The sequence below is a fragment of the Streptomyces sp. NPDC033131 genome, assembly GCF_055578365.1.
In genome coordinates this window covers 1-55,790 of the sequence record NZ_JBVIPA010000048.1, presented here as the reverse complement: position 1 = coordinate 55,790, position 55,790 = coordinate 1, and the positions used below count along the sequence as shown (strand labels likewise).

General features: G+C 71.5%; 50 protein-coding genes and 5 pseudogenes (1 of these 55 running past the window's edge). 28 read left to right on the top strand and 27 right to left on the bottom strand.

Annotation, left to right across the window (positions count from 1 at the left end; genetic code table 11):
• The 4 genes from ACZ5XS_RS39095 to ACZ5XS_RS39080 all read right to left on the bottom strand — a co-directional run.
• On the bottom strand, positions 1–672 hold the 5' portion of the coding sequence (locus ACZ5XS_RS39095) for an electron transfer flavoprotein subunit alpha/FixB family protein (protein ID WP_468659595.1). Its footprint begins 291 nt before the window's first position; the window shows 672 of its 963 coding nt (coding positions 1–672); the start codon lies at positions 670–672; its stop codon lies off the left edge, out of view.
• A 53-nt stretch (positions 673–725) separates the two neighbouring features.
• Positions 726–1,514, bottom strand: a complete 789-nt coding sequence (locus ACZ5XS_RS39090; RefSeq protein WP_468659593.1) for an electron transfer flavoprotein subunit beta/FixA family protein — start codon at positions 1,512–1,514, stop codon at positions 726–728.
• A gap of 216 nt (positions 1,515–1,730) precedes the next feature.
• Positions 1,731–2,240, bottom strand: a complete 510-nt coding sequence (locus ACZ5XS_RS39085; RefSeq protein WP_468659592.1) for a flavin reductase family protein — start codon at positions 2,238–2,240, stop codon at positions 1,731–1,733.
• 229 nt (positions 2,241–2,469) lie between these two features.
• On the bottom strand, positions 2,470–2,883 hold the full coding sequence (locus ACZ5XS_RS39080) for a TlpA family protein disulfide reductase (protein ID WP_468659601.1): 414 nt from the start codon (positions 2,881–2,883) through the stop codon (positions 2,470–2,472).
• A 77-nt stretch (positions 2,884–2,960) separates the two neighbouring features.
• On the opposite strand from ACZ5XS_RS39080, the gene ACZ5XS_RS39075 reads away from it, so the two are divergent.
• Both ACZ5XS_RS39075 and ACZ5XS_RS39070 read left to right on the top strand, forming a co-directional pair.
• Positions 2,961–3,389 carry a DUF4395 domain-containing protein gene (locus ACZ5XS_RS39075; RefSeq protein WP_468659590.1) on the top strand — a complete coding sequence of 143 codons (429 nt, stop codon included), beginning with the start codon at positions 2,961–2,963 and terminating at the stop codon, positions 3,387–3,389.
• A 193-nt stretch (positions 3,390–3,582) separates the two neighbouring features.
• Complete coding sequence (locus tag ACZ5XS_RS39070; protein ID WP_468659588.1) at positions 3,583–4,311, top strand: lysophospholipid acyltransferase family protein; 729 nt, start codon at positions 3,583–3,585, stop codon at positions 4,309–4,311.
• 12 nt (positions 4,312–4,323) lie between these two features.
• Here the strand turns inward: ACZ5XS_RS39070 and ACZ5XS_RS39065 are convergent, their stop codons facing one another.
• From ACZ5XS_RS39065 to ACZ5XS_RS39045, 5 genes and pseudogenes are all read right to left on the bottom strand, one after another.
• On the bottom strand, positions 4,324–5,019 hold the full coding sequence (locus ACZ5XS_RS39065) for a B3/B4 domain-containing protein (protein WP_468659586.1): 696 nt from the start codon (positions 5,017–5,019) through the stop codon (positions 4,324–4,326).
• Positions 5,020–5,027: 8 nt separating this feature from the next.
• Positions 5,028–5,485: pseudogene (locus ACZ5XS_RS39060) on the bottom strand (transglutaminase).
• Between the two features lie 87 nt (positions 5,486–5,572).
• The gene (locus ACZ5XS_RS39055) at positions 5,573–6,643 is read right to left on the bottom strand and encodes a threonine aldolase family protein (RefSeq protein ID WP_468659584.1); all 1,071 of its coding nucleotides are present in this window, start codon (positions 6,641–6,643) and stop codon (positions 5,573–5,575) included.
• A gap of 11 nt (positions 6,644–6,654) precedes the next feature.
• Positions 6,655–7,410 (bottom strand): SDR family NAD(P)-dependent oxidoreductase, encoded by a 756-nt coding sequence (locus ACZ5XS_RS39050; protein ID WP_468659582.1) that lies wholly within the window; start codon positions 7,408–7,410, stop codon positions 6,655–6,657.
• Between the two features lie 50 nt (positions 7,411–7,460).
• Positions 7,461–8,858, bottom strand: coding sequence for a DUF6421 family protein (locus ACZ5XS_RS39045; protein WP_468659580.1), 1,398 nt, complete (start codon positions 8,856–8,858; stop codon positions 7,461–7,463).
• 287 nt (positions 8,859–9,145) lie between these two features.
• Between ACZ5XS_RS39045 and ACZ5XS_RS39040 the strand changes: the two genes are divergently transcribed.
• Positions 9,146–9,829, top strand: a complete 684-nt coding sequence (locus ACZ5XS_RS39040) for a glycerophosphodiester phosphodiesterase (protein ID WP_468659578.1) — start codon at positions 9,146–9,148, stop codon at positions 9,827–9,829.
• A gap of 3 nt (positions 9,830–9,832) precedes the next feature.
• On the opposite strand, the gene ACZ5XS_RS39035 is transcribed toward ACZ5XS_RS39040, so the two are convergent.
• Positions 9,833–10,363, bottom strand: a complete 531-nt coding sequence (locus tag ACZ5XS_RS39035) for a GNAT family N-acetyltransferase (protein WP_468659576.1) — start codon at positions 10,361–10,363, stop codon at positions 9,833–9,835.
• Between the two features lie 93 nt (positions 10,364–10,456).
• Between ACZ5XS_RS39035 and ACZ5XS_RS39030 the strand changes: the two are divergent.
• Positions 10,457–10,592, top strand: a pseudogene (locus tag ACZ5XS_RS39030) (VOC family protein); the annotation flags it as partial.
• A gap of 600 nt (positions 10,593–11,192) precedes the next feature.
• Here the strand turns inward: ACZ5XS_RS39030 and ACZ5XS_RS39025 are convergent.
• Complete coding sequence (locus ACZ5XS_RS39025) at positions 11,193–11,735, bottom strand: MarR family winged helix-turn-helix transcriptional regulator (protein ID WP_468659574.1); 543 nt, start codon at positions 11,733–11,735, stop codon at positions 11,193–11,195.
• Positions 11,732–13,417: an FUSC family protein gene (locus ACZ5XS_RS39020; RefSeq protein WP_468659572.1), complete on the bottom strand. Its 1,686-nt coding sequence runs from the start codon at positions 13,415–13,417 to the stop codon at positions 11,732–11,734. The genes ACZ5XS_RS39025 and ACZ5XS_RS39020 overlap by 4 nt, the downstream gene beginning before the upstream one ends.
• A 177-nt stretch (positions 13,418–13,594) precedes the next feature.
• Between ACZ5XS_RS39020 and ACZ5XS_RS39015 the strand changes: the two genes are divergently transcribed.
• The 5 genes from ACZ5XS_RS39015 to ACZ5XS_RS38995 all read left to right on the top strand — a co-directional run bounded on the left by ACZ5XS_RS39015 (position 13,595) and on the right by ACZ5XS_RS38995 (position 17,971).
• The gene (locus ACZ5XS_RS39015; protein WP_468659570.1) at positions 13,595–14,131 is read left to right on the top strand and encodes a DUF5134 domain-containing protein; all 537 of its coding nucleotides are present in this window, start codon (positions 13,595–13,597) and stop codon (positions 14,129–14,131) included.
• Between the two features lie 134 nt (positions 14,132–14,265).
• Positions 14,266–15,201 carry a M56 family metallopeptidase gene (locus ACZ5XS_RS39010; protein WP_468659568.1) on the top strand — a complete coding sequence of 312 codons (936 nt, stop codon included), beginning with the start codon at positions 14,266–14,268 and terminating at the stop codon, positions 15,199–15,201.
• A 69-nt stretch (positions 15,202–15,270) separates the two neighbouring features.
• Complete coding sequence (locus ACZ5XS_RS39005) at positions 15,271–15,942, top strand: phosphatase PAP2 family protein (RefSeq protein ID WP_468659566.1); 672 nt, start codon at positions 15,271–15,273, stop codon at positions 15,940–15,942.
• Positions 15,943–16,390: 448 nt separating this feature from the next.
• Positions 16,391–17,083 carry an HAD family hydrolase gene (locus ACZ5XS_RS39000; RefSeq protein WP_468659564.1) on the top strand — a complete coding sequence of 231 codons (693 nt, stop codon included), beginning with the start codon at positions 16,391–16,393 and terminating at the stop codon, positions 17,081–17,083.
• 186 nt (positions 17,084–17,269) lie between these two features.
• Entirely contained in the window at positions 17,270–17,971 is a 702-nt protein-coding gene (locus ACZ5XS_RS38995) for a TetR/AcrR family transcriptional regulator (RefSeq protein WP_468659562.1), read from the top strand.
• On the opposite strand, the gene ACZ5XS_RS38990 is transcribed toward ACZ5XS_RS38995, so the two are convergent.
• The gene (locus ACZ5XS_RS38990; protein ID WP_468659560.1) at positions 17,959–19,461 is read right to left on the bottom strand and encodes an LVIVD repeat-containing protein; all 1,503 of its coding nucleotides are present in this window, start codon (positions 19,459–19,461) and stop codon (positions 17,959–17,961) included. The two genes, ACZ5XS_RS38995 and ACZ5XS_RS38990, sit on opposite strands and share 13 nt — an antisense overlap.
• 192 nt (positions 19,462–19,653) lie before the next feature.
• On the opposite strand from ACZ5XS_RS38990, the gene ACZ5XS_RS38985 reads away from it, so the two are divergent.
• Positions 19,654–20,307: a DUF305 domain-containing protein gene (locus tag ACZ5XS_RS38985; RefSeq protein ID WP_468659558.1), complete on the top strand. Its 654-nt coding sequence runs from the start codon at positions 19,654–19,656 to the stop codon at positions 20,305–20,307.
• 59 nt (positions 20,308–20,366) lie between these two features.
• Here ACZ5XS_RS38985 and ACZ5XS_RS38980 read toward each other — a convergent pair whose 3' ends face one another.
• Complete coding sequence (locus ACZ5XS_RS38980; RefSeq protein ID WP_468659556.1) at positions 20,367–20,831, bottom strand: DUF6214 family protein; 465 nt, start codon at positions 20,829–20,831, stop codon at positions 20,367–20,369.
• Between the two features lie 209 nt (positions 20,832–21,040).
• On the opposite strand from ACZ5XS_RS38980, the gene ACZ5XS_RS38975 reads away from it, so the two are divergent.
• Positions 21,041–22,387 carry an FAD-dependent oxidoreductase gene (locus ACZ5XS_RS38975; protein WP_468659554.1) on the top strand — a complete coding sequence of 449 codons (1,347 nt, stop codon included), beginning with the start codon at positions 21,041–21,043 and terminating at the stop codon, positions 22,385–22,387.
• A gap of 128 nt (positions 22,388–22,515) precedes the next feature.
• On the top strand, positions 22,516–23,901 hold the full coding sequence (locus tag ACZ5XS_RS38970) for a nucleobase:cation symporter-2 family protein (RefSeq protein WP_468659552.1): 1,386 nt from the start codon (positions 22,516–22,518) through the stop codon (positions 23,899–23,901).
• Here the strand turns inward: ACZ5XS_RS38970 and ACZ5XS_RS38965 are convergent.
• The gene (locus tag ACZ5XS_RS38965; protein ID WP_468659550.1) at positions 23,824–24,174 is read right to left on the bottom strand and encodes an ArsR/SmtB family transcription factor; all 351 of its coding nucleotides are present in this window, start codon (positions 24,172–24,174) and stop codon (positions 23,824–23,826) included. The genes ACZ5XS_RS38970 and ACZ5XS_RS38965 overlap by 78 nt on opposite strands.
• A 122-nt stretch (positions 24,175–24,296) precedes the next feature.
• Between ACZ5XS_RS38965 and ACZ5XS_RS38960 the strand changes: the two genes are divergently transcribed.
• The gene (locus tag ACZ5XS_RS38960) at positions 24,297–25,376 is read left to right on the top strand and encodes an NADH:flavin oxidoreductase/NADH oxidase (protein WP_468659548.1); all 1,080 of its coding nucleotides are present in this window, start codon (positions 24,297–24,299) and stop codon (positions 25,374–25,376) included.
• 97 nt (positions 25,377–25,473) lie between these two features.
• On the opposite strand, the gene ACZ5XS_RS38955 is transcribed toward ACZ5XS_RS38960, so the two are convergent.
• From ACZ5XS_RS38955 to ACZ5XS_RS38945, 3 genes and pseudogenes are all read right to left on the bottom strand, one after another.
• Positions 25,474–26,751, bottom strand: a complete 1,278-nt coding sequence (locus ACZ5XS_RS38955) for an extracellular catalytic domain type 1 short-chain-length polyhydroxyalkanoate depolymerase (RefSeq protein WP_468659599.1) — start codon at positions 26,749–26,751, stop codon at positions 25,474–25,476.
• 109 nt (positions 26,752–26,860) lie between these two features.
• A complete protein-coding gene (locus ACZ5XS_RS38950) occupies positions 26,861–27,532 on the bottom strand; it encodes a non-reducing end alpha-L-arabinofuranosidase family hydrolase (protein WP_468659546.1) in 672 nt (223 codons plus the stop codon).
• Between the two features lie 139 nt (positions 27,533–27,671).
• A pseudogene (locus tag ACZ5XS_RS38945) lies at positions 27,672–27,941 on the bottom strand (non-reducing end alpha-L-arabinofuranosidase family hydrolase); the annotation flags it as partial.
• Positions 27,942–28,252: 311 nt separating this feature from the next.
• Between ACZ5XS_RS38945 and ACZ5XS_RS38940 the strand changes: the two are divergent.
• Entirely contained in the window at positions 28,253–29,230 is a 978-nt protein-coding gene (locus ACZ5XS_RS38940; RefSeq protein ID WP_468659544.1) for a pectate lyase family protein, read from the top strand.
• A gap of 31 nt (positions 29,231–29,261) precedes the next feature.
• Complete coding sequence (locus ACZ5XS_RS38935) at positions 29,262–30,056, top strand: pectate lyase (RefSeq protein WP_468659542.1); 795 nt, start codon at positions 29,262–29,264, stop codon at positions 30,054–30,056.
• Between the two features lie 60 nt (positions 30,057–30,116).
• On the opposite strand, the gene ACZ5XS_RS38930 is transcribed toward ACZ5XS_RS38935, so the two are convergent.
• Entirely contained in the window at positions 30,117–30,875 is a 759-nt protein-coding gene (locus tag ACZ5XS_RS38930; RefSeq protein WP_468659540.1) for a PaaX family transcriptional regulator C-terminal domain-containing protein, read from the bottom strand.
• Positions 30,876–30,948: 73 nt separating this feature from the next.
• Here ACZ5XS_RS38930 and ACZ5XS_RS38925 point away from each other — a divergent pair, with 73 nt between their 5' ends.
• Together ACZ5XS_RS38925 and ACZ5XS_RS38920 are read left to right on the top strand one after the other, a co-directional pair.
• Entirely contained in the window at positions 30,949–32,604 is a 1,656-nt protein-coding gene (locus ACZ5XS_RS38925; protein ID WP_468659538.1) for an acyl-CoA dehydrogenase family protein, read from the top strand.
• Between the two features lie 120 nt (positions 32,605–32,724).
• A complete protein-coding gene (locus ACZ5XS_RS38920) occupies positions 32,725–34,764 on the top strand; it encodes a HEAT repeat domain-containing protein (protein WP_468659536.1) in 2,040 nt (679 codons plus the stop codon).
• Between the two features lie 38 nt (positions 34,765–34,802).
• Here the strand turns inward: ACZ5XS_RS38920 and ACZ5XS_RS38915 are convergent, their stop codons facing one another.
• Both ACZ5XS_RS38915 and ACZ5XS_RS38910 read right to left on the bottom strand, forming a co-directional pair.
• On the bottom strand, positions 34,803–35,027 hold the full coding sequence (locus tag ACZ5XS_RS38915; protein WP_468659535.1) for a hypothetical protein: 225 nt from the start codon (positions 35,025–35,027) through the stop codon (positions 34,803–34,805).
• A 35-nt stretch (positions 35,028–35,062) separates the two neighbouring features.
• Entirely contained in the window at positions 35,063–35,647 is a 585-nt protein-coding gene (locus ACZ5XS_RS38910; protein ID WP_468659533.1) for an Rv1733c family protein, read from the bottom strand.
• 287 nt (positions 35,648–35,934) lie between these two features.
• On the opposite strand from ACZ5XS_RS38910, the gene ACZ5XS_RS38905 reads away from it, so the two are divergent.
• The 4 genes from ACZ5XS_RS38905 to ACZ5XS_RS38890 all read left to right on the top strand — a co-directional run bounded on the left by ACZ5XS_RS38905 (position 35,935) and on the right by ACZ5XS_RS38890 (position 39,855).
• Entirely contained in the window at positions 35,935–37,020 is a 1,086-nt protein-coding gene (locus ACZ5XS_RS38905; protein ID WP_468659531.1) for a WD40/YVTN/BNR-like repeat-containing protein, read from the top strand.
• Between the two features lie 73 nt (positions 37,021–37,093).
• On the top strand, positions 37,094–37,771 hold the full coding sequence (locus ACZ5XS_RS38900) for a uracil-DNA glycosylase (RefSeq protein ID WP_383870202.1): 678 nt from the start codon (positions 37,094–37,096) through the stop codon (positions 37,769–37,771).
• The gene (locus tag ACZ5XS_RS38895; protein WP_468659529.1) at positions 37,768–38,748 is read left to right on the top strand and encodes an N-acetylglucosamine kinase; all 981 of its coding nucleotides are present in this window, start codon (positions 37,768–37,770) and stop codon (positions 38,746–38,748) included. Before ACZ5XS_RS38900 ends, ACZ5XS_RS38895 begins: the two co-directional genes overlap by 4 nt.
• A 183-nt stretch (positions 38,749–38,931) precedes the next feature.
• A complete protein-coding gene (locus ACZ5XS_RS38890; protein ID WP_468659527.1) occupies positions 38,932–39,855 on the top strand; it encodes a sirohydrochlorin chelatase in 924 nt (307 codons plus the stop codon).
• A 116-nt stretch (positions 39,856–39,971) separates the two neighbouring features.
• Here the strand turns inward: ACZ5XS_RS38890 and ACZ5XS_RS38885 are convergent, their stop codons facing one another.
• The 3 genes from ACZ5XS_RS38885 to ACZ5XS_RS38875 form a co-directional block, all read right to left on the bottom strand.
• Positions 39,972–41,012, bottom strand: a complete 1,041-nt coding sequence (locus ACZ5XS_RS38885) for a lactonase family protein (protein WP_468659525.1) — start codon at positions 41,010–41,012, stop codon at positions 39,972–39,974.
• A gap of 107 nt (positions 41,013–41,119) precedes the next feature.
• Positions 41,120–42,619 carry an FUSC family protein gene (locus ACZ5XS_RS38880; protein WP_468659523.1) on the bottom strand — a complete coding sequence of 500 codons (1,500 nt, stop codon included), beginning with the start codon at positions 42,617–42,619 and terminating at the stop codon, positions 41,120–41,122.
• Between the two features lie 415 nt (positions 42,620–43,034).
• The gene (locus ACZ5XS_RS38875) at positions 43,035–43,205 is read right to left on the bottom strand and encodes a glycoside hydrolase family 97 C-terminal domain-containing protein (RefSeq protein WP_468659521.1); all 171 of its coding nucleotides are present in this window, start codon (positions 43,203–43,205) and stop codon (positions 43,035–43,037) included.
• A gap of 982 nt (positions 43,206–44,187) precedes the next feature.
• On the opposite strand from ACZ5XS_RS38875, the gene ACZ5XS_RS38870 reads away from it, so the two are divergent.
• The 3 genes from ACZ5XS_RS38870 to ACZ5XS_RS38860 all read left to right on the top strand — a co-directional run bounded on the left by ACZ5XS_RS38870 (position 44,188) and on the right by ACZ5XS_RS38860 (position 48,625).
• Positions 44,188–44,664 carry an Lrp/AsnC family transcriptional regulator gene (locus ACZ5XS_RS38870; RefSeq protein WP_468659519.1) on the top strand — a complete coding sequence of 159 codons (477 nt, stop codon included), beginning with the start codon at positions 44,188–44,190 and terminating at the stop codon, positions 44,662–44,664.
• Between the two features lie 19 nt (positions 44,665–44,683).
• Entirely contained in the window at positions 44,684–45,385 is a 702-nt protein-coding gene (locus tag ACZ5XS_RS38865) for an HAD family hydrolase (RefSeq protein WP_468659517.1), read from the top strand.
• A gap of 432 nt (positions 45,386–45,817) precedes the next feature.
• Positions 45,818–48,625 carry a beta-L-arabinofuranosidase domain-containing protein gene (locus ACZ5XS_RS38860; RefSeq protein WP_468659515.1) on the top strand — a complete coding sequence of 936 codons (2,808 nt, stop codon included), beginning with the start codon at positions 45,818–45,820 and terminating at the stop codon, positions 48,623–48,625.
• 30 nt (positions 48,626–48,655) lie between these two features.
• Here ACZ5XS_RS38860 and ACZ5XS_RS38855 read toward each other — a convergent pair whose 3' ends face one another.
• A complete protein-coding gene (locus ACZ5XS_RS38855; RefSeq protein ID WP_468659513.1) occupies positions 48,656–49,429 on the bottom strand; it encodes a LysR family transcriptional regulator substrate-binding protein in 774 nt (257 codons plus the stop codon).
• Positions 49,430–49,487: 58 nt separating this feature from the next.
• Between ACZ5XS_RS38855 and ACZ5XS_RS38850 the strand changes: the two genes are divergently transcribed.
• Together ACZ5XS_RS38850 and ACZ5XS_RS38845 are read left to right on the top strand one after the other, a co-directional pair.
• Positions 49,488–49,877 carry a DUF5997 family protein gene (locus tag ACZ5XS_RS38850; RefSeq protein WP_217238298.1) on the top strand — a complete coding sequence of 130 codons (390 nt, stop codon included), beginning with the start codon at positions 49,488–49,490 and terminating at the stop codon, positions 49,875–49,877.
• A gap of 60 nt (positions 49,878–49,937) precedes the next feature.
• Positions 49,938–52,113 (top strand): annotated as a pseudogene (locus tag ACZ5XS_RS38845) (TerD family protein).
• A gap of 138 nt (positions 52,114–52,251) precedes the next feature.
• On the opposite strand, the gene ACZ5XS_RS38840 reads toward ACZ5XS_RS38845, so the two are convergent.
• Positions 52,252–53,112, bottom strand: coding sequence for a fructosamine kinase family protein (locus tag ACZ5XS_RS38840; protein WP_468659511.1), 861 nt, complete (start codon positions 53,110–53,112; stop codon positions 52,252–52,254).
• Between the two features lie 241 nt (positions 53,113–53,353).
• Between ACZ5XS_RS38840 and ACZ5XS_RS38835 the strand changes: the two genes are divergently transcribed.
• The gene (locus tag ACZ5XS_RS38835) at positions 53,354–54,289 is read left to right on the top strand and encodes an extracellular solute-binding protein (protein ID WP_468659509.1); all 936 of its coding nucleotides are present in this window, start codon (positions 53,354–53,356) and stop codon (positions 54,287–54,289) included.
• The gene (locus ACZ5XS_RS38830; protein ID WP_468659507.1) at positions 54,286–55,545 is read left to right on the top strand and encodes a glucarate dehydratase family protein; all 1,260 of its coding nucleotides are present in this window, start codon (positions 54,286–54,288) and stop codon (positions 55,543–55,545) included. Before ACZ5XS_RS38835 ends, ACZ5XS_RS38830 begins: the two co-directional genes overlap by 4 nt.
• A gap of 131 nt (positions 55,546–55,676) precedes the next feature.
• Here the strand turns inward: ACZ5XS_RS38830 and ACZ5XS_RS38825 are convergent.
• Positions 55,677–55,790, bottom strand: a pseudogene (locus tag ACZ5XS_RS38825) (esterase); the annotation flags it as partial.

Sequence of the window (55,790 nt, the reverse complement as noted above, 5' to 3'; positions counted from 1 at the left end):
GTCGGCCAGCGCCTCGATGACCGCGAAGTTCTCGGCGCCGTTGACGCCACGGCCGCCGGAGACCACGATCGCGGCCTCGGTCAGCTCCGGACGGCCGCTCGACTCCCGCGGCGTGCGGGCGGTCACCTTGGTGCCGGTCGCCTGGGCGGAGAACGTGACGCTCAGGGCCTCGACGGCGGCGTTGGCCGGGGCGGCCTCGACCGCGGCCGAGTTCGGCTTGACGGTGATGACCGGGGTGCCCTTGGCGGCACGGGACTTGGTGGTGAAGGAGGCGGCGAACACCGACTGGGTGGCCACCGGGCCCTCGTCGCCGGCCTCGAGGTCGATGGCGTCGGTGATGATGCCGGAGCCGATGCGCAGCGCCAGCCGGGCGGCGATCTCCTTGCCCTCGGCGGAGGAGGGGACCAGGACGGCGGCCGGGGAGACGGCCTCGTACGCGGCCTGGAGGGCGTCCACCTTCGGGACGACCAGGTAGTCGGCGTACTCGGCGGCGTCGTGGGTGAGGACCTTGACCGCGCCGTGCTCGCCGAGGACGGCGGCGGTGTCGGCGGCGCCGTTGCCGAGGGCGACGGCGACCGGCTCGCCGATGCGACGGGCCAGGGTCAGCAGCTCCAGAGTGGGCTTGCGGACGGCGCCGTCCACGTGGTCGACGTAGACGAGAACTTCAGCCATGGGAATGCTCTCCTGCGGATTGCGAAGTCTGAGGGGCGGTAAGGGGGTGGGACCTAGATGAACTTCTGGCCCGCGAGGAACTCAGCGAGCTGCTTGCCGCCCTCGCCCTCGTCCTTGACGATCGTGCCGGCGGTGCGCGCCGGGCGCTCGGCCGCGGAGTCGACGACCGTGTAGGCGCCCTCCAGACCGACCTCCTCGGCCTCGATGTCGAGGTCGGACAGGTCCCAGGACTGAACCGGCTTCTTCTTGGCCGCCATGATGCCCTTGAAGGAGGGGTAACGCGCCTCGCCCGACTGGTCGGTGACCGACACGACGGCCGGCAGTGAGGCCTCCAGCTGCTCGGAGGCGGAGTCGCCGTCGCGGCGGCCCTTGACCGTGCCGTCCTCGACGGACACCTCGGACAGCAGCGTCACCTGCGGCACGCCCAGACGCTCGGCGACCAGCGCCGGGACGACACCCATGGTGCCGTCGGTGGACGCCATGCCGGAGATCACCAGGTCGTAGCCGGCCTTCTCGATCGCCTTGGCCAGCACCAGGGAGGTGCCGATGGCGTCGGTGCCGTGCAGGTCGTCGTCCTCGACGTGGACGGCCTTGTCGGCACCCATGGACAGCGCCTTGCGCAGCGCGTCCTTGGCGTCCTCGGGGCCGATGGTCAGGACGGTGACCTCGACGTCGTCGTCGGAGTTCTCCGAGATCTGCAGCGCCTGCTCGACCGCGTACTCGTCCAGTTCGGAGAGCAGACCGTCGACGTCGTCCCGGTCGACGGTCAGGTCATCGGCGAAGTGCCGGTCGCCAGTGGCGTCGGGCACGTACTTCACAGTGACAACGATCCTCAAGCTCACGCCGGCTCTCCTACTGCATCGTCATTTTTCGGCTGCCTCTTGCAGGCAGCATAGGCGCCTCAAGCGGCCGATCCCGGTCGGGGCGGCCCGCGCTCCGACCGAAATATTACTCGTCAGTACACCTAGTTCGTTCCCGCTAAGCAAGCGCTTTGAACTGTGACCTGTGCAACGCAGCGTAATCGGAACTCGACGGTTCCGCAGAGGAGGTCGAGCCGGTCAGTCGCGCAGACCACGGAACCGACCCTGGTGGTAGAGCAGCGGGCGGCCCGGGCCCGTGGAGTCGCCGAGGACGACCTCCGCCAGCACCAGGCGGTGGTCGCCGGCGGGGACCCGGGCGATGATCCGGCACAGCAGCCAGGCCTGGACGTCGTCGAGGACCGGCACGCCCTCGGGACCCTCGCGCCAGGCGGTCGCCGCGCCGAAGCGGTCGGCTCCGCTGCGGGCGAACGTCGCGGCCACGTCCTGCTGGTGCTCGCCGAGTATGTGCACTCCCACATGGTCGGTCTCGGCCACCGCGGGCCAGCTGGAGGCACCGGTACCGATGCCGAAGGACAGCAGCGGGGGCTCGGCGGAGACCGAGGTGAGGGAGGTGGCGGTGAATCCGACGGGGCCGGCGTCGCCGCGGGCGGTGATCACGGCGACTCCCGCCGCGTGCCGCCGGAAGACGGAGCGCAGCAGCTCGGGCGAGGCGAGCCGGGCGGTGTCGAGATCGGGCGTGGCCGTCATGGAGCTGTCCTTCTGCGAGGAGTGGCGTGGGCGTCCTTGGCTGCTCAACAGCCCGGACAGCGCGCGCTCGCGGTGCGGACCAGGTCGACGTGCACCCGCCCGTGGAGAAGGAGTTCCGAAGGCATACGGTCAGGCTGACGATAGGTGGTGCACGCAGTCAAGTACGTTCCGTCATGTGGGAGATGCCTCACCCCCCGGATGGGAGATGCCTCACCCCGGTCGCCTGCCCTCAGATCGCCTCACCCAGTGCGGCGATCACGTCGGCCTTGCGCGGCTGTCCGACGGCGCGTCGGACCACCCGGCCGTCGGCGTCGAGGACCAGCACGGTCGGAGTCTTGAGGATGTCGAGTTCCCGGACGAGCTCCAGCCGCTCCTCGGCGTCGATCTCGACGTGGGTCACGCCCGGGACGATGCCGGCCACCTCGCCGAGGACCCGTCGGGTCGCCCGGCACGGAGCGCAGAAGGCGCTGGAGAACTGGACGAGGGTGGCACGCTCGCCGAGCGGGCCGCCCAGTTCCGCCGCGCCGAGCCGTTTTCCGTCGTCGCGCCCGCGCACCCGTACCCTCCCGCTCCGCCGCCGATGCAGCACTCCGTAGGCGCTCGCCACCGCGAGCACCGCCACGCACACCATCAGTCCGGTCATCGTCTGCACCAGCATTCACGAGACTGCAAAGATTCCCGCCGCCCGGAAACCCGTCTGTTGCGGAATGCTTGGTTCCCATGGACATCGATGCAAGGGGGCCGCGCTTCGGGGCGGCCGTGACGACCCTCGTGCTGGCGGTCGTGCTCATCACGGGGAGCGCCTGGCTGCTGGCCTGGCAGACACTGGCGTTCGCGCTGGGCGCGGCGGGCGGAGTGGGCCGTTCGCCGTACGGCCTGCTGTTCCGCGTGGCCGTACGGCCCAGACTGGGGCCGCCCACCGAGTTCGAGGCGCCCGAGCCGCCGCGGTTCGCCCAGGCGGTGGGGCTGGTCTTCGCGGCCGTGGGCCTCGCCGGCTACACGCTGGGGGCCGAGTGGCTGGGACTCGCCGCCACGGGGGCCGCGCTCGCCGCGGCCTTCCTGAACGCCGCGTTCGGGTACTGCCTGGGGTGCGAGATGTACCTGCTGGTGCGTCGGACGACCGTACGGGCGGAGAGGACGGGGGAGTAATGGAGTCGCAAAACCCCGAGGTGGATCACTGGGTGAAAGACGTGACGAGAATCTCTCCGTTGACGGGCGCGAAGGCTGGCTCCTCGCGCGTTCTTGGGGCACGATCTGCGAGATGCCGTAAACCTACGGCTGCGTAGCTTTCCCGCCGGGAGTCCTTTTTTCCGGGCAGAACAAGGAAGGGTCCACCCCGTCCATGGCAGAGCTTGTCTACCGTCCCGTCGTCGGTCTCGCCCAGGCGTTGTTCAAGGCGTGGGACCTCAAGATCGACTGCAAGGGTTCGGAGAACATCCCGCGCTCGGGCGGTGCCGTGCTGGTGAGCAACCACATCAGCTATCTGGACTTCATCTTCAGCGGGCTCGCGGCACTCCCCCAGAAGCGTCTCGTGCGCTTCATGGCGAAGGAGTCCGTCTTCCGCCACAAGGTCTCCGGCCCGCTGATGCGTGGAATGAAGCACATCCCGGTGGACCGCAACCAGGGCGAGACGGCGTACGCCCACGCGCTGGACTCGCTCAGGTCGGGCGAGATCGTGGGCGTCTTCCCGGAGGCGACGATCTCGCAGTCGTTCACGCTGAAGAGCTTCAAGTCCGGCGCCGCGCGCATGGCCCAGGAGGCGGGCGTACCGCTGATCCCGGTGGCCCTGTGGGGCACGCAGCGGCTGTGGACCAAGGGGCACCCGCGCAACTTCAAGCGCAGCCACACCCCCATCACCATCCGCGTCGGCGAAACGATCGAGGCCTCCCGCGACAAGTACGCGGGCGCGATCACCCGGCAGGTGCGCGAGCGGGTGAACGAGCTGCTGGAGGCGGCCCAGCGCGCCTACCCGGTGCGCCCCAAGGACGCGGACGACACCTGGTGGATGCCGGCCCACCTCGGCGGCACCGCCCCGACCCCGGAGCAGGTCCGCGAGGCCGAGGCGCGCTGAGCCCGCGCCGGATCAGGACGCCGGGGACCCGACCACGATCCGGGCTCCCGGGCTGAACTTGTGCAACAGCTCGACGAGTTCGGCCGCCGCCGCCTCGACGTCGGCGACCGGCATCGGTGCCAGGCTCTCCAGCAGGAAGATCCCGGAGACGGTGTCCTCGGTGAGCCTGGTGCGCGGACCCTGGCGCCAGTTCCAGCGGCGGCAGGTCACACCCGCCTCGTCGCGCCAGACCACCTCGCCCGCGTCGGGGTGTTCGACGACCTGCTCGCCGCCGGCGGAGGTCACGAAGTTCTCGTCCCCGGTGGCCCGCACGAGGTGCATGTCTCCCTCGATGCGGTCGGCGTCCTCGCCGCCCACCGGGATCAGGTGGGCGACGCTGATCGCGTTGTAGAGGTCGACGAGCAGGTTGATGCGGGGCAGCCCGCCCTCCGCCAGAGCTCTCCTCGCCAGCGCCTCCGCCGAGTTGCGCGTCCGCGAGGGCTTCGACCCGAACGCCGTGTAGACCTCGCGCCACGCCGCCATGTGCGGGTCCTCGTGCGGGGCGCGCCCGTCCAGGCGTACGGCGAGCCGGCGGGCCGCGTCGTCGAGGAGGGCGGAACTCGCGTCGGTGCTGGGCCCGTTGACCAGACCGTGCGCCTCGATCGCGAGGTGGGTGAAACCGGGCGCGAGGAGGCGCACGTCGTCGGACACGGTCAGGGAGAGGGTCATCGCCTGCCTCAGAGTGCGGTGGGGAGCGTCTTCCAGAGGTACGGCCGGTCGGGGGCGGCCTTGAGTACGCCGAGGACGACCGGATGGGGTTCAGCGTACAGGACCGGGTAGTCCAGCTCATTGGACCGAGGGTCGGGGGTGAAGGCCAGCCGCTCGCCGTCCAGGGAGAACCGGGCGTCCACACCGGGCTTGTTGCCGCGCGGATCCTGTCGATGCCAGGCGCCGTTGAAGCGCACGGCGATCAGGCCGTGCACCTCCTCGAACCTCTGGTAGCACAGGGCCGTCGGGATGTCCTCGGCCCGCAGCAGGGCGGCCACTCGAATGCCAGCCGCGCATAGGCATACGAGTCCTCCGCCTGCCTGGCGAGACGCGCGGCCGTGTCGCGCACGATCGGGTGGCGGTGGTCGATGACCTCGTCGGCGGCCAGATAAGCGGACAGGTCGGGGGTGTTCTGGATCAGCTCCATGCCCGCAGAGCATAGGAATGCGATCACCCGCCAGTCAATGATTTTTCATATGACAGCATATCTACGCATGACTCGACCGTTCTTCGGCTAGCGCGCCATCTCCTCCTTCAGCGCCGCCACGAACGCGTCCACGTCCTCCTCCGTCGTGTCGAAGGCGCACATCCAGCGCACGACACCCGCGGCCTCGTCCCAGAAGTAGAACCGGAACCGCTCCTGCAGGCGCACGCTCACCTCGTGCGGCAGCTTGGCGAAGATCCCGTTGGCCTGCACCGGATGAAGGATCTCCACGCCGTGCACGGCCCGTACGCCCTCGGCGAGCCGCTGGGCCATCTCGTTGGCGTGGCGGGCGTTGCGCAGCCACAGGTCCCTGGCGAGCAGGGCCTCCAACTGCACCGACACGAAGCGCATCTTGGAGGCGAGCTGCATGGACAGCTTGCGCAGATGCTTCATGTGGCTGACGGCGTCCTGGTTGATGACGACGACCGCCTCGCCGAACAGGGCGCCGTTCTTCGTGCCGCCCAGGGAGAGGATGTCGACGCCCACCGCGTTGGTGAACGTCCGCATCGGGACGTCCAGCGAGGCCGCCGCGTTGGCGATGCGGGAGCCGTCCAGGTGGACCTTCATACCGCGCGCGTGGGCGTGGTCGCAGATCGCGCGGATCTCGTCGGGCGTGTAGAGGGTGCCCAGCTCCGTGCTCTGGGTGATCGAGACGACCTGCGGCATCGCACGGTGCTCGTCCTCCCAGCCGTAGGCCTGCCGGTCGATCAGCTCGGGGGTGAGCTTGCCGTCAGGCGTCGGCACGGTGAGCAGCTTGAGGCCGCCCATGCGCTCCGGGGCGCCGCCCTCGTCGACGTTGATGTGCGCGCTCTCGGCGCAGATCACCGCGCCCCAGCGGTCGGTGACCGCCTGGAGCGCGACGACGTTGGCGCCCGTGCCGTTGAAGACCGGGAAGGCCTCCGCCGTGGCGCCGAAGTGGCTGCGGACGATGCGCTGGAGATTGTCGGTGTAGTCGTCCTCGCCGTACGCGACCTGGTGCCCGCCGTTGGCCAGGGCCAGGGCGGCGAGCACCTCCGGGTGGGCCCCGGCGTAGTTGTCGCTGGCGAAGCCGCGGACGTCCGGGTCGTGGTGGCGCCGGGCGTCGGTCCTCGGTGGGTTCACGGCTTCTCGTATCACGGCTTCTCGGTCAGCCACAGACGCTTTCCGTTCACTTCTGCGGCGGGCTTCTCCCAGACCCCGACGATCTCCTCGGCCAGGTCCTTCACGTCGGTGAAGCCCGCGAACTTCGCGTTGGGGCGCTCGGCGCGCATCGCGTCGTGCACCAACGCCTTCACCACCAGGATGGCAGCGGCGGAGGTCGGCCCGTCCGCGCCAGCGGAGATCCCCGCCTTGCGGAAGTAGTCGGCGAGCGCGAGCGTCCACGCCTCGGCGGCGGCCTTGGCGGCGGAGTACGCGGCGTTGCCCGCGGTGGGCCTGCTGGCACCCGCGGCGCTGATCAGGACGTACCGGCCCCGGTCGCTGCGCTGCAACGCCTCGTGGAAGGCGAGGGAGGTGTGCTGCACGGTGCGGATCAGCAGCAGCTCGAGCAGGTCCCAGTCGTGCAGGTTGGTCTTGGCGAAGGTCTCGCTGCCCCGCCAGCCGCCGACGAGGTGGACCACGCCGTCGACCCGGCCGAACTCCTTCTCGGTATGGACGGCCCAGTCGCGGGTCGAGTCCAGGTCGAGCAGGTCGACCGTCTCCCCGGTGACCGTGGCGCCGCCGGCGCTGTAGCGGGCCGCGTCCACGGCCTCCGCCAGCCGCTCGGGGTCGTTGTCCGCGCCGACGACGGTCGCGCCCGCCTCGGCGAGCCTGAGAAGCGTCGCGCGCCCCGCGGGTCCGCCCGCGCCGGCCACCGCGATCACCGCACCGCTGAGAGCCCCGTTCCCCATGGTCTTCGCCTCCTGAGCAATGTGCGCTGGTTCACCGTGCACGCGGTCGCTCACGCGGCGACCCGCTCGGCGCTCTCCGCCGTGATGCCCCGGGTGGAGGCGATCACGCTCTTCAGCTTCTTGGAAAGTGCCTCATAGAACATGCTCAGCGGAAACTCGTCCGGAAGCACGTCATCGACGAGTTTCCGCGGCGGCTGCGTCAGGTCGAGGGCGTCGGGGCCCTTGGCCCAGCGGGAGCCCGGGTGCGGTGCGAGGTAGGTGGAGACCAGCTCGTATCCGGCGAACCAGTGGACGAGCTTGGGGCGGTCGATGCCGTCGCGGTACAGCTGTTCGATGTCGGCGCACAGCTCGTTGGTGACCTGGGGCGCGCGCTGCCAGTCGATGAACAGCTTGTTGTCGGTCCAGCGGACGACGTCGTGCTTGTGGAGGTAGGCGAACAGGAGCTGGCCGCCGAGGCCGTCGTAGTTGCGCACGCGCTCACCGGTGACCGGGAAGCGGAACATGCGGTCGAACAGCACCGCGTACTGCACGTCACGGGCCTGCGGGACGCCGTCGGCCTCCAGCTTCACGGCCTCCCTGAAGGCGGTGAGGTCACAGCGCAGCTCTTCGAGGCCGTACATCCAGAACGGCTGGCGCTGCTTGATCATGAACGGGTCGAAGGGCAGGTCGCCGTGGCTGTGGGTGCGGTCGTGGACCATGTCCCACAGCACGAAGGCCTCCTCGCAGCGCTTCTGGTCGTGGACCATCGCGGCGGTGTCCTCGGGCAGCTCCAGGCCCAGGATGTCGACGGCGGCGTCGGTGACCCGGCGGAAGCGGGCCGCCTCGCGGTCGCAGAAGATGCCGCCCCAGCTGAACCGCTCGGGCGCCTCGCGCACGGCGATGGTCTCGGGGAAGAGGACGGCGGAGTTGGTGTCGTAGCCGGCCGTGAAGTCCTCGAACCTGATGCCGCAGAACAGCGGGTTGTCGTAACGGGTGCGCTCCAGTTCGGCCAGCCACTGGGGCCAGACCATGCGCAGCACGACCGCCTCGAGGTTGCGGTCCGGATTGCCGTTCTGCGTGTACATCGGGAAGACGACCAGGTGCTGCAGGCCGTCCGCGCGGTTCGCGGCGGGCTGGAAGGCCAGCAGTGAGTCGAGGAAGTCCGGCACCCGGAAGCCGCCCTCCGCCCAGTGGTGCAGGTCCTTCACGAGGGCCTGGTGATAGGCGCTGTCGTGCGGGAGCAGCGGGGAAAGCTCCTCGACGGAGTGGACGACACGCCGGACGGCGCGTTCCGCCTCCGCAGGGTCCGGGGCGCCCTCCGCGTCGAAGTCGATCGATCCGTCCTTGGACTGCCATGGCCGGATCCGCTCCACCGCATCCTTGAGCACGGGCCACGCCGGATGCTCCACCACCCTGACCGCGGGAGGAACCTGGCCCCCCGAACCCACCTGCACAAGAATTTCCGTCATGTCCCATCCTCCACGGGAAAACCTCACGTCACGACACCGTATGCATACGAGGATTCTCCCAGCAAGTGGAGCCTCGGGAAATTGTTCTGCGGCACCCCGATGGTCACAGGATTTTTTCCTGCCGGACATGTGTTCGGCAAACGCTTCCGCGTGGCGCACCCGCTCCCGTCGCAGGCGCGGGTTCATCGCCCGGCCGGGCCGCTAGGCTTCGGACCTGCCCACACGGCCGTCCGCCCCGGCCGCGCGCGGTTCCCCCACCGCCACCCCCGACGGAAGCGAGTCGCATCTTGAACTTCCTCACCATCGGTCACCGCGGAGTCATGGGTGTCGAGCCCGAGAACACCCTCCGTTCCTTCGTCGCCGCCGAGCAGGCGGGCCTCGACGTCATCGAACTCGATCTGCACCTGAGCAAGGACGGCGCCCTCGTCGTGATGCACGACACCGACGTGGACCGTACGACCGACGGCAGCGGCCCGATCGCCGATCAGACCCTCGCCGAGCTGCGCGCCCTGGACGCGGGCCGCGGTGAGCGGGTCCCCGTGTTCGAGGAGGTGCTGGACGGCGTACACGCGCCGTTGCAGGCCGAGATCAAGGACGTGGCGGCGGCGCGCGCGCTGGCGGAGGTCATGCACCGCCGGGACCTGACCTCCCGCGTGGAGGTCTCCTCGTTCCACGACGAGGCGATCGCCGAGATCGCCCGGCTGGTGCCCGGGGTTCGGACCGCGCTGATCGCCAGCCGGTTCGGTCCCGACATCGTGGACCGCGCGGTCGCGGCCGGTGCCTCGACCGTCTGCCTGAACATCCGCCGGCTCACCCTGGAGGTCGTCGAGGACGCCCGGAAGGCCGATCTGAAGATCATCGGCTGGGTGGTGAACACGCAGGACCAGCTGCGGCTGGTACGGGCGCTGGGGCTGGACGGCGCCACCACCGACTATCCGGAGATCAAACGCACCGGCCGCTTCACGGCGTGACGCCTATGCGAGCTCCTTGATCAGCAGCTCGAACTGCAGGTCGTCGCGCTGCGGCACACCGAAGCGCTCGTCGCCGTACGGGAAGGGGGTCATCCGTCCCGTACGGCGGTAGCCGCGGCGCTCGTACCACGCGATGAGGTCGTCGCGTACGGAGATCACCGTCATGTGCATCTCGGTGACGTCCCAGGTCTCGCGGGCGGTCCGCTCCGCCTCCGAGATGATCACCTTGCCGAGGCCGGCGCCCTGGAGATCCGGGCTGACCGCGAACATCCCGAAGTAGGCGTGCGCGCCACGGTGTTCGAGCTGGCAACAGGCGACCAGCCGCCCCTCGCGCTCGACCGTGAGCAGCCTGCTGTCGGGCGACTTGATGACCTCCCGCACGCCCTCCGGGTCCGTCCGCTGCCCTTCGAGGATGTCCGCCTCGGTGGTCCACCCGCGGCGGCTGGCGTCCCCCCGGTACGCCGACTCGATCAGCACGACCAGCGCGTCCACGTCGGCGTCGGTGGCGTCGCGGAAGGTCAGTGCGGTTTCCATGGTCGGCTCTCCGGTTCTCGCGCGGCTCGGGCCCGACGAGAGTAACCCCCTGCCCCTGCGCTCCGGATGCATGGTGCATGTACTGAGTGGCCGCAGGTGTCCGGGCGGCCCGACGTGGCGCCGTCACCGGCCGTGCGCTTGTGGATGCAGGTCGAGGACGTGTCCGCCGCGCACGACGAGCTGCGGCCCCATGAGGGTCGAGATCGTGCGGCCGCCGGTGAAGGAGCCTGTGCTCGGGTGTGCGCAAATCCTGGAGCACCCTAGGGTTTAAACGTCCGACTTAAAAAAGATTCTTCGGAAAAATCATGGATCGGCGGGAGGATTTCCGCCTTCATCCCTTGCTGTGGAGGCGAACTGTTGCAACTCTGTGGGAAGCATAGAACCGGAACGGGAGGATGCGCCGTGACGAAGATCCTGCCGCGACCTGACGAGTCGCAGCAGTCTCACAACCCCACAGCAGGACCGGCGGACTCAGCACAGCCGGCCTTCGAACTTCGCTGCGGCGGGGTCAAGTTGACCATTCAGAGCGTACCCGCATGGCTCGTCGTGGCGGTCACGACAGCCTCGGGAAGCGGAATCGCCTGGTGGTTGCAGCAGCAGTAGCAGTGACCCACCCTTGACGCTTCACTCTTCCGGCCCGATCCGGTCGTTCGAGCAGCGCGCACCAGGCTACGAGCCCAGCCGCTGAAGCCGAAAGGTGACCGACGACTGACGGGGTGCCGCCATATCGGCGCCCCGTCATGGCGATGGATGGACCGGTTCCCCGGATCTCCGGGCCGTACCTCGGGGCACCGGACCTTCCGGCCCTGTCGGACGTCAGCGGGACGGGTCAGGGACGCAGTACCCCGGCGAGCCCTTCCAGCCGGCCCAGCAACCCGGAGAGCAGGACGGCCAGTTCGTCCCGCTCGGCCGGGTCCAGGCCGGACAGCACGGTGGTCTCGTAGGCGAGCTGCGCGGGCAGGATGCCGTCGACCAGGTCGCGCCCGGCGTCGGTGAGGCGGAGGTGGGCCACCCGGCGGTCACGGCTGTCGCCGCGGCGCTCGACCAGGCCGCGTTCGGTCAGGGCCTTGAGGCGTTTGGTGACGGCGGCGCCGGAGGAGAAGGTCTCGCGGGCCAGTTCACCGGGGGTGAGCTCGTGTCCGGTGCGGCGCAGCGCGCCCAGCAGGTCGAACTCGGCGCGGCTCAGGCCCGCCCGCCGCAGCGGGGCGTCCTCGGCCTGCTGGAGGAGCGCCGCGCAGCGGTTGACCCGGCCGATGATCTCCATCGGGCCGGTGTCGAGGTCGGGATGGACGGTCTGCCACTGCCGGACCACCGCGGCGACGGTGTCGCTCCGCGTCGCTCCGGGAGCGCCCGCTCCGTTGCTCGCCGTCATGGCCGTACGTCCTCCGTCGCCTGGTGGGTATGACGGTCCAGGCCCAGGTGCGGTCCCTGGCGCCGTACCGCCGCCGCGAGCGTACGGTGTCCGGACTGCTCGGCGAGCACGACCCTCTCGTGGGGCAGGGCACGCTGCCACCATTCGCCGGACGCGGCTTCCACGGTGACCCGCAGGTCGACCAGGGCGGCGGCGAGGGCGCGACGGGCGGACTCCAGGCTTGCGGACGCGGGCCGCGGCTCCGCCAGGAGCCGAGCGGCGCGCTCGCGGGCGCGCTCCACGGCGGTCAGCGCGTGCTCGACGCCGGTGCCCGCGCGCCGGTTGGTGACGGCGACGGCAGCCACGAAGCCGACCAGGGCGCCGACGACGGTGTCAACGATCCGCTCGGTGATGAGCCGGCCGGGCTGCTGGTAGCCGGCGAACTCGGTGATGAGCAGGGCCGTCGGGGTCACACAGACGCTGCCGAGCCAGTAGTTGCGGCTGATCAGGGCCTCGGTGCCGAAGTTGAAGGCGAGGCAGCACAGGACCAGCGCCGCCGGGCCGAGGTGGGCCAACGGGACCACGGCGGCGAAGAGGAGGACACCGACGAGGTTGCCGACGACCCGCTGGACGCCCCGGCTCCAGGTGAGGGTGAGGTTGGCCTGATAGAGGGAGGCGGCGGTGACCAGGGCCCAGTAGGGGCGGCCGACGCCGAGAGCGAGCGAGGCGTAGCCGGCCAGGGCGCAGCCGAGGGCGGTGCGCACGGCGAGCGGGGTCAGCGGTCCGAGCCGGCTCCACCACGGGCGGGCCAGGGAGGCGAGTTCGGCCTCCACTCCGAGGAGTTCGTCGGTCCCGGCGGGCAGTTGCCCGGTCCGCGGGACCGCTTTGGTGCCGCGCAGGGCGCGGGCCCAGGTGCGCAGCGGCTCGGGGTCCGTGTCCGCGGGGGCGGCGAGCGCGACCTCGGCACGCACGACGAGCCGTTCGAGGGCACGCCGGGGCTCGGTGGAGGCTCCGGCGGACAGCAGCGACTGCCAGGCCGCCTGCACGGCGGCGGCCGCCGTCGCGCGGGCCTTGGCGTGTCCGGCGCCGGTGCCGTGCGTGGCGGCGTACGCGGCGGCGGCGTTCAGCGCGTGTGCGGTGGCGCGGCGCTCGGGGCCGTGCGGGCGCGGCAGGCCGGGCGCCATGCCGACGAGCCAGGCCCAGGCGCCCGTCGCGGTGGCCAGCGCCAGGTGGCCCGGGATCTGCCCGAGGGTCTGAGGCGTGAACAGGGCGGCGGAGCTGATGAAGGTGAGGACCACGTTGCCCGGCGGTCCGATACGGGTGGCGTCGCACAGCACTTTCTGCACGGCTGCCAGGGCGGCGCCGACGGCCACCAGGACGACGGCGCCGGTGGTGAGGGAGGCTGCGAGCAGGGCGACGGCGAGGCCACTGATCATGCCGAGGACCACCCATGCCAGGGCGCGGGCCCGGGCGGCGTAGGGGCGGTTGTGGGCGTAGAGCGCGCAGAGGGATCCGGCCATCGCGTACATCGCGAGGTCGAGCCGGTCGAGGGCCAGCAGGAGCAGGTTGGGCGGGGCGACCGCGACGACCACGCTCAGGGCGGGCTTGAACCAGATGTCGGAGGGCCGGCCGAGCCGCAGCACGCCGGCGAGCGGGAGGCGTCGGGCGGGCGACGCGGCGGAGGCGGGGGTCGGACGGCTCATGAACACAAGATTAGCAGGTGTTTTACCAGTAAAATACATCCGGTCACGTGCTGTGCTCCGTCGAATGCTCCCCGTGTACATCCTTGCGCTCGCTTGCGCGCCGCATGCCGAGGGCATCCCTTGACCGACCGTCGAGCACCGACCGTCAGGCACCGATCGTCGAGCGGGGAGGTGGGCGTGCACGGACCGGCTTCGCCCGGCTGGCTGCTGGTGGCGCTGTGTGCGGCGACCGGGGCGTACTGCCTGCTGCGGATGCGCAGCACCGTGGCGGCGCAGCGCCGGTCGGCGGGCGGCGAGGCGCTGATGGGCTTCGGCATGGCCGCGATGGCCGTGCCCGCCGCGGTGTTCACACCCCCGTCGTGGGCCTGGCCCGCCTACGCGGTCGTGTTCGGCGCCGCGGCGCTGCGCGCCCTGTGGGCGGCCCGGGCGAGCGCCCACCACCTGCACCACCTCGTCGGCTCCTCCGCCATGGTCTACATGGCGGTGATCATGGCCGCCTCCCCCGGACACCACACCGGATCCGGCGGCGGAATCCCGCTGCTGACGGGGGCGCTGCTCCTCTACTTCACCGGATACGTGCTGCTGTCCGGCCTGCGCCTGGTGCCCGTCGCCGCGGGAGGCGGCGCCGCGGGGTGGGGCGACCGGCCGGAGCTGGTGCGGGCGTGCCGGCTGTCGATGGGGATCGGGATGGTCACGATGCTGCTGACGCTCTGACGCGGCGTGCACGATGTGAGGGGCGTGGGCGCCGCGGCTCCGGTCGCGCGGGACACCGTACGCAACCGTTGCCTGCGTCACTTCCCGTGGCAGGCCGTACCTTCGAGCGGCCCGGCGCTCATAAGCTGCCCCCCATGATGCTCCCCGCGGCACTGTTGCTGCTCGGCGCCCTGACCGCCGTCGTCGCGCCCCGGCTGCTGGCCCGGGCCGACTGGGCGGACCGTGAACCGGTGCTCGCGCTGTGGGCGTGGCAGTGCGCGGTGGCGGCCGTACTCCTGTGCTGCGCGCTGTCGATGACCCTCAGCGCGGCGACCGCCTGGCAGGCGGTGGGCGGCCATGTGTTCGCCCCGGCACCGCACGTCGTCGTGGAGGCGTACATGCTCGGCACGGCCGAGCCGTGGGCCGCGGCGACGGCGGTGGCGCTCGCGTGCGGCGGGGCGTGGAGCGCGGCGATGCTGGTCCGGGAGGTCCTCCGGGAGCGTGCGCGCCGTCGGCGGCGCCGGGCCGAACTCCTGGTGCGCGCCCCCCTGTTGCCCGGCGAGGAGGCCGCCGGCAGTCGGCTCGTGATCCTTGAGGGCGAGCGGCCCGACGCCTGGTGGCTGCCGACCGCGGCTCCCCGGCTCGTCATCACGACGGCCGCGCTGCGCCGCCTCAAGGGCCGCCAGCTGGACGCCCTCGTCGCCCACGAGGAGGGTCACGCGCAGGCCCGGCACGACTGGCTGCTGCACTGCTCGGCGGCGCTGGCCGCCGGGTTCCCGCAAGTGCGGGTCTTCGCCGGGTTCCGCGACGAGATGCACCGGCTGGTGGAGCTCGCCGCCGACGACATGGCCTCCCGCCGCTTCGGCCGGCTGACCACCGCCCTCGCCCTGGTCGGACTGAACGAGGACCGGGGCGTGTTCGGCCCGTGCCCGACCCCGCAGGCCCACGTGCCGCAGCGGGTCCACCGGCTGCTCACACCACCGGACCGGCTCACCGCGGCGCGTCGGCTGCGGCTGACGGCGGCGGCCGCGCTGGTGCCGGTCGTGCCGGTGCTGGTGGCCTTCGTGCCGGGGTTGCGCGCGCTCGGATAGCGCCCGGCCGAGCGGGTTCGTCCGCCCCGGGATTGGCTTCCGGTCCCACGATTCGGCGAGGATCGCAGCATGCACACTCCGCCCGTCGACTCCCCGCCCCGCCCGTCGGCGCATCGCAGCGCCGCCCGTGCCGCGGGCATCCTCGCGCTGTGCTCCGCGCTGCTGATCGCTTTGGTCGCCGCCGACTGGCATCCCCTGTTCACGCTGGACGGCGACGTCTCCCGCACCACTCACCGCTGGGCCGTGGACGACCCGGACGTCACCCAGACCTTCCGCATCCTGACGGACTGGGTCTGGGACCCGTGGACGATGCGCATCCTGTGCGCGGTCGTCGTGGTGTGGCTGGTGTGGCGGCGTTCCGCCTGGTGGACGGCCGGGTGGCTGGCGCTGACCTGCGCGCTGGGCTCGCTGATCCAGCAGTCCCTGAAGGCCGCGGTCGGGCGCCCGCGGCCCGTCTGGCCCGACCCCGTCGACTCCGCGCACTACGCCGCCTTCCCCTCCGGCCACGCCATGACCGCCATGGTCGTGTGCGGCCTTCTGCTGTGGCTGCTGCACCGCCACGGCGTCGACCGCCTCCTGTGGCGTGCGGCCGTGACCGTGGCCGTGATCTCCGTCGTCGGCGTCGGCCTGACCCGCATCTGGCTGGGCGTGCACTGGCCCTCGGACGTGGTGGGCGGCTGGCTGCTGGGCGCGATGCTCGTGGCCCTGGCGGTCGCGGTCCACCAGCGGCAACGCCCGTGAACCCGCCCGCGCGCGGCTGCCGGCGCATCGGCCCGCCCGAGCCGGGGCCGACGGTTCGGCCTGACATCAGGGGCCGGGTCGACCGCTCCGCCGACGATCCCGCCGACGATCCCGCGGCCTGACTGTCCACGCCCGGGACGGCCGAGAGCGCCGAGTTGGCCGCCTTCGTCACCCCCGACGCCCTGCTGCGGCTCGCGCTCCGCAGCAGCGCGCACAGGTGGCGTGCCCGGGCGACGGCGACGGCGACGCGCCGGCCGGGGGCGAGCTCGGAACCACCGTGACTTCGGGTCCTGCCGGCGGAACACGGCCTCGTGCGTGAGGCGGCCGGGACGGCCGATGCCGCGAGCGGTGCCGGGAGTGCTCCGAGGGAGGCGAGGGCGGCTTCGCCCGCGGGTTCCGCGGCAGCGCTCTTCCCCCGGCGTGGAACGACGCCCCTTAAGATCACCTCATGGCCGCCGTGTTGTTCGACTTCTCCGGAACGCTCTTCCGCATCGAGTCCGCCGAGTCCTGGCTGCGAGCCGTCCTGGCCGAGACCGAACTCTCCCTCGACGAGACCGAGTTCCGCCGGAAAGCGCAGGCCCTCGAAAGGGTCGGCGCGCTGCCCGGCGGGACCCATCCCGTCGAACGGATCCCCGACGAGCTCGCCCACCTCTGGGAGATCCGCGACAAGAGCGCCGAGCTGCACCGGGCCGCGTACACCGGCGTGGCCCGCCAAGTACCGCTTCCCGACCCCGGGTTGTACGACGCGTTGTACGACCGGCACATGACCCCGGCCGCCTGGTCGCCGTACCCCGACGCCCTCGAGGTGCTGCGGACGCTGCGCGAGCGCGGGATCGGCGTCGGCGTGGTCAGCAACATCGGCTGGGATCTGCGGCCGGTGTTCCGCGAGCACGGCCTCGACTCCTGCGTCGACACGTACGTCCTGTCGTACGAGCACGGCATCCAGAAGCCGGATCCCCGGCTGTTCGCGACCGCCTGCGCCGCACTCGGCGTCGCACCGCAGGAAACCCTCATGGTCGGCGACGACCGGCGGGCGGACGGCGGCGCGGCGGCCCTGGGGTGCGGGGTGCACTTCGTGGACCACCTGCCGGTGGCCGAACGGCCGGACGGACTGCGGCCGGTGCTGGATCTGGCGCGCTGACCTCGGCATCCGAGGGCGGGCACCCCGCTGTACGTTGCCGGAGGCCACCATCGGGTGGTGCCCGGCCGTCCTGGACGATCCCCCGCGTCGCCCAGGACGGCGGCAACCCGGCCAGGCCCTTTCGGGGGCCGGACCGGACGCGCTGAGTATAGTTGGCTGATAGCCAGTCAACGCAGGAGTTACAGCATGTCCCCGCGCAGCGCCTCGGTCAATGAAGAGTTGCGCCGACGTTCCCGGGAGCGGCTTCTGCAGGCGGCGGTCGAACTGGTCGGCGAGCGCGGGTACGAGGCGACCACACTCGGCGACATCGCGGACAGAGCCCATTCGGCGCGCGGTCTGGTGTCGTACTACTTCCCGGGCAAGCGCAGACTCGTGCAGTCCGCCGTCCACCGGCTGATGCACCGCACGCTGGAGGAGGCCCTGGAGCGCGAGCCGCGCACCGAGGACGGACGGGAGCGGATGGCGCGGGCCATCGACGCGATCCTGGGGCTGGCGCGGGATCACCCCGTGCTGATGCGGCAGCACATGGCCGGAATCCTGCAGTCCGAGGGCTTCGTGCAGTGCCCGGAGCAGCAGCGTCTGTCCCAGTTGCTGCGGGACACCGTCGCCCGCCACGGCTCCGACGACGTCGACGCGGACTACGCCATGCTGCGCGCCCTGTTGATGGGCGCGGTCTTCGCGGCCCTGGTGCCGGGGGTGCCGATGTCCGTGCCGGTGCTGCGGGCCGAGTTGTTCAAGCGGTACCGGCTCGAGCGGGAGTCGGGGCTCCCGCCGGACACCGAGCCGGCGTCCGGCGGGGCCTGCGACAGGGATCTGTCACGGTTCTTCGCCACCGGGGCCGCACCGGAGTGCGACCCCGGGACCGGTACGACGACTCAGTCGAAGTAGTCCGGCTGCGTCTGGACGTTGAGCTCGCCCAGGCGGACCCGCTTCGCGGGGTCGGTGCGCCGGTCGTTGAGCTTCAGCACGTCGAAGCCCTTGGCGATGTCGTTGGAGTAGATGTAGCCGTTGTAGTAGTACGCCGACCAGGAACCGGCCGTGGTGAGCCGCTCGGTGTTGACCGGGCCGCGCTCGAAGTAGGCGATCTCCTTCGGGCGGGCGGAGTCGGTGAAGTCCCAGACGGAGACGCCGCCCTGGTACCAGGCCTGGACCATGATGTCCTTGCCCTTGACCGGGATGATCGAGCCGTTGTGGGCCACGCAGACCTCGACGGCCGCCTGGTGGCGGGCGATCTTGAAGTAGCTGCGGAACACGAGCTTGCGGGAGTCGCCCTTGCCGACGATGTCGTAGACGCCGTCGGCGCCCTTGTTCGGGCCGATCTCCGCGTTGCAGGTGGCCGCGCCCCCGCCGCCCAGCTCGTCGGTGAAGACGACCTTGTCGGCCTTCTGGTTGAAGGTCGCCGAGTGCCAGAACGCGAAGTTCACGTTGTCCTGCACCCGGTCGATGACCTTCGGGTTCGCCGGGTCCTTGATGGAGAAGAGGATGCCGTCACCCATGCAGGCGCCCGCGGCCAGGTCCTTCGAGGGCAGCACGGTGATGTCGTGGCAGCCGGTGGTCTTGGAGACGCCCGGGTTGGTCGGCGCACCGGGGTTGCCGCCGCCGTCCGGGCCCTCACCGGGGAAGAGCACCGGGAAGCCCACGACCGCCGCCTTCTCGGGGGCGCTGCGCGGCACCTTGATGACGGAGATGCCGTCGTGCGGCGGCTGGCAGTCCGGGTAGGTGGCGTTCGGTGAGTACGAGGAGACGTAGACGTAGACGTTCCTGCGCTCGGGCACCAGCGTGTGGGTGTGCGAGCCGCAGGCGGTCTCGACGGCGGCGACGTACTTCGGGTTCGTCTTGTCGCTGATGTCGAAGACCTTCATGCCCTCCCACGACGACTTCTCGGTGGCGGGCTGCGTGGTGCTGTTGCAACTGCTGTCGCTGCGCGAGGAGTCGGTCGACAGGAAGAGCAGGTTGCCGGATACGGAGATGTCGTTCTGCGAGCCCGGGCACAGCACCTGGGAGACGGTCCGGGGCGCCTTCGGGTTGCTGATGTCGAAGATGCGGAAGCCGTCGTAGTTGCCGGAGAAGGCGTACCTGCCCTGGAAGGCCAGGTCCGAATTGGTGCCCGGCAGGACGTCCTTGGGGATGTTGGCGAGGTGTTCGATGTTGCCGGAGTGGACGATCTCGTCCTGGCCCGGTATCTCTCCCTCGGCTATCGCCGCACGGACCTTGGCCTCGTCGCTTCTGGACACCTCCTCGCTCGCGGCCGGTGCGTCCCCGGGATCGGGGGTCGCGGCCGCCGGACCGGCCGTCAGCAGCGCTGCCAGGAGACCCACCGCTGTGGCGGCAACTCCCAGTCGTCTGTGACGCGTTCGGGGTTCTTTCAACAGGATCACTGTTTCCTCCCTAGTTCCGTTCGCGGGGGAACGGCTCACGCACCACCGAAGTATCGTCTTCACCATGCACATATCAACAGGGGGCAACGAAGACGTAATGAAGGTTTTTGATCAGTCACACGTCCGAGCGTGTTAGGACGGTCTTCGACACTCACGAGGTGTCCCCCGCCCCGCCTGCCACAGGAGGTCGTTGTGCCCTTCCGTCGTGCGTACCGCGCACCCTTCGCCGCGGCCTCGCTGGCCACCCTCGCCGTGCTCGGCCTCGGGGGCTGCGACTCCGGGTCGGATGCGAAGTCGGCTTCGGAGACCGGCCCTTCGGTGCTCGTGCCCGGGCAGCCCGGGGAGGCGAACCGGACGATGTCCGCCGAGGACGCCGCGCAGCAGCGCACCGACGACGACTCCCCCAATGCGGCCGACATCGCCTACGCGCGGATGATGATCGAGCACCACGCCCAGGCCCTCGCGATGACCGAACTGGTCCCGGATCGCGCCGAGTCGTCGAAGCTCGGCAAGCTCGCCGAACGGATCGCCGCCGCCCAGGGGCCGGAGATCGAGAGCATGCGGGCCTGGCTGTCGGAGCACGGCGAGGACGAGAAGGGCGACGGTCACACGCACGCCTCGATGCCCGGCATGGCGACCGAGGCCCAGCTGAAGAAGCTGCGCACGGCGAAGGGCGAGGCGTTCGACGAGCTCTTCCTGACCCTGATGATCACGCATCACGAGGGCGCGATCACGATGGCCACGGACGTGAAGGGGCAGGGCAACAACATCCGGATCGAGGAGATGGCCGACGAGGTGGTGGCTCAGCAGACCAGCGAGATCACGCGGATGCGGGACATGCGGTGACCCTCTTGCGGGCCACGGCCCGGCCTGCCTGCTGAGCGGCCCACCGCCCGACGGGCTGCTCAGCGGCGCGCGTGACGTGGTGTCAGGTATCCGGCGTCACGTGCCTGGGCGATCAGCCGCAGCGACTTGCGGCGGCTGTGCCCGGTCGCGCACATCACCGCGAGCACGGGGTCGACGCCCTCCTCCTGGGCCGCCCGGTACTCCTGCGCGACGAGCCGGCGCCCCTCGACCCCGCGCGGCCAGGCGGGGCGGGCGCGGCGCGACCCGGCCACCTCGGGTTCGGGCTCGGGTCCGGCGCCCGAGACCTCGGCGAGCGGGTCCTCGATCCAGTCCGCGAGCACGGCCAGGTCGTCGAGGGACAGGGCCGGCTGGGCCCGGACGTCCTCCAGGCAGACGCGTCCCTGGGACACCACGGCGAGCGCGTCGACGCGGGCGCCGTCGCCGAACTCCAGCCGGACGTCGAACCATGCCGTCGTCACGGCGCCCTCGTTCTCCCGCACTTCCCACGCGGGCCACACGGACACGGTGCCATCCGTCGGACACCGATCGGAAAGATGAAGAAAAGATGCTTCTAGCACACACGCAACGTAACCGCATGATCACATTCCATACGAACGGACACGCGTGCTCGTCCGGCGCACCGCACCCTGTCAGCGGAGCGGCGGCGGTGCCATGCTGGAGGTGACAGCGATCTCCCGTCGACCCCCCGGGTCCCTGGGTGAGGAGTTCCGCCGTGCTGCATGTCGCCGTCGTCGGCTCGGGACCGAGCGGGTGCTACACCGCCCAGAGCCTGGTCCAGCAGGACCCCGAAGTGCGTGTCGACGTCCTGGACCGGCTGCCGTGCCCTTACGGCCTGGTGCGGTACGGCGTGGCGCCGGACCACGAGAAGATCAAGTCGCTGCAGAACAATCTGCGCACGGTCCTGGAGCACGAGCGGGTGCGCTTCCTGGGCGGTGTCCCGGTCGGCCCCGGGGGCGTGCCGGCCGCCCGACTGCGCGGGCTGTACCACGCCGTCGTGTACTGCGTGGGCGCCGCGACCGACCGGCACCTCGGGATCCCCGGTGAGGACCTGCCCGGCAGCTGGTCGGCGACGGAGTTCGTGTCCTGGTACAGCGCACACCCCGACTCCGCGGCCGACGGCTTCGTGATCGGCGCCCGCTCGGCGGTGGTCATCGGCGTGGGGAACGTCGCCGTGGACGTCACGCGGATGCTGGCCCGGGGCCTCGCGGAGCTGAGCCCGACCGACATGCCGCAGGCGGCGCTCACCGCGCTGGCCGCGAGCCAGGTGAGCGAGGTCCACATGGTGGGGCGGCGCGGCCCTTCCCAGGCCCGCTTCACCACCAAGGAGCTGCGCGAGCTGGGCGCCCTGCCGGGCACCGAAGTCGCCGTCGACCCGGCGGAGTTGGCCCTGGACCCGGCCTACGTCGACCCGTCCGGGCTGCCCGCGGCGCAGCGTCGCAACGTGGAGGTGCTGCGCGGCTGGGCGGAGGGCGGGGCACGGCAGCCCGCACCCCATCGGATCCGGCCGCGGTTCTTCCTGCGGCCCGTCGAACTGCTCGCCGACGCGGGGCGCGTGGGCGCGGTGCGGTTCGAGCGGACGGCGCCGGACGGGCGCGGCGGGGTCACGGGCACGGGCGTCTTCGAGGAGATCGAGGCCCAGCTGGTGCTGCGTTCGGTGGGCTATCGGGGGGTGCCGCTGGAGGGGCTGCCGTTCGACCCGGCGAGCGGCACGGTACCCAATGTCGCCGGGCGGGTGCTGCGCGAGGGCGCGGTCGCGCCGGGCGAGTACGTGGCGGGCTGGATCAAGCGAGGCCCGACGGGCGTCATCGGCACCAACCGTCCGTGCGCCAAGGAGACGGTGACGTCGCTGCTGGAGGACGCCCCCGTGCTCGTACACGAAGACCTCGCCGGCGACCCGCTCGAGGCACTGCGGGCCGACGGGATCCGTCCCGTCCAGTGGGCGGGCTGGCAGGCGATCGAGCGGGCCGAGGCCGAGCTCGGGGCGTCTCTCGGGCGGGGTGTGGTGAAGCTGCCGGACTGGGAGTCCCTGCTGATGGCGGCGCGATCGACCGCCCCTTAGCGGCTTCGCGGACAACTGGGTGGGCATGACACACATCGGCAACAGCACAGAAATCAACAAACTGTTCAAGCCTCGTACGGTCACGTGCTGTTCGTATGTCCCCAGCCATCCGCCGCTCTGGAGTGCCCATGGCAACGACCGCACCCGTGCATCCCGTCGACGAGGTCCCACCCGTACGGCAACTGGCCGCCTTCGGTCTCCAGCACGTGCTCGCGATGTACGCGGGTGCGGTGGCCGTGCCGCTGATCGTCGGCGGTGCGATGAAGCTGTCGGCCGCGGACCTGGCGTACCTGATCACCGCGGACCTGCTGGTGTGCGGTATCGCCACGCTGATCCAGTGCATCGGCTTCTGGCGGTTCGGTGTGCGGCTGCCGATCATGCAGGGCTGTACGTTCGCGGCCGTGTCGCCGATGGTGCTCATCGGTACGACGGGCGGCGGACTGCCCGCGATCTACGGCTCGGTGATCGTCGCGGGGCTCGCGATCGTGCTGCTCGCGCCGGTCTTCGGCAGGCTGCTGCGGTTCTTCCCGCCGCTCGTGACGGGCACGGTCATCCTGGTCATCGGCATCTCGCTGCTGCCGGTCGCGGGCAACTGGGTGGCGGGCGGCGTCGGCGCTGAGGACTTCGGGGAGCCGAAGAACATCGCTCTGGCCGCCTTCGTGCTCGCGGTGGTGCTGGGCGTGCAGCGCTTCGCGCCGGAGTTCCTGAGCCGGATCGCGGTGCTCATCGGCATCGCGGTCGGCCTGGCCGTCGCCGTGCCCTTCGGCTTCACCGACTTCGACGGGGTCCAGAACGCCGACTGGGTCGGCATCAGCACGCCGTTCCACTTCGGGGCGCCCACCTTCGAGGCGTCGGCGATCATCTCGATGCTGGTGGTTGCGCTGGTGTGCATGACCGAGACGACCGGTGACTTCATCGCGGTCGGCGAGATGACCGACCGGAAGGTGGACCCGCGTTCCCTGTCCGACGGACTGCGCGCCGACGGCCTCTCCACCGTCCTGGGCGGCGTCTTCAACACCTTCCCGTACACGGCGTACGCGCAGAACGTCGGCCTGGTCGGCATGACCCGGGTGCGCAGCCGCTGGGTCGTCGCCGTCGCGGGCGGCATCCTCGTCCTGCTCGGCCTGCTCCCCAAGCTGGGCGCGGTGGTGGCGGCCGTCCCGGCGCCGGTCCTCGGCGGAGCGGGCCTGGTGATGTTCGGGACGGTCGCCGCGAGCGGCCTGAGGACGCTGGCCCAGGTGGACTTCAGGGGCAACAACAACCTGACCGTGGTGGCCGTCTCGGTCGCCATGGGCGTGCTGCCGGTCGGCGTGCCGACGATCTACGAGAAGTTCCCGGACTGGTTCCAGACGGTGATGACCAGCGGCATCAGCGCGGGCTGCCTGACGGCGATCGTCCTGAACCTGCTCTTCAACCACCTGCCGGCGAGGGCGGGGTCACCCTCCGACGCGGACGGCCTGCCGGGCGGCGGCATCGAGGAGGGCGTCGAGAAGTCCCGGGAAGAGGTCGTCTAGGTCGTCCCGGCGCAGGCCGTTCATCTTGGCCGTGCCCCGGTAGACCTGCCGGATCACGCCGGCCTCCCGCAGCACCCGGAAGTGGTGCGTGGTCGTGGACTTGGTCACGGGCAGGTCGAAGCGCGAACAGGAGAGCTCGTCGCCGACGGCGGCGAGCTCTCGCACGATCCGCAGCCTCATCGGGTCCGACAGCGCGTGCAGCACGGATTCCAGCCGGACCTCCTCGCGTGCCGGATGCGGGAGGTCACGGCTACTGACGGCGGGGGAGGTCACGGCTGCTCCACATGCTCGGGGTGCCCCATTGTACGAGAGGTCTCGTAGTTTGACATCCACCGTACTACGATGCCTATCGTACGAGTCGTCCATCGGCCCCGCGACGATCGGAGCAGTTCTTCATGAGCGCCCTCTTCCAGCCCCTCAGCCTGCGTGACGTGACCATCCCCAACCGGGTGTGGATGCCCCCGATGTGCCAGTACTCGGCGGCACCGGACGGACCGGACGCCGGTGCGCCCGACGACTGGCACTTCGCGCACTACGCGGCCCGCGCGGCCGGCGGCACGGGCCTGATCGTCGTCGAGGCCACCGCCGTCAGCCCCGAGGGCCGGATCTCCCCGCACGACCTCGGCATCTGGAACGACACCCAGGTCGAGGCGTTCCGCCGGATCACCCGTTTCCTGGTGTCCCAGGGCACGGTCCCGGGCATCCAGCTCGCCCACGCGGGCCGCAAGGCCTCGACCGACCGGCCCTGGACGGGCGGCGCGCCGCTCGGGCCGGACGCGCATGGATGGCAGCCGGTGGGGCCCAGCCCGCTCGCGTTCGACGAGAACCACCCGGTGCCGACCGAGCTGACGGTCGACCAGATCCGGGAGGCCGTCGGTCAGTTCGCGGACGCGGCCCGTCGCGCCCTCGCCGCCGGCTTCGAGGTCGCCGAGATCCACGGCGCCCACGGCTATCTGATCGGCAACTTCCTCTCCCCGCACTCCAACCACCGCACCGACGCCTACGGCGGCTCGTACGAGAACCGCACCCGCTTCGCCCTCGAAGTCGTCGACGCCGTACGGCAGGTCTGGCCGGACGACAAGCCGCTGTTCTTCCGCGTCTCGGCTACGGACTGGCTGGCGGAGGGCGGCTGGACACCGGACGACACCGTCCGCTTCGCCCGCGATCTGCTGGCCCACGGCATCGACCTGCTCGACGTCTCCTCCGGCGGCAACGCCTCCGGCGTCCGTATCCCGACCGGCCCCGGCTACCAGGTGCCCTTCGCCGCTCGCGTCAAGGCCGAGACGTCCCTCCCGGTCGCCGCGGTCGGCCTCATCACCGACGTCGAACAGGCCGAGAAGATCCTGGCCAACGAGGAGGCGGACGCCGTGTTCCTGGGCCGCGAGCTGCTGCGCAACCCCTCGTGGGCCCGGCAGGCGGCGCGGGAACTGGGCGGGGACGTGCACGTGCCGGACCAGTACCACCGGTCGGTCTGAGCATCGCCGGCCTCGTGCAGGGGGCGCGTTCCGCCGTACCGACAACGACACGGTCGCCGGGCGGCCGGGAACCCCGGCCGCCCGGCGACCCGGAACGTCACCCCGTACAGGCCGTCCCGTTGAGCGTGAACGCGCCCGGGGCCGCGCTGTTCCCGGTGTGGTTGGCCTGATAGCCGAGCGTGACGCTCGCGTTCGGGGCGAGCGTGCCGTTGTACGAGACGTTCGTCGCCGTCACCGCCCCGGAGGACGGCGTGTACGTGGCGCCCCAGCCGTTGGTGATGGTCTGGCCGGCCGGAAGCGTGAAGCCGAGTGTCCAGCCGTTGATCGCCGTCGTGCTGGTGTTGGTGAGGGTGACGGAAGCGGTGAGGCCCGTGTTCCAGGCACTGGTGGAGGCCGTCACCTTGCAGGCGCCGGGCTGGGGTTGGGGTGCCGGCCCCGAACCGTCCAGGCCGAAGAAGGTGAGGGCGCGGGCCGCCATGCCGGTGACGTAGAGGTTGTGGCCGATGCCCTGGAGGCTGATCGCCTCGACCGGGGCACGGTCACCCGTGCCGCCGTAGCGGGTGCGGTTCCAGCCGGCGACGGGTGTGTCGGTGGCGGCCGGGGTCTGGCTGACGCCCAGGACGTTCGTCCACTGCTTGATCTCCTCCCCGAAGTTGGGATAGCGCAGCACGTCGTCCTCGGTGCCGTGCCATACCTGCATGCGCGGCCGGGGTCCGGTGTAGCCGGGGTAGGCGGCGCGCACCAGATCGCCCCACTCCTGCGGGGTGTGGGTCACCGTGCCACCCGAGCAGGCGCTGTTCCACTCGGAGCCGTCGGTGGTGGCGAAGCAGCCGAACGGTACGCCGGAGAAGGCGGCGCCCGCCGAGAAGACGTCGGGGTAGTCGCCCAGCAGGACGTTCGTCATCATCGCGCCGGACGAGATGCCGGTGGCGAAGATCCTCGCCGGGTCCGCGGAGTAGGTGCGGCTGACCCAGTCGACCATCGACTTGATGCCGACGGGGTCGCTGCCGCCGCCCCGCTTCAGCGCCTGGGGTGAGGAGACGTCGAAGCACTTGCTGGCGCGGGTGACGGAGGGGTAGACGACCACGAACCCGTAGCGGTCGGCCAGAGAGGCCCACTCCGTGTTGGTGTACATGGCCGGTCCGGAGCCGGTGCAGTAGTGCACGGCGACCACGACCGCGGGCTTCGCGGTGACGCTGTCCGGCACGTACAGGTACATCTGGAGGTTGCTGGGATTGGTGCCGAAGTCCGTGACTTCGGTGAGCGTCGCGGTGGGTGCCGCGGCTGCCCGTTCGGGGCGGGCCGTGGCCGTCGGCGCGGTGAGAAGGGTGACCGCGAGCAACGGCACCAGTGCCGCGAGCAGCGTCACGAGCACCGAACGCAGGGGACTTCCATGGGGGTTACGGGGGGTGTCGGGCACGTCCTTGTCCCTTTCTGGTCGCGGCTCAGGGGACGTGGTTCGGCGTTTCCTTGGCTGTGGCCGTTCAGCAGGTGGAGTTCGTCTGGGTCGACAAGGCCGGCTTCCAGGGCAGTCGGGAGGAGTCACCGCCGGCCGCCGGGTCGAGGCACTGGTAGAGGAACCGCAGTCGGCAGGGGGTGATCGTGAGGGTCTGGTCGACGCCGTCCCGGATCAGCTCGCCGTGGCTGAAGTCCTTGGTCCAGGCAGGCTGCCCGGCCTCGAAGGTCACGTTGTCCGCGCGGATGAAGGCGCCCGCCCCGGTGTCCGCGAGCGGGGTCCAGGTGCCGCCCGGGCTGTCGGCCGTCCAGGCCCGGAAGTAGCGCCGCCAGTCGGACTTGGTGGCCGGCGCCTCCACGAGCATGAGGTACTTGCCGCTCTTGCCGAGACGGTAGACGTTGCCCGCCTCGAAGAGGTCGGAGCGGTTGGGTTCGGCCAGCACGATCTCGGTGTCGCGGAACCCGTTCGGGAACTCGGCGCGCGTGGTCCGCGAGCGGTACTGGTGGCCGTTGTCGTCGGAGAAGAACAGACAGCAGTCGGTCTTGTCGCAGATCGTCCAGAAGTCCAGCCAGAACCCGCTGCCCTTGTTCTCCGTGAGTACGGGGGGCTCGCTGTCGAAGAAGTAGCGCGGGGCGCTCCAGCTCTTGGGTTCGGAGGGGGCGGTGGTGGAGTAGGACGGCGGACCCGTCCGGGAAACCATGTACCAGAGCTTCTGCGGGGCGAAGTAGAACACCTGGGGCTCGGCGGCGTAGCGGTTGCCGATGTTCGGGTTTGGCGTCCAGGAAGGTCTGCGGTGCGGCCGCCGCCTGGGACCAGTCCCTGAAGCCGCTGTAGGCCAGGCTCCACCGGCCGGCGGTGTCGGCGATGGTCGCGTAGACGTGCCAGCGGTTCTTGTGGCGGAACACCGTCGGGTCCTTCACCGAGACGACCGGGTGACCGGCGTCAGGCGTGGCAGCGATCAGCGGGCCGGTCGAGGACCAGGTGAAGGAGCCGGGCAGCGGGTCCGGCCGACCGGCCCCCAGGTCACCTGCGGCCGCCGGGCCGGGCGACAGGGTCGCCAGACCGACGGCCGGCAAGGCGAGCACAAGCCCACTGACGTACGTACGCATACGTGGAGTCGTCATCGACCGGCCTCTCACGGAAGGAAGGCATCCGCCGAGCATCGTGGCATGCACATGGCTGACGTGGAAGCGCTCCCACACAACGAAAGAATTCGCTCGCCCGCCCCACCAGGAGCGGCCGGATGTGTTCTGCGCGAAGCGTTGACTAGAAAGCGCTTGCCCTCTACGTTCCGTTCAGCAGTGTGACCGCGTCGGATCACCCCACGCCTACACGGCCACTCTGTACGTCCGCGGCGATCACCATGACGAACAACGGTCATTCACATGAATGACCAAGCACCGCGAAGGGACGCACCCGCATGCGTACTCTCCCCCCACATACGCACACGCAAAGATCAGCGTCAGCGGCCGGCGCGGTCGCTCTGGCGAAGGTCGCCGTGCCGGCCGTCCCCCAGCCGGCCGGCGCCGCCGAGAATTCGCCGATCGGCTTCGGCGCCGGCGCGACCGGCGGCGGCGGCGCCACGGCGGTCACGGTCTCGTCGTTGGCCGCCTTCAGGACGGCGGTGACCGGCAACTCGGCCAAGGTCGTCAAGGTCAACGGCCTGATCCCACTGAGCGGTCAGGTCGACGTCGGCTCCAACACCACGGTTCTGGGCGTCGGTTCGTCGTCCGGGTTCACCGGGGGCGGGCTGCGCCTGAAGAAGGTCACGAACGTCGTGATCCGCAACCTGAACATCAGCAAGCCGCTCGCGCCGGCCGACGGCGTCACCGTCGAGGCGTCGACGAAGGTGTGGATCGACCACAACTCCTTCTCGGCCGACCGGGACCACGACAAGGACCACTACGACGGGCTGTTGGACATCAACCACGGCTCCGACAACGTCACGGTGTCCTGGAACACCTTCAAGGACCACTTCAAGGGCTCGCTCGCCGGTCACAGCGACAACAACGCGAGCGAGGACACCGGGCACCTGAAGGTGACGTACCACCACAACCAGTTCAGCAACGTCTACTCGCGCATCCCGAGCCTGCGCTTCGGCACCGGACACTTCTACGACAACTACGTCGTCGGCGCCGATACCGCCGTGCACTCCCGTATGGGCGCTCAGATGCTCGTGGAGAACAACGTCTTCCGTTCGACGAAGGTCGCGGTCACCACGAACCGCAGCAGTGACGTCGACGGATTCGCCAACCCGCGTGGCAACGACCTGGGTGGAGCCGCCACCGAGGTCTCGCGGGTCGGCACCTTCACCACCGCTCCGTACAGCTACACCGCCGAGCCCGCCTCCTCCGTCGTCGCCTCGGTGACGAGCGGCGCGGGCACCGGAAAGCTCTGACCACCCCCGACAGGGAAGAAGGATTCGGGACATGACTTCTTCGGCACATCCGCGCACCCGCGTGCGCGCGCTGACCGGCATGCTGGCCGCTCTCGGCTTAGCGGTTGGCATGATCATGACAGACGGCGCCCTCTCCACTCCGGCGAACGCCGCCACCTGGCCCACCGCGAACGGCAGCCAGGGCACCTCCGCCACCATCCCCGTGTCCGGCACCAAGGACTACGCGATGAAGCGGTTCTACGGAACCGGGGACCTGGCCGGCGACGGCCAGGAGGAGGGACAGGACCCGATCTTCAGGCTCGCGAACGGCGCGGTGCTGAAGAACGTCATCCTCGGCGGGCCGGCCGCCGACGGCATCCACTGCGAGGGCAGCTGCACGCTGCAGAACGTCTGGTGGGAGGACGTCGGCGAGGACGCCGCCACCTTCCGGGGCGGCACGGGTGCCACCTATCACGTGATCGGTGGAGGCGCGAAGAAGGCCGCGGACAAGGTCTTCCAGCACAACGGCGGCGGCACGCTGAACATCTCCAACTTCGCGGTCCAGGAGTTCAAGACGCTCTACCGCTCCTGCGGTGACTGCTCCACGCAGCACACGCGGAAGGTCAACCTCAACACCATCGAGGTGACCGGGACAGGCACCACCGCCCGGCTCGTCGGCATCAACGTCAACCGCAACGACGTGGCCACCCTGCGCAACATCACGATCCTGAACGACGCCGGCCGGAAGGTCGTTCCCTGCCAGAAGTACAACAACAACACCGCTGTCGGAACCGGCCCCGACAGCACGAACTGCCTGTACAGCACCTCGGACGTCACCTACAGGTAGCCCCCTGGTGAAGGCGGCCGTACGAAGCGCCCCCGCACGGCGCTTCGCACGGCCGCCGTGTCATGCCCGGTGCCCGCGCGCCCACGCCGCCCCGGTGATCTCCCGCTGGTAGCCCGCGTACGCGGCGCGCAGATCCGCGCCCGGCCAGTCGGCGGGCAGGAGTTCCGGCGGCAGCACGGGGTCGGCGAGCAGGTGGCGCACGACGGCCGCGAAGGCGGTGAGGCGGTCGGCGGGCCGGTCCGCGCGGGCGACGTGGGCGAGCAGTGCCCGAGCCGTGCCGGACCAGGAGGCGAGCGGCCACAGGCTCGCCGCCAGTTCACGTGCGGGCCGATCGGGGCGGGCCGCATAATGCTGAGCCACCTGGTCGAGGTCGCCGGGCAGCGGCCGGAGCAGATTGTCGGGCCGGAGCCAGACGCCCTCGCGGAGCTCGGCGAGCCGGAGGGCTGCCAACCGGGAGCGCAGGTCGGCCCGTTCGGCGGCGCCGCGACCCGTCGCGGTGATCACGACCATCTCCCAGTCGCCGCCCCACGCGCGCGCGTGCGGGTGCACGGCGTCGTCCTGGCGGCGCTGGCGTTCCAGCAGCCGGTCGCTCAGGCGGTAGCCACCGTCGGTGCGCCGCAGATCGCCCGCCGCCGTCATCCGGCTGAGCGCCGCCCGCAGGGTGGACCCGCCGACGCCGAACGGCTCCACGGCGCGCACGAGGTCCTTCGCCGCCAGCTCCGGTGGATGCACACCCAGCAGCAGGCTCAGGACGACCGACCGCGCGGACAGGGGGCGCAGGTCGGCCTCGCCGGGCTGGGCCGTCGCGTTCATCCGCATGGGCACGTACTTTACGGGCGGCCTTCATGTTGCATCATTGCTGCGACCGCAGTGAGAGTGCAACACTCCCCGTATGGTCCTCACACCCGAGCACGAGCGGTACGCCACGCACGACGTCACCAACCAGCCCCCTCCCCTGGCTCCCTACGACGCGTCCGGGGACACGGCCCTCCTTGAGGGGCTGCGCCGGGAGGGCGCCGGATGGGCCGAGGAGGGCATCCGGCGGCTCGGCCTCAGGGCCGGCAGCGTGCAGGCCCAGGAGTGGGCCGAACTGGCCAACCGCCATGAACCCGAACTGCGGACGCACGACCGGTACGGCAACCGCGTCGACGAGGTCGAGTTCCACCCCAGCTGGCACCACCTGATGCGGGTCGCGGTCGGCGAGGGGCTGGCGGGCGCGCCCTGGGCGGACGACCGGCCCGGAGCCCATGTCGCCCGTACCGCGGGCGGGCTGGTGTGGGGGCAGACGGACGCCGGCCACGGCTGTCCCACCTCGATGACGTACGCGGCGATCCCCGCGCTGCGCCGCCAGCCCGAGCTCGCGAAGATCTACGAACCGCTGCTGACCGGCCGCGCGTACGACCCGGAGCTCAGGGTGCCGACCGAGAAGCGCGGCCTGCTGGCGGGCATGGGGATGACGGAGAAGCAGGGCGGCTCCGACGTCCGCACCAACACGACGGCGGCCACGCCCACCGCCGAACCGGGCGTGTACACGCTGCGCGGGCACAAGTGGTTCACGTCGGCGCCGATGTGCGACCTGTTCCTGGTGCTGGCGCAGGCCCCGGACGGACTGTCCTGCTTCCTCGTGCCGCGGGTGCTGCCCGACGGGAGCCGCAACACGTTCCGCATCCAGCGGCTGAAGGACAAGCTGGGCAACCGGTCGAACGCCTCCTCCGAGCCCGAGTTCGACGGGACGGTGGCCTGGCTGGTCGGTCCCGAGGGTCAGGGCGTCAAGACGATCATCGAGATGGTCAACTGCACCCGCCTGGACTGCGTGATGATGTCGGCGACGCTCATGCGCAGGACGCTCGTCGATGCGGGCCACCATGTGCGCCATCGCAGCGCGTTCGGCGCGCGCCTCGTCGACCAGCCGCTGATGCGCAACGTCCTGGGTGACCTCGCGCTGGAGTCGGAGGCGGCGACGACGCTCGCCCTGCGGCTGGCCGGCGCGGCCGACCGGGCGGTGCGCGGGGGCGCCGACGAGGCGGCGTTCCGCCGGATCGCGACCGCCGTCGGCAAGTACTGGGTCACCAAGCGGGGCCCGGCCTTCACCGCGGAGGCCCTGGAGTGCCTCGGCGGCAACGGGTACGTCGAGGAGTCGGGCATGCCCCGCCACTACCGCGAGGCTCCCCTGCTGTCGATCTGGGAGGGCTCGGGGAACGTCAACGCACTGGACGTCCTGAGGGCGTTGCGACGCGAGTCCCGCAGTGCTCAGGCCCTCTTCGCCGAACTCGCCCTGGCCCAGGGCGCGGACGTTCGCCTGGACGCGGCGGTGACGCGGCTGAAAGGACAGCTGGCGCAGACCTCCGAGGCCGGTGCGCGGCGGCTGGTGGAGCTGATGGCCCTGACGCTGCAGGCCTCACTCCTGGTCCGGTACGCCCCGCCCGCCGTCGCCGACGCCTTCTGCGCGAGCCGGCTCGGAGGCGACTGGGGGCACGCCTTCGGCACGCTCCCCGACGCCACCGACCTGGACGCCGTCCTCGCCCGAGCACTGCCCGACGGCGGCTGAAACGCCGCCCGCAGGGGCCTTCTCGGCCGGTTCGCACACAGTAGCCCCCCGATTCCGCTTCGTTGTCAGTGCCGTGGTGCAGACTCACGATCAGTGGGGACTTCGCCTGGGGAGGACAACGTGTTCACGGGGATCGACGAGGTCGACTGGGCCTCACTGCAGCATGCGTACGGCAGTGCGGAGGACGTGCCCGGTTGGCTGCGAGGGCTCGCCTCGGCGGACCCGGCCGAGCGGGCGGACGCGCTGGACCGGATGTACGGCGCGGTGCACCCCCAGGGAGACGTGTACGACTCGACGCTGGCCTGCGTTCCGTTTCTGTTCGCGCTCGCCGGAAATGCGGAGGTGCCGGACCGGGGCGGCATCGTCGAACTCCTGGTGAGCATCGGGCAGGAGAGCGGGGAACGGGGAGCGGGCGGCCCCGCCGCGCCGGCCGGTCGCGCGGTCCGCGCCCGCGCCGAGGTCTTCGCCGGCCTGAGCGGGGACGCCGACGCGGCGGTGCGCGGGGCCGCCGTGGGCGCGGTCGTGCGGTTCGCCGGCGAGCCGGCCCGGGTGCTGGACCTGCTGCGGGAACGGATCACCGTGGAGCGGGACGACCGGGTCCTGATCGCCCTGACGGAGAGCCTGAGCCTGTTCGTACGACGGCACCCCGGTCACTTTGCCGAGGCGCTGGAGCTGCTGGTCGCGCAGAGCGCGGCGCCCTGCGGACCCGCCGTACGGCTCGCCGCGCTCGGCCGGCTGGCGGAATGCGCCCCCGACCGGCTGCCGTCCGACCTGGTCCCCCTCGCCGTCGGGCTGCTCGGTCAGAGGTCAGCGGCGCGCATCTCGCGGCCGGAGGAGGCCGAGGCTCCCGGCCCGGACACGCTCGTCGGCCGGCTGCGTCGGCTGCGGCCCTCGGACGAGGAGGGCTCTCAGTTGGTACGCACCCTCCACAGGGCGCTCGACGACCGGGTCGACGACCGGATCGCCCTCCTGGAAGGGCAGCTGACCTGCCCGGATGCGACCGACCGGTGCAACGCCGTGTGGATGTCGGCGGCGCTGATGCGCGAGTGGCGGGCGGACTGCGCGGGGCTCGTCAGGCTGATCGGGGCTCAACTGGGAGCCGGGCAGGACCGGTTGCGCGATGCCGCGGTGTCCGTCCTCACGGACCTCTGCGAACTGGCCGTCCCCGCCGCCGACGACCTCGCCGCGCTGGTGTCCGACCGTCCTGACCTGTGGGTACGGCGGTGGGGGCAGGAGATGCCGATGCTCGGCGGTCCGCTCAAGGCCCTCGCTCACAGCGGTGATCCGCGGGCGGTGCCGGTGCTGGCCGAGGTGTTGGCCGGGCCGGTCGTGCCCGGTGATCTGGGGCAGACGGTCCGCCATCTGGGGCGGGACGTGGCGCCGCTGGTGAACGTGGTGCGGCGCGGGCTCGCGGAGATACCCCTGGACTCGCCTGAGACGTCCGCCCGTGCCGTGCCACTGCTGTCGGTGCTCGGCGCACTGGGGGACGCCCGCCCGGGTGACCCGTCCGGTGGCGCCCAGGAGGCCTGGCCGGAAGTGCTGCGGCTGGTGCGGGGACCGCTTCTCGGGCCGCGGTCGGGTGACGCCTTCGTCGAGGCCGCACTCCGGACGGTGGGCATGTTCGGGTCCGCCGCGCGGGAGGCGGGGCCGCTGCTGCGGGAGTTGCTGGACACCGGGTACGCGAGCGCGGCGGCGCGTGCGCTGTGGGAGGTGGAGGGGGACGCGTCAGCCGTGCTGCCCGTCCTGCTGGGGGATTTGACGGGCGCGGAGCCTCATCGTCGCCGGTCGGCCGTGGGGGCGCTGTCGCGCATGGGTGCGCAGGCGCGCCCGGCGGTGCCGGCGCTGCGGTCTCTGACACGGTCCGGTCACCCGTGGGAGCGGGCCACGGCCGCGTGTGCCCTGTGGCGGATCGACGGGCACCCCGAAACCGTCCTTCCCACGCTGCGAACGGCCTGGGCGGAGAGCCCGGACACGCGTGGCACGATCGCCGAGTGCCTCGCCGGGACGGGTCCGGCCGGGGCGCCCCTGCGTGACCTGATGGCGGCCGAGCTGGCCGGGCGGCGGCGCCATCTGGCGCTGCCCGGACGCTGTGGCAGTGACGACATCTGGAGGGACGAGCGGTTGCTGAGGCTGTGCCGCGCGGCGCCGGCCCACGGATAGGCAGGCGGGGTGGGCCCTCGCTGTGCCGTGGAGATCATTCACGCCGCGTCGGTGCGCTCGGCCCACCGCCGCAGTGACCGCGCCCGCTCCTCGGCCGTCGCCTGCCGACCCGGACGGACCGCGGCCTCAGCGGCGTCCGGCGCGCCGCACCGTGACAGTGGGGTGCGCCGCTTGGTGGCCGCGTCCTCGGCCCACCGCACCGGGCCGGGCAGTACCTTCCCGGCCTGGCCGGCGAAGAGTGCCCGCGGGCGTCTCACGGGCACGTTGACCCGGTGTCACGGGCACGCGACCCGAGGGGTCAGCCCGTCGTACGCCCCCACAGCGGGCCGAGCAGCGCCCACTCCGCGTCCCACCGCTCCATGCGCCGGCGCTCCAGGCGGCCGCACAGCACCCGTCCGCACACGAAGGGGACACCCCCGGCGCTCACCCCGATCAGGCCGCCGATCACTGCGGCCCGCAACCGCGCCTGGGACTCGGTGGCCGGCTTGGTGACCAGGCGGCCCTCCGGATCCGTCCACACCGTGACCGGGGCCCCGAACGTGCTGCCGGGCGGGACCCGGACCTGGCCCGTGTGCGCGGAGCCGTCCGCCGTGCGCCAGCGCACCTCGGCCCACACCCGCTCGCCGGTCGACGTCTCGGAGGGTGCGTCGGAGGTTCCGGGCGCCTGCTCGGTGAGGTGGGCCGCGACGGGCCGCCACTCGGCGCGCTCCCGGGCCAGTTCGTGCTCGACGGACCAGGTCACCGCCAGGCCCGCGAGTACTCCGGCGAGGGCGGTGAGCACCCAGGCGCCGAGCACCACCCAGGCCTCCAGCACGTCGGCCCCGCGTTTGAGCGGATTGCGCCGCCAGCGCCACAGCCACACCCTCGGACCACGGAACGCCATCGAAGGCATCCTCCTCATCAGCGCCAGAAGTGAGCGCACGAACACGCCGTACCGCACTCGCACTCCCATACGGGAGACGCCCCTTCTATGCTCACGCCAAGTTCCCCGCTCTGCCCGTCCACGGGTCCCCCGACGGGGCGGAATCTGCCCGAACCAAGTCCATGAACCTCCCCGGCGAGCTACCCTCGCCGCGCTGACCTGCGGCGAAGCCTTTCCGGGGGTGACTGTCAGTGGTGGGGTGCAAACTGGCGGGTGTCTGAGACGAAGACGTCGCGGAGGTGACCGGCATGACCGAAGTACTGCTCGCCGTGGGCACACGAAAAGGCCTGTTCATCGGACGCAGGCGGGGTGGCGCCTGGGAGTTCGACGAAAGCCCCTACTTCAACGCGCAGGCCGTGTACTCGGTCGCCATCGACACCCGCGGCGAGCGTCCGCGGCTGCTGGCCGGCGGCGACAGCGCGCACTGGGGACCGTCCGTGTTCCATTCCGACGACCTGGGCCGGACCTGGACCGAGCCGTCGCAGCCGGCCGTCAAGTTCCCGCAGGACACGGACGCTTCGCTGGAGCGCGTCTGGCAGCTGCACCCGGCGGCGGCCGAGCCGGACGTGGTGTACGCGGGCACGGAACCGGCCGCGCTGTACCGCTCCGAGGACCGCGGCGAGAGCTTCGAGCTGGTCCGCCCGCTGTGGGAGCACCCCACGCGGTCCAAGTGGGTGCCGGGCGGCGGCGGTGAGGGTCTGCACACCGTACTCACCGACAAGCGGGATCCGCGCGCGGTGACGGTGGCCGTGTCGACGGCGGGCGTCTTCCGTACGAAGGACGGCGGCGCCAGCTGGGAGCCGTCCAACTCCGGCGTCTCCGCGGTGTTCCTCCCGGACCCGAACCCGGAGTTCGGCCAGTGCGTGCACAAGATCGCCCAGGACGCGGCGACCCCGGACCGGCTGTACCTGCAGAACCACTGGGGGGTGTACCGCAGCGACGACGCGGGCGCGCACTGGACGGACATCGGCGAGGGCCTGCCGTCCACGTTCGGCTTCGCGGTGGCCGCCCATCCCCGCCGCGGCGACACGGCGTACGTGTTCCCGATCACCGCGGACGCGGACCGGGTGCCCGCCGACCGGCGCTGCCGGGTCTTCCGCACGGCCGACGCGGGCAAGAGCTGGGAGCCGCTCACCGCGGGCCTGCCCCAGGAGGACCACTACGGCACGGTCCTGCGGGACGCCATGTGCACGGACGACTCCGACCCGGCGGGCGTGTACTTCGGCAACCGCAACGGCGAGGTGTTCGCGTCGGCGGACGACGGCGACAGCTGGCGGCAGTTGGCCTCGCACCTGCCGGACGTGCTGTGCGTGCGGGCCGCGGTCGTCGGATGAACAGGAGTCGGTTACCGAAGGGCCTTGGCCACTGGTTGATCTCCGCCGCCCGTACGGCAGTAGGGTGACGCCCGTGGCTCCACGACCCCTGCATGAAATCGTCGAACCGGGCTGGGCGCAGGCCCTCGAACCCGTCGCCGGGCGGATCGCCGACATGGGCGACTTCCTGCGCGCGGAGATCGCCGCGGGACGCACCTACCTCCCGGCCGGACCGAACGTCCTGCGGGCCTTCCAGCAGCCCTTCGACGAGGTGAGGGTCCTGATCGTCGGACAGGACCCCTACCCGACGCCGGGACACGCGGTGGGCCTGTCGTTCTCGGTCGCGCCGGACGTCCGTCCGCTGCCCGGCAGCCTGATCAACATCTTCCGCGAGCTGAACACCGACCTGGGGCTGCCGCAGCCGTCCAACGGCGATCTGACGCCGTGGACCCAGCAGGGCGTGCTGCTGCTCAACAGGGCGCTCACCACGGCGCCGCGCAGTCCGGGGGCACACCGCGGGAAGGGCTGGGAGGAGGTCACCGAGCAGGCGATACGCGCCCTGGCGGCGCGCGGCAAGCCGCTCGTGTCGATCCTGTGGGGCCGCGACGCCCGCAATCTGCGTCCGCTGCTCGGCAGCCTGCCGTCGGTGGAGTCCTCGCACCCCTCGCCGATGTCGGCCGACCGCGGCTTCTTCGGTTCCCGCCCCTTCAGCCGGGCCAACGACCTGCTCGTCGGGCTGGGCGGACAGCCGGTGGACTGGCGCCTGCCGTGACCGCAGCGGGGGACGGATTCCTCGCCGTCGACTCCGGCGGCTCCGGCCTCCGCGTCGTCGTCGGTACCCCCGGCCGCGGTCCGCTCGCCCAGCGGGAGTCGCGGGAACCGGTGCGCACGGGTGACCGGGGAATCGATCCCGGGCACTTCATGGAGCAACTGGCGCCCATGGTGCGTGCGCTGACCGCCGAGACGGGCGTCGCCGGGCTCAGCACGGCCGTCGTCGGCGCCGCCGGGCTCGCCACCCTCGGCGAGGCCATGCGCGCCGAACTCCCGAGCGCCCTGGCACGGGAGTTCGGGGCCCGCAGGACCGCCCTCGTCGCCGATGCCGTCACCGCCTACACCGGTGCCCTCGGTCCGCACGCCGGGGCGGTCGTCGCCGCCGGCACCGGACTGATCGCGATCGGCACCGACCTCGCGCGATGGCGTCGCGCGGACGGCTGGGGCCATCTGCTCGGCGACTGCGGCGGCGGCGCCTGGATCGGCCGGGCCGGGCTGGAAGCGGCACTGCGCGCTCACGACGGGCGGGACGGCGGCTCCGTACGGCTGCTGAGGTGTGCCGAGGAGCTGTTCGGCCCGATGCCGGAGCTGCCCGGCAAGCTGTACCCGCGCCCCGACCGCCCCGCCGTCCTCGCCTCGTTCGCGCCCCAGGTGTCCGCGTGCGCCGCCGACGACCCGGTCGCTGCGGACATCCTGCGGTCCGCGGCCCGGCACATGGCCGACTCCGCGGCCGCCGTCTGCCCGTCGGCCGGACAGCCCCGAGTGGCGCTCGCCGGCGGTCTTTTCAAGTTGGGCGCCCCTCTCGTCGTACCGCTGGAGGAGGAGCTTGCGAAGCGGTTGCCGCACGCGCGGCGGGTGGCGGCCGAGGGCGATCCGCTGCACGGCTCGGTGCGTATCGCGACCGACCTGGCCGCGGGTTCGCTCACTCTGCCGGGTGACGAGAGAATGCTGTACGTGGTGACCGTGAAGGGTGATTGATCCCGTGGCGCCACAGGTGTCCGACAAGTAATGCTTCGCTCCCCGGGACTTGTGCCCGGCCGACGCGAAACCCTCTGAACACTTCGGATCCGTACGTAACTCATCAGACAAAACCGGACGGATACCGCTCACCTGCACCCTCCCCGAACAGGGGAGCCCAGGAAGCCAGTAACATGCGACGCCATGAGCTCCCCCACTGGGCCCGCGTCCGGCCTGCCAGTACGAATGCCGCGACCTCGCCAGCCCGGGCGGCACCGCCGACCCGAGCCGCTGGCGGCTCCCGAGGGCGCGCCCGCGCTCGTGCTCGCGGTGCCGGGCACCCCGGGCATCGCCACGCGCAGTCTCGCCGACGAGGTCGTGAGCATCGCGCGCTCCGAGCTGCCCGGTCTGGACGCCCGGATCGGGTACCTCGACGGGGACGACGCGGAGTTCCCCACGCTGCAGGCCGTGCTGGTGCACGCCGCCGAGGAGCGCGCCGCCCGCTACGAGCAGGCCAAGGCCGCCGGTGTGGACGTCCGTGAGCCGGAAGGCCCCGTGGCCGTCGTCGTGCCGCTGCTCGCCGGCCCGGACAGCGCGCTGCTGCGGCGGATCCGCCAGGCCGTGATGGACAGCCGGATCGCGGCCGACCTGACCGACGTGCTGGGCCCGCACCCGCTGCTCGCCGAGGCACTGCACGTGCGCCTGTCGGAGGCCGGTCTGGCCCGCGCCGACCGTGCCCGTCTGTTCACGGTGGCGACCGCCGCGGACGGCATCATCCTGGCCTCGGTGGGCGGTGACGAGGCCGTGCAGGCCGCCGGGATCACCGGCATGCTGCTCGCCGCGCGCCTGGCCGTGCCGGTGATGGCCGCGGCGCTGGACCAGGAGGGCTCGATCGCCTCCGTCGCTGAGCAGCTGCGGTCCTCGGGCTCGCAGCAGCTGGCGCTGGCGCCGTACCTGATAGGGCCGGAGATCGACCCGGGGCTGGTCGCGGAGGCGGCCAGGGAGGCGGACTGCTCCGCCGCCGATCCGCTCGGCCCGTACCCGGCCATCGGCAAGCTGGCCCTGGCGAAGTACACGACCGCGCTGGGCATCGCCCCGCAGCAGCCGCAGGGCGCGCCGGTCCGCTGACGCGCACGGCACGACCGTACGGCGAAGGGCCCGCTCCACACACGGGGAGCGGCCCTCGCCGCGTCCGGGACCGGAGGCGGCCGGTGCCGCGGCGGGCTCCGGCGACGGCCTCGGGCTCAGCCGATGACCACGCAGGACGCCGCGGGGACCTCGACCGAGCCGCCGTGGCACGGCAGACCCGTCTCCGGGTCGACGGCGAACCAGGACACGTCGCCGGAGCGTTCGTTCGCGGCGTACAGGAAGCCGCCAGATGCGGTGATCGCCCGCGGCCAGCGGCCGCCGCAGGGCACCGTGCCGATCAGCCTCAGGCCCCCACCGTCGCCCTCGACGGCGAACGTGGACAGGACGTCCTCGCCCCGGGTGGCGGTCCACACGAAACGGCCGTCGGGTGAGACGGCGATGCCCGACGGGTAGGCGTCCCCGCCCGGGGAGCCGGGCAGGATCGCCGTCTCCACCAGCGGTTTCAGCGTGCCGTCCGCGGCCTCCCAGCAGCAGACGGTGACGGTCGGGGTGAGCTCGTTGACGACGTAGGCGTACGAGCCGTCGGGGTGGAAGGCGAGGTGGCGCGGCCCCGAGCCGGGCCGCAGGGCGGTCTCCCGGTGCAGGACGGGAGCGCCGTCGGTCAGGGTGCACACGCGCACGGAGTCGGTGCCGAGGTCGACGCTGACGGTCCAGCGGCCGCTCGGATCGGGCTGCACCTGGTGCGCGTGCGGGCCCTGCTGGCGGGGCGTGTGCGGGCCCGAGCCGGTGTGCCGGAGCACGCCGGACGGCGCGTCCGCGAGGCTTCCGTCGGGGCGGACGGGCACGGCGGTGACGCTGCCGGATCCGTAGTCGGCGGTCAGGACGTGGCCAGCGTGGACGGTGAGATGGGTGGGCCCGTTGGCGCCGGTCGGCACGGGCCGGCCGGCCGGTTCGGGCTTGTCGCCCCGCACGCGGTACGCGGCCACCGCGCCCTCGGCCGTCTCACTGACCGCGTACAACATGTCCCCGTCCGGCGCCAGGGCCAGGTACGACGGGTCGGGAATGCCGTCCAGGCTGCTCAGGACGGTGAGCGCGCCGGTGGACGCGTCCACGTCCGCCGTCACGATCCCGGGGCCTCCGGCCGCCGTGAAGGACCCGATGAAGGCCCGCTGTCTCCGCCTGCCGCCGACTGCCACCGCGGTCCCCTCTCGGTCCGGTGCCGTTCCGGGTGACGGTAGCAGCCGATCACGCAAGGTCTAGACCAAAAGAGTGGAATTCGCCGGACTGCGCAGGGGCCGGGCCCTCAGGCACCCACCAGCGGCGACCGCGACGGCTTCCGCAGGGGCGCGGCGAGTTCCGCGAGGGCGCGCTCCAGGCCGTGCAGGTGGGCCAGTGCGGGTTCCCCGGCGGGCGGCCGTGGCGCGGGCACCGTGATGTGGTCGCGCGCGCCCGCGCCGAGCCCGTCGCCGACGAGCGCCTCGACCGCGGCCTCGACGCGCCGGCAGGCCGCTGCGAGGCGGGCGTCGTGCGAGGCCTCCGGGTCGGCGGCCACGGCGACCAGGCCCCGGATCTCGCGGGCGCAGTCGTCGAGCAGTGCCAGCACCCGGCGGGCGCGCCGCTTGCGGCCGAGCATCGGGTTGAGCGGGTGGACGAGCGGGGCGACCGACAGCCGTACCCGTCCGAGCAGCTGCTCCAGTTCGGCCACCCGGGACACCGGGTCGGCGCTCGTCGAACCGGCGAGGCGGGTGGCGGCCTCCGCGGTGCACGCGTGGACGCAGCGCAGCGCGCGCTGGATCCAGGCGTCGGTGACGGTGTGGGTGGTGATCGGCAGTACGAAGAGCACCGCCAGCACAGCACACAGCGCGCCGACACCGGTCTCTGCCAGACGGAGCCCGAGCAGGCTGGGGTCCAGCACGCCCAGCAGGCCGTACAGCAGGCTGACCATCACCGTCACTGCCAGCATCATCCATGAATACGACACGGCGGCGGTGTAGAAGATGCCGAAGACACAGACGGCGACCAGGGCGGCCGTCGGCGCGGGCGCGCCATGCAGCGGGACGGCGACCAGCAGGCCGACGGCGATACCGGTCACGGTTCCCACGACCCGGCGGAAACCGCGCACCAGGGTTTCGCCGCGGGAGGCCGTATTGACGAAGATCCACCAGGCCGTACCGACAGCCCAGTACCAGCGCTCTTCGGACAGCAACTGCCCGGCCAGAAGCGCGACGGCCGAGGCAGCGGTGGCCTGGAAGGCCTGCCGGGTGGTGGACCGCGCCAGTCCGCTGCCGGCCAGGGCCGGCGGGGCTGGCGCCGGTGAGGTACCCCGCTCGATGGGCCAGAGCACGAAGCGCGTGGCGCCGGCCGCGAAGAGGGCAAGGCCCACGGCGGTGTACAGCTCGGGCAGCTGAGCGGGAGCCGCGTGCAGGAACTGTGTGATGAAGAAGTTCATGAACGCGAAGATCCCGAGCGCGTGGCCCCGCGGGCCCCAGCGGCGGGCATAGACCCCACAGAAGACGACGGCCAGGAACGCGGCGTCTCGGGCCGGGGTGATGCCGTGCAGTGCGGTGGCAAGCGCCAGTACGGGGAATCCGGCGATGGGAAGCAGGACGGTGGTGATCCGCTGGTCACGGACGGTCGCATCGGTGACCGTGAAGAGGGCGAGCAGTGCCGCGAGGCCTCCGGTGATCGATGCGGTGAGCGACAGCCCGCAGCGTTCGGAAACGGCGACGGCGGCGGCGACACCGATGACCGCGCGGGTCGCGATTCGCAGCCTCGAGCGCCCCGGGTCCGGAGCCACGAACATCCTCTTCACGGCGGTGCGCCGCCCCCTCGCGGTGGTATGCGTCCCGCCCACGGTCGTCCCGGGTGGCGGACAACAAGCAGGCACGACGAAGGCGCCGCGGTCCGGACCCGGCCTCGTCGCCGTCCGGCGCTACGCGGCGCCCCAAGTACATGGATAGGCAAAGACAACCAGCTCGGGACCCAATGGCTCAAGTGCCACCCCATTGACTGTGCCAATGGTTCAGCTTATCGGCCTCGACGTCGGCCGGTGGAAAACCAATGGATCAGACTTCACCCAGGCCGTGGGCAGCACCGGACCTACTCCACCGGAGACGGCGCGCACCCACCGGAGGGGCCCGCACGGCGGCAGCGGGTCTCGCGGCGTCAGCTCGGCCTGAGGATGACCGCCTGACCGCCCGCACTGGTCATCACCATGCTCAGAGTCGTCGAGGAGGTGACCGTCCGGTTGCTGACCACGGTGTCACGGTGGGCGCGGCACGCGGGACGGTTCCCGCCGTTCCGTCCGCGTAGAGGGTGGCGGTGTAGCCGACGCCACTGTCGAGGAAGTCCAGTGGGACCGTCAGGGTGCGGGCGGTCTCGTTGGTCATCGCGCCGAGGCAGGGGGCGGTCAATGGCTGTCATCGGTTCGTCCCAGGGGTCGTGGGTGGTCGGTGCGACGAGGTCGTCAGCTCTGCCGGCGCGTCAGGCGGAGCATGTGCAGGAGAGCGGTTCGAGATCGGCGCGGAGGACGCCGTCGGTGAAGGTGGTCCCGGTGACGGTCGCGGGGTGACGCGGGCGGGCCGGTGCGCGGTGAACGTCGTCTTGGAGCTGCTTCCGCCGATGCCCGGTCCGCGGTCGACAGAGGCTGCGCCGCAGGCGGACAGCCCGGAGGCGCCGAGCGCGGCACTGGTGGATACGACGAGGGTGCGGCGTATGCCGGGAGACGTCATGGGCGACTCGGGCATGGGTGAGGGCCTTTCGTGGGGCACGTACGGCCCATGCGAGGCGGCATGCGGGGGTGCCGCGGGAGCGAAACGTGGAGGAAGGCGGCCGGCGGTGACGCCGGATCGCTCGGCACTGCCGCGAGACGGTCTGGACCGGGTGCGCCCGTCTGCGTGGACGGGCGCCCGTACCGGTGCCAGGAGACCGCGACTGCGACGGTGGTCGCGTCCGCGGTGAGTCGCAGGGGCGGCTCTACTGCCCAGTTGACTCAACGTCAGTCATGGCCGATATCTCACTGTCACTGAAATGACCGATTTCTTGGGCTCTGCTCGGATGTATCGGTTATTTCCATCTAAGGAAACCGGTTGACTGAAACTTTCGCGAACGTTAGGTGGCGTCGCCAGAAGGTGCCAAGAGGTCGGAATGAGTCACCTTCGGCCCGCACCGGCGGACCAGGACCACACCCACCGACCCGGTTGGTCCCACTGCCTCCAACGGGATCAACCGGCCGTGAACTGCAGCGCCGTCCGGAACGCCCTGCTCCGTTGCATAAGTGCCGCCTGGGATGCTGGACCATTGGCACAGCCAGAACGGCTTCGGCTCGTCCACCGGCGGGCCGACGGACGATGCACGAGGAGGCCGGACGCCATGGCCGTGGACGAGCTCGACACCCGTATCCTGCGGTTGCTGTTGGAGCAGCCCCGCACGAGCGTGCGCGAGTACGCCCGCATCCTCGGGGTCGCCCGCGGCACGCTCCAGGCCCGGCTGGACCGTCTGGAGCGGGACGGGGTGATCACCGGGACGGGGCCGTCACTGTCCCCCGCCGCGCTCGGTCACCCGGTGCTCGCGTTCGTGCACATCGAGGTCACCCAGGGCAACCTGGACGACGTGGGCGACGCGCTGGCCGCCGTACCGGAGATCGTCGAGGCCTTCTCGATCACGGGCGGCGGGGATCTGCTGACGCGGGTCGTGGCGCGGGACAACGCGCACCTGGAGGACGTGATCCAGAAGCTGATCGGTCTGCCCGGTGTCGTCCGCACCCGCACCGAGGTGGCCCTGCGCGAACGCGTTCCGCAGCGACTGCTGCCACTGGTGGAGTCGATCGGGCGTGCGGCCAGGAAATGACCTTTGAGATCGTGAAGCCATGAGCAATTTCGGCGGCACTTCGGTCATCTTCGATCTTGACGGAACGCTCGTGGACAGCGAGCCGAACTACTACGAGGCCGGCCGGCAGACCCTGGCCGAGCACGGCGTCCCGGACTTCACCTGGGCGGACCACGAGCGGTACGTCGGCATCAGTACGCAGGAGACCGTCGCCCACTGGAAGGAGCTGTACGGGCTGCGCGCGCCGGTGGAGGAACTTCTGGCCGCCAAGAACCGCCGCTATCTGGAGTTGGCGCGCGCCTCCGCCTCCGCCTACCCGGAGATGCGCACGTTCGTGGAGCTGCTGGCGGGCGAGAACGTCCCGATGGCCGTGGCCTCCGGATCGTCGCCCGAGGCCATCGAGGCCATCCTTGTCGGCACGGGACTGGCCAAGCACCTCCGGACCGTCGTCTCGGCCGACGAGGTCGCGCAGGGCAAGCCCGCCCCGGACGTGTTCCTGGAGGCGGCCGGCCGGCTCGGCGCGGACCCGGCCGACTGCGTGGTCGTGGAGGACGCGGCCCCGGGCGCCGCCGCCGCGCACGCGGCCGGCATGCGCTGCATCGCGATCCCGTACATCGCCGCCCAGGCCGACGACCCTGAGTTCGCCACGGCGGACCTTCTCCTGCGCGGTGGACAGGCGGAGTTCACGGCACGGGCCGCGTACGACTGGCTCGTACGGACGGTTTCGCCGGGGCCGCGGTAGCCGACCGCGGGCCGACGCCTCGGCCGGCGCCCCAGTCCCGCCGCCCACCTCCCCCGTCGCGGCCGGTGTCACCGGCGCTCGCGGGTACCGCGAGGACGGTCACCGTGACCGGCCATGTCTCCCTCCCGGCCGCAGGGCGGGGTACCGATGACTGGGGGTCGCGACGACCCACGCGACCGGCTTCCGGTCGGCCGCGCCGTTGCCCGCCGGAAGGCGACGCTCGGGAGTACGCGCGGCCGGCAGGTGACCGGGGATCCGTGACCGTCACCCGGCTCGGGCCGCCGGGCGCCTGGATTTCGTGGAGAGCGGCCGGAACTGGAAGCTCCCGACCCGTTGACCCTCACCCTCACCATCCCTATCGTCTGGTCGACCATCCGCACGATGTTCGTCATTCCGAACACCCGCATATCGTGGACCCATGGAGGCGCACACATGGCACCGCCCCTCTCCAGACGGCACCTTTTCCAGGCCGCCGCGCTCACCGCGGCGGCCCCCGCGATCTCGTACGCGGCCACCGGCCGGGCAGTCGCCGCAGTTTCGGAGGAACCGTCCGTGTGGACCGTACGGCCGTTCTCGCTCGAGGACGTGAAACTGGGGCAGGGCGTCTTCGCCGACAAGCGGCAGTTGATGCTCGACCACGCCCGTGGCTACGACGTGAACCGGCTGCTCCAGGTCTTTCGCGCCAACGCCGGCCTCGCCACGGGCGGTGCCGTCGCCCCCGGCGGCTGGGAGGGCCTGGACGGTGAAGCCAACGGCAACCTGCGCGGCCACTACCCCGGTCACTTCCTGACCATGCTCGCCCAGGCTTACGCCGGCACCGGCGAGCAGGTGTTCGTCGACAAGACCCTCACCATGGTCGAGGCGCTCACCGAGGTGCGCGAGGCGCTGCGTCACGACCCGGTCGTGCTGAACTCCCCCGGCAGGTTCGGGACTTCGGCGGAGAACGTCCGCGGCTCCTACCAGTACGTCGATCTCCCCGCCGGCGTCCTCGACGGCGCCTCCGCGGTCACCCTCTCCGCCTGGGTGAAGCCGACGCACGACGCCAACTGGACCCGGATCTTCGACTTCGGCAACGACACCACGCGTTACCTGTACCTGGCCGCGCGCAACGCGGGCGGCGTGCCCCGCTTCGCCATCACGACGAGCGGCGCCGGGGGCGAACAGGGCCTCAACGGCACCGCCGCGCTGCCGCTGAACCAGTGGAGCCATCTGGCGGTGACGATCGCGGGCGGCACGGGCACTCTGTACGTCAACGGCACGGCCGTCGCGCAGAACACCTCGATGTCCCTCACCCCGGCGGCCCTGGGCGCCCTCGCCCACCACTGGCTCGGCCGCTCGAACTACTCCGCCGACCCGGTCTTCGCGGGCGCCTTCGACGAGTTCAACGTCTGGTCGCGTGCCCTGACCGCCGCCGAGGTCGGCGAGTTGCAGGGCGGCCGGGCCGCCGAGGTCTCCGCCGGCCGGGGCGACCTCGCCTCGTACGCCTTCGACGAGACCACGGGCTCGGCCTTCGCGGACGCCTCCGGCCGCGGCCTCACCGCCACCCTGCGCCGCACCTGGGGCGGCCCCAGCCATCCCGGGTTCCTGGCGGCGTACCCGGAGACGCAGTTCATCGACCTGGAGTCGAGGACCAGTCCCGACTACACCAAGGTGTGGGCGCCCTACTACACCGCGCACAAGATCCTCAGGGGCCTGCTGGACGCGTACAGCGCCACCGACGACGCGCGGGCACTCGACCTGGCGTCCGGCATGTGCGACTGGATGTACTCCCGGCTGTCCAGGCTGCCCGACGCCACCCTCCAGCGGATGTGGGGCATCTTCTCCAGCGGCGAGTTCGGCGGCATCGTCGAGGCGATCGTCGACCTGCACACGCTCACCGGCAAGGCCGAACACCTCGCGCTGGCCAAGCTGTTCGACCTCGACAAGCTCATCGACGCCTGCGCGGCCGACACCGACATCCTCGACGGGCTGCACGCCAACCAGCACATCCCGATCTTCACCGGGCTGGTCCGGCTGTACGACGCGACAGGCGAGGAGCGTTGTCTCACCGCCGCGAAGAACTTCTGGGACATGGTCGTGCCGGGCCGCATGTACGGCATCGGCGGCACCAGCGCCACGGAGTTCTGGAAGGCCTCCGGGGTGATCGCGGGGACGATCAACTCGACGACCGCCGAGACCTGTTGCGCGTACAACATGCTGAAGCTCAGCCGGATGCTGTTCTTCCACGACCAGTCGCCGAAGTACATGGACTACTACGAGCGGGCGCTCTACAACCAGGTGCTCGGCTCCAAGCAGGACAAGGCCGACGCGGAGAAGCCGCTCGTCACGTACTTCATCGGCCTGACGCCCGGTCATGTGCGGGACTACACGCCCAAGCAGGGCACCACCTGCTGCGAGGGCACCGGCATGGAGAGCGCGACGAAGTACCAGGACTCGGTGTACTTCAAGGAGGCCGACGGCACGGCCCTGTACGTCAACCTCTACAGCCCGTCCACGTTGACCTGGGCGGAGAAGGGCGTCACGGTCACCCAGACCACCGACTACCCGAGGGAACAGGGGACGACGCTGACCATCGGCGGCGGCCGTGCCGCCGCCTTCGAACTCCGGCTGCGTGTGCCGTCCTGGGCGACGGCCGGGTTCCGTGTCACGGTCAACGGGCGTGCGGTGTCCGGTACTCCGACCCCCGGCAGCTACTTCGCCGTGTCCCGGACCTGGCGCAGGGGCGACACCGTGCGCGTCTCCATACCGTTCCGGCTGCGCGTGGAGAAGGCTCTCGACGACCCGTCGTTGCAGACCCTCTTCTACGGTCCGGTCAACCTCGTCGGCCGCAACCCGGCCACGGACCACCTGCCGTTCGGCCTGTACCGCAACGCCGCCCTCTCCGGCGACCTGTTGCCCACCCTCACGCCCGTGAGCGGCAAGCCGCTCCACTACACCCTGGACGGAACCGAGTTCGCCCCGTTCCTCGAGGGCACGGAGGACCCGACGCACGCCTACTTCCGGCGTGCCGAACCGCGCGTGGTCTTCGGCACCGTCGACTCCGGGGTGGCCAACCCCGCCAAGGCGGACGGCACCACGCTGCTGGACGAGATCTGGGCCGCGGCACCGTTCGCGAGCAAGGGCGCGCTGGTGTCCCGGGTGCGGTCCACGGTGGACGCGTGGGTGTCCGCCGGGCTGCTCGCCCGGGCCGACGGCGACACGGTGGTGAGCACGGCGCGCAAGGCGTCCTTCACGGCCTGACGCCCTGCGCGGCAGCGATCAGAAGCTGCCCTACGACCGGCGGCGGGGCTTTCCCCGGCGGGTGCTCTGGGTGCCGGTCGAACCGCGGGCGGCGCCGGATCCGCGCCGGGGCGTCTTGCCCGGGGTCGGCTTTCGGCCGCCGGCCTTCTGGTCCGTCCGCTTGCGCTCGGGGCGGGCCTCGGGCTCCGGCTTGGTGCGGCCCCGGGTGCTGTTGGGTGTCCGGCCGCGGACGATCCCGATGAAGTCCTCGACCAGGTCGGTCGTCGCGTCCTCGGGCCAGGCCAGCGCGACGCCGGACTGGGGGGCGTCCACGAGCGGGCGGTAGGTGAGGTCCTTGCGGTGGTGCAGGCGGGCCAGGGACTGGGGCACCACGAGGAGGCCGATGCCCGCCGCCACGAGTTCGACGGCGTCCTCGGTCGTGGCGGGGCGTTCGAAGGCGGGCTGTCCGGGCGGCTGCTCCCAGTCGAGGACGTCGTCGAGGGGGTGCAGCACGATGTCGTCGGCGAGATCCTCGGCGGAGACCTCGTCGGCCGCCGTCACGACGTGGTCCTTGGGGACCACGACGACCGTCGTCTCCGTGTAGAGGGGGATCGCGCTGAAGACCGTACGGTCGACCGGGAGCCGTACGAGCGCCGCGTCCGCGTCCCCGGCGCGCAACACGTCGGATGCCTCGGCGGCCGCCACGGCGATGAGCTCCAGGCGGACGTCCGGCAGGCGTTCCTGCCAGATCCGCACCCACTTGCCGGGGGTCACTCCAGGGACGTACGCGAGGCGGAACGAGGGGGATGCTGGCGAGCCTGTCACCACGCCAGGCTACCCGCCGTGGTCGGACGCCTCGTGCGCGGTCGATAGTCTGGACACCATGAAGTCGCACCAGAGCACCCAGACGATGAAGCCCGCGACCGCGGCGAAGAAGCTGGGTGTGTACCTCCCGGCCACCCCTCAGGAGTTCCAGGACGGAGTCGTCACCCGCTCCGAGCTGAACGAGCTCCAGACGAACCCGCCCGCGTGGCTGCAGGAGCTGCGAAGCAACGGCCCGCACCCTCGCCCGGTCGTCGCGGCGAAGCTCGGCGTCTCCATCGCCGGCCTGGCGCGCGGCGGGGTCACGGAGCCCCTGACCACCGAGCAGATCGAAGCGCTCAAGAAGGACCGGCCCGAGTGGCTGGAGAAGGAGCGCGCCACCCAGGCCGACGTGCGCAAGGAAGCCGTGCGCATCAAGGAGAAGAAGGCCGATCAGGACCAGCGTTCCTGACTCGAACACCGGTCGAAAACTCCGGTGCGCCGGCGTGCGCCACTCTGCGATCATCCCGGGATGGTCGAGAGTCTGGAACCGCTGGTCGTCCGGCACACCCACCGCCTCCCCTCCCCCGCCGGACCCGCCGGTGCGAGGGACGTCGCGGCGCGGCAGTTCGACGCCGCGCTGATGTCCGTCGGCTTCAAGCTGTCGGCACAGCTGCTGGAGCGCCTGTCGGGGTTGTCCGAGGGCACGGTCGTCGACACCGCCGTACGCACGCTGCGCACGGTCCGCGAGATGGCCGGCGACCACGTCGGGCACAATGTCTACTTCGTCGACTTCCCGGCCAATGTGCCGGACACCTTCGACTTCTGGATGCAGTGCATCACCGAGGCACTCGACGACAGCACGGCGCGGGCCGGCGTCCTGGCGCAGCTGCGCCGGGGTGTGGTCGACCTGCTCACCCTCCCGTCGTACGGCCGCTACCAGCACACGTACGCCGAGATGCTCGCCGCCCACGACGAGCTGATCGCCGCGGCGGGCGACCGGATGACGGTGCTGCACCTCGGCGGCACGCTCGACGACGAGGTCACCGGCCTCTACCTGGCCCTGGCCGGCAGCGCGACTCCCCTGGGCGAGGAGGGTCTGGCAGACCTGAAGGCCCTCGCGGAGCAGTGCGCGAGCGGGCCCCAGCCGGAGGCGATTCCGGTACGGGAGAACCGTGCCGTCGTCAACGAGGCCCGTCTGAAGGTGGGCGCGGATCTGCTGCTGGACACCGTCACCGACGTGCTGCGGCTGGCGTGTGCGCTGTCGGGCGGTGACGTGACCCTTCAGGAGCCCACGCGGTTCCGGTCGCTGTCGCGCCCCGTGCGGCGTGCGCTGCTCGCCGGCCTGGACGCCGTCGTCGCCGCGGCCCCGGCCAAGCTCGCCGACGTCCACGCGCACCGCGAGGAGTTCAAGCGCCTCGGCGAGCGGCTGCACCCGCACGAGTACCCGCGCCGGCCGCAGGCCGCGGAGGTGTTCGCCGTCGCCCGCGGTGAGAAGGAGGCGCGGTCGTTCGACAGCCGGGTCGAGGAGCTGCTCGGCGCGGGTGACGTGGTGGCGGCGGCCGAGTTGCTGAAGTCCGCTCCGGGCAAGCTGTTCCGTGCCCTGGACCACCTGCTGCGCACGGCATCCACGCAGGACGCGCGCGAGTCCGTCGTGGCCGCGGCCGAGGAGGTCGTGTCCAAGGTCTCCAGCCGGGTCGTGCTGTCGGTCCGCGAGCACCTGCACAACCGTGCCGGGGACACCGGCCGGCGACGCGTGTTCGTCAACCGCCTCGGCCGCGCCTGGGTCCACGACGACGACCGCGCACCCCTTCCGGCACCGGAACGCGACCGCCTGATCGCCGCGCTCGACGCCGAACTGCGCCGCCGGCTCCCCGCGCCGGGCCACCTGCTGGTCGACCCCGATGTCCTCGACGTGGCGCTCCCGCTGAGCGGGAAGGCGACCGCGGCGGGCCTCGGCGTGCTCCCGCGCGGCTCGGTCTCCCCGGTCGACGGCGAGCTGCTGCGCTTCTTCGTGTACTGGAAGCAGACCGAGCGCACGACCGACTACGACCTGTCGGCGCTGATGCCGGGCGCCGACTACGAGACGGTCTCCTGGCTGTCGTACACGAACCTCACCGCCGTGGACGGCGAGCACTCCGGTGACATCGTCGAAGCGCCGGACGGGGCCTCGGAGTTCATCGACCTGCGGCTCGGCGCCGTGCGGGGCACGTTCGTCGTGCCGCAGGTCAACCTCTTCTCCGGGGAGGGCTTCGAGGAGGTCGAGGAGTCGTTCTTCGGGTTCATGCTCCGTGACGGCGAGCAGAAGGGCCGGCCGTTCGAGGCGCGTACCGTGCGGATGAAGTCGGAGCTGCGCGGGCCGGGCCGGGTGGCGCTGCCGCTGGCGTTCGTGCGGGGCGAGGACGGCCGGGTGGCGTGCCAAGTGGCTGCACCTGTACCTGAAGGGCACCCCGGAGTCGAACCGGGTCGAGGGCAACCGGGTCTCGGTCGCCACGCTGCTGCGCGGCATCGTCGAGCGCGAGCAGCTGACGGTGCGGTACCTCACGGAGCTGATGGCCGACGGCGCCGCCAACGGCGTGACGGTGTGGGACGGCACGTCGGTGCCGGACGGGCCGGTGACGTACATCGGCCTGGAGCGTCCCGAGGGGCTGCACCCGGACTCCCGGGTCATCACCCTCGAAGATCTGCGCGACGTGATCCCCGGCTGACTGCTGGCGTCGACCACGGCGAGGCCATGAAGGGGCTTCCTTCTCACACTCCTTGAAATAGTCCCTTCGCTTTCCTCGCCCTCGCCCTCGGCGTCAGCGCCGCAAGGCGTTGTTCGTACGACGGCCCGGGTGCGCGGATCAGCGCGCCAGGGCCGTTCGTGCGTGTGAGAGGGCCTGTTCGGCGTAGCCGCGGCCGAAGAGCACGGTGTGCACGAGCAGCGGGAAGAGCTGGTGCAGGCCGATGCGGTCCGCCCAGCCGTCGACGAGTGGCGCCGCCCGCCGGTAGCCGTCCAGCACCTGGTCCAGGTGGGGGCAGCCGAAGAGGTGGAGCATCGCCAGGTCGGTCTCACGGTGGCCGCCGTGCGCGGCCGGGTCGATCAGATGGACCTCGTCGTCGGCGCCCCACAGGACGTTGCCGCTCCACAGGTCGCCGTGCAGCCGGGCGGGCGGTTCCGCCGGGCCCGCCAGTTCGGGCAGGCGCGCACAGACCTCTTCGATCACGGTGGCCTCGGCGGGGCGCAGGATGCCGTCGTCGACCGCGCGACGCAGGTAGGGCAGCACCCGGTGCTCGGCGTACCAGGCCGGCCAGTCGCTGCCGTCGGCGTTGCGCATCGGGGCGCGTCCGATGTACGCGTCCCTCGGGCCGCCGGGCGGCGGGGCGCCGAACGCGGGTGCCCCGGCGGCGTGCAGGGCGGCGAGGTCCCGGCCGAACCGGAGCGCCGCGCCGCCCGTGGGCCGGCCCTGCGGGACCCGGTCGATGACCAGACGACGCCCGTCGTGGCCGTGGACGGCCGGGACACGGACCGTCCCCGCCTCGGCGAGCCAGCGCAGTCCGGCCGCCTCGGCCTCGACGGCACCGGGCCCCTCTCCCGGCTTGACCACGACCACCGGCCCGCCGTCGAGGGTGACTTCGGCGAGCGTCCCGGACAGCGGGCGCACCGCGGTGACCGAGCGCCCGGTCAGGCGCGCCGCCACTGCACCCGGCCCTTCGCGTGTCATGTCGTACCGAACCGTTCCTCGTCCGCTTCCACCGCACGCAGCACGCCCGAAACGGTAGGCCGCCGGCCCGCCCGTGACAACGCGTCCTCGGTGGAAAGCGGCTCACAGGGCCGTCACCCGAGTGTGTGTGACGCTGGTGAAATGTTTCAGCTTCTCATTGACATCTGGGTGAAACGATTCGTAGCTTGGGCGATCATTTAGATTCGTGAAGCACGTTCACGGATATGAACGGAGAGTGTCCATGGGCGATCGCCGACGAAGTCGCCGCCTGGCCGCCGCGCTGACCGCCGGGGGATTGCTGTTCGGAACGGCCGCCTGCGGCTCCGGTTCCGACAGCGCCGGGGGCGGCGACCCGAACACGCTGGAGGTGTGGACCCGGAGCAATCCGGATTCCGCCGCGACCTACGACCGTGTCTTCGCCGCCTTCACCAAGAAGACCGGCATCAAGATCGACTATCAGCCGGTCGTCAACTTCGACCAGCAGCTGCAGAGCCGGGCGTCCACCAAGGACCTGCCCGACGTCATGATCAACGACACGGCTCTGATGGGCAGTTACCAGAGCCAAGGGCTGCTCGAGCCCATCACCCCGGACACGATCGCGGGCCACGACCAGATCACCGACAAGTCCTGGTCCTCCACCGTGGGCGTCGACGGCAGGCACTACGGCATCCCGTACTCCCGCCAGGCCCAGACCCTGATGATCCGCAAGGACTGGCTGCGCAAGCTCGGTCTCGACGCGCCCACGACCTGGCAGGAGATGCTGCAGGTCGCCAAGGCCTTCGCCACCGGGGACCCGGACGGCGACGGCAGGGCCGACACGTTCTTCAACGGCCTGCCCACCGCCGAGATGACCGCGCCCGCCTACCGCGGCATCGGCGTCGAGCTGTACTCCTCCGCCGTGTTCGCCTTCGCCCCCGAGATCGCCCTGGCCTTCCACCGGGCGCTCGCCGAGAACGACGAAGAGCTGGTCAACACGCTGCTCGACGAGTTCTACGGCCCACTGGTCGAGCTCCGGGACGAGGTCCCCGGATACGCCGTGGCACTGGTCAAGGCCGGGGTGACACTGCGCGGCCTGGACGTGGGCGGCGTAAGGGCGCCCCTCGTCGATCCGGCGCCGGAGCACGTCGCCCGGCTGGCGAAACTCATCGACCGCGGTCTGGAGGTGGCCGGCGCATGAGCAGGTCCGGTGACACGAGGATCCGTGAGCTGATCGTCACCCCGATCGCCTTCCGCGACCCGCCGCTGCTCAACTCCAACGGCGTCCACGAGCCCCTCGCCCTGCGGGTGATCCTGCAACTCGTCCTGGAGGACGGCACGGTGGGTCTCGGCGAGTCGCCGGGCGGCACGGCCCGCCTGGAGCGGCTCCAGGCGGCGGCGAAGGTGGTCGTCGGCATGGACGTCTTCGACACGACGGCCGTCGCGGCCGCTGTCGACGCGGCCCTGCTGCCGACCGTGCCGAGCTCTCACGAGCGCGGCTGGACCACCTCCGCGGTGGAGGTCGCCTGCCTCGACGCGCAGGGCAGGCTGCTGGGGCGCCCGGTCGTCGACCTGCTCGGCGGCGCGGTGCGGGACTCCGTGCCGTTCGCGGCGTACCTCTTCTACAAGTGGGCCGAACACCCGGCGCTCGACGGCCGCGCGGCCGTCGGCGACGACTGGGGCGAGGCGCTGGACCCGGCCGGCATCGTCGAGCAGGCCCGGCTGATGCGACAGCGGTACGGCTTCAGCTCGTTCAAGCTGAAGGGCGGGGTCTTCGCCCCGGACGAGGAGATCGCCGCGATCAAGGCGCTGGCGGAGGCGTTCCCCGGACAGCCGCTGCGCCTGGACCCCAACACCGCCTGGACGGTCGAGACGTCGGCGTACGTGGCCCGTGAACTGGACGGAGTCCTGGAGTACTTGGAGGACCCGACCAGGGGCATCCCCGGTATGGCGGCGGTCGCGCGGGACGTGCCGATGCCGCTCGCGACCAACATGTGCGTGATCGCCTGGGAACACCTGAGGCCGGCGGTCGAGCAGGACGCGATCCAGGTCCTGCTCACCGATCACCACTACTGGGGCGGACTGCGCCGCACCCGTGAACTGGCCGCGGTCTGCGAGGCGTTCGGGCTCGCGCTGTCCATGCACTCCAACTCGCACCTGGGCATCAGCCTCGCCGCGATGACCCATGTGGCCGCGGCCATCCCGAACCTCGACCACTCCTGCGACACGCACTACCCGTGGAACTCGGCCGACGACATGATCGTCCCGGGTGCGCTGGAGCTGCGCGACGGCGCGGTCGAGGTGCCGACCGGGCCCGGTCTCGGCGTGGAACTCGACCACGACGCCCTCGACCGGCTGCACCGGCTGTACGTGGACTCCGGCGTGCGTACGCGGGACGACACCGGCTACATGCGGCGGTTCCGGCCGGAGTACGAGCTCAAGCTGCCGCGTTGGTGACGACTGGGCGATGACGTGGCCGGGCGTGCCGGCCTCAGGGGCGCGGGGAACTGCGCGACCAGCCCCCACGCACCCGCACCCGGCACGCCACCGCAACCCGCCCCTCACTGCCCGTGCGCGCCCCGCGGCCGTCAGGCGGTGCCCAGAGCCGTGCGCAGGGTGCTGACGGCCTGGTTGATGGCGGCCTCGGCGGCGTGGGTCTCGCGCAGGGCGTTGAGCATCACGAAGTCGTGGATGATGCCCTG

Coding starts and splice junctions, on each gene's coding strand:
- ACZ5XS_RS39085 (WP_468659592.1), bottom strand. CDS start 2,240: ATGACGGCCACGCCCGATCTCGACACCGCCCGGCTCGCCTCGCCCGAG.
- ACZ5XS_RS39080 (WP_468659601.1), bottom strand. CDS start 2,883: ATGACCGGACTGATGGTGTGCGTGGCGGTGCTCGCGGTGGCGAGCGCC.
- ACZ5XS_RS39075 (WP_468659590.1), top strand. CDS start 2,961: ATGGACATCGATGCAAGGGGGCCGCGCTTCGGGGCGGCCGTGACGACC.
- ACZ5XS_RS39070 (WP_468659588.1), top strand. CDS start 3,583: ATGGCAGAGCTTGTCTACCGTCCCGTCGTCGGTCTCGCCCAGGCGTTG.
- ACZ5XS_RS39065 (WP_468659586.1), bottom strand. CDS start 5,019: ATGACCCTCTCCCTGACCGTGTCCGACGACGTGCGCCTCCTCGCGCCC.
- ACZ5XS_RS39050 (WP_468659582.1), bottom strand. CDS start 7,410: ATGGGGAACGGGGCTCTCAGCGGTGCGGTGATCGCGGTGGCCGGCGCG.
- ACZ5XS_RS39045 (WP_468659580.1), bottom strand. CDS start 8,858: ATGACGGAAATTCTTGTGCAGGTGGGTTCGGGGGGCCAGGTTCCTCCC.
- ACZ5XS_RS39035 (WP_468659576.1), bottom strand. CDS start 10,363: ATGGAAACCGCACTGACCTTCCGCGACGCCACCGACGCCGACGTGGAC.
- ACZ5XS_RS39025 (WP_468659574.1), bottom strand. CDS start 11,735: ATGACGGCGAGCAACGGAGCGGGCGCTCCCGGAGCGACGCGGAGCGAC.
- ACZ5XS_RS39020 (WP_468659572.1), bottom strand. CDS start 13,417: ATGAGCCGTCCGACCCCCGCCTCCGCCGCGTCGCCCGCCCGACGCCTC.
- ACZ5XS_RS39010 (WP_468659568.1), top strand. CDS start 14,266: ATGATGCTCCCCGCGGCACTGTTGCTGCTCGGCGCCCTGACCGCCGTC.
- ACZ5XS_RS39005 (WP_468659566.1), top strand. CDS start 15,271: ATGCACACTCCGCCCGTCGACTCCCCGCCCCGCCCGTCGGCGCATCGC.
- ACZ5XS_RS39000 (WP_468659564.1), top strand. CDS start 16,391: ATGGCCGCCGTGTTGTTCGACTTCTCCGGAACGCTCTTCCGCATCGAG.
- ACZ5XS_RS38995 (WP_468659562.1), top strand. CDS start 17,270: ATGTCCCCGCGCAGCGCCTCGGTCAATGAAGAGTTGCGCCGACGTTCC.
- ACZ5XS_RS38970 (WP_468659552.1), top strand. CDS start 22,516: ATGGCAACGACCGCACCCGTGCATCCCGTCGACGAGGTCCCACCCGTA.
- ACZ5XS_RS38960 (WP_468659548.1), top strand. CDS start 24,297: ATGAGCGCCCTCTTCCAGCCCCTCAGCCTGCGTGACGTGACCATCCCC.
- ACZ5XS_RS38950 (WP_468659546.1), bottom strand. CDS start 27,532: ATGGTTTCCCGGACGGGTCCGCCGTCCTACTCCACCACCGCCCCCTCC.
- ACZ5XS_RS38940 (WP_468659544.1), top strand. CDS start 28,253: ATGCGTACTCTCCCCCCACATACGCACACGCAAAGATCAGCGTCAGCG.
- ACZ5XS_RS38935 (WP_468659542.1), top strand. CDS start 29,262: ATGACTTCTTCGGCACATCCGCGCACCCGCGTGCGCGCGCTGACCGGC.
- ACZ5XS_RS38930 (WP_468659540.1), bottom strand. CDS start 30,875: ATGCGGATGAACGCGACGGCCCAGCCCGGCGAGGCCGACCTGCGCCCC.
- ACZ5XS_RS38925 (WP_468659538.1), top strand. CDS start 30,949: ATGGTCCTCACACCCGAGCACGAGCGGTACGCCACGCACGACGTCACC.
- ACZ5XS_RS38910 (WP_468659533.1), bottom strand. CDS start 35,647: ATGGCGTTCCGTGGTCCGAGGGTGTGGCTGTGGCGCTGGCGGCGCAAT.
- ACZ5XS_RS38905 (WP_468659531.1), top strand. CDS start 35,935: ATGACCGAAGTACTGCTCGCCGTGGGCACACGAAAAGGCCTGTTCATC.
- ACZ5XS_RS38890 (WP_468659527.1), top strand. CDS start 38,932: ATGAGCTCCCCCACTGGGCCCGCGTCCGGCCTGCCAGTACGAATGCCG.
- ACZ5XS_RS38880 (WP_468659523.1), bottom strand. CDS start 42,619: ATGTTCGTGGCTCCGGACCCGGGGCGCTCGAGGCTGCGAATCGCGACC.
- ACZ5XS_RS38875 (WP_468659521.1), bottom strand. CDS start 43,205: ATGACCAACGAGACCGCCCGCACCCTGACGGTCCCACTGGACTTCCTC.
- ACZ5XS_RS38870 (WP_468659519.1), top strand. CDS start 44,188: ATGGCCGTGGACGAGCTCGACACCCGTATCCTGCGGTTGCTGTTGGAG.
- ACZ5XS_RS38865 (WP_468659517.1), top strand. CDS start 44,684: ATGAGCAATTTCGGCGGCACTTCGGTCATCTTCGATCTTGACGGAACG.
- ACZ5XS_RS38860 (WP_468659515.1), top strand. CDS start 45,818: ATGGCACCGCCCCTCTCCAGACGGCACCTTTTCCAGGCCGCCGCGCTC.
- ACZ5XS_RS38850 (WP_217238298.1), top strand. CDS start 49,488: ATGAAGTCGCACCAGAGCACCCAGACGATGAAGCCCGCGACCGCGGCG.
- ACZ5XS_RS38840 (WP_468659511.1), bottom strand. CDS start 53,112: ATGACACGCGAAGGGCCGGGTGCAGTGGCGGCGCGCCTGACCGGGCGC.
- ACZ5XS_RS38835 (WP_468659509.1), top strand. CDS start 53,354: ATGGGCGATCGCCGACGAAGTCGCCGCCTGGCCGCCGCGCTGACCGCC.
- ACZ5XS_RS38830 (WP_468659507.1), top strand. CDS start 54,286: ATGAGCAGGTCCGGTGACACGAGGATCCGTGAGCTGATCGTCACCCCG.